This window comes from Ruegeria sp. CDSC021 (assembly GCF_059610845.1).
Genome location: NZ_JBXWOK010000013.1, coordinates 57672 through 113494 on the forward strand (window position 1 = coordinate 57672; position 55823 = coordinate 113494).

The 55823-nt window shown below is 56.0% G+C and carries 56 protein-coding genes, 2 tRNA genes and 1 pseudogene (1 of these 59 only partly in view); 23 read left to right on the plus strand and 36 right to left on the minus strand.

Annotated elements, in window-relative coordinates:
- Both AC2FGB_RS17180 and AC2FGB_RS17185 read right to left on the minus strand, forming a co-directional pair.
- Positions 1-11, minus strand: partial view of a hypothetical protein gene (locus AC2FGB_RS17180; RefSeq protein ID WP_496694461.1) — the beginning only. 760 nt of this gene lie to the left of the window's left edge; the window shows 11 of its 771 coding nt (coding positions 1-11); the start codon lies at positions 9-11; its stop codon lies off the left edge, out of view.
- Between the two features lie 73 nt (positions 12-84).
- Positions 85-600 (minus strand): DUF805 domain-containing protein, encoded by a 516-nt coding sequence (locus AC2FGB_RS17185; protein WP_142638993.1) that lies wholly within the window; start codon positions 598-600, stop codon positions 85-87.
- Positions 601-1169: 569 nt separating this feature from the next.
- On the opposite strand from AC2FGB_RS17185, the gene AC2FGB_RS17190 reads away from it, so the two are divergent.
- The 7 genes from AC2FGB_RS17190 (at position 1170) to AC2FGB_RS17220 (ending at position 6527) form a co-directional block, all read left to right on the plus strand.
- Entirely contained in the window at positions 1170-1469 is a 300-nt protein-coding gene (locus tag AC2FGB_RS17190) for a hypothetical protein (protein WP_496694462.1), read from the plus strand.
- A gap of 363 nt (positions 1470-1832) precedes the next feature.
- Entirely contained in the window at positions 1833-2132 is a 300-nt protein-coding gene (locus AC2FGB_RS17195; protein ID WP_281996017.1) for a hypothetical protein, read from the plus strand.
- Positions 2133-2187: 55 nt separating this feature from the next.
- Positions 2188-2802 (plus strand): hypothetical protein, encoded by a 615-nt coding sequence (locus tag AC2FGB_RS17200; protein ID WP_281996018.1) that lies wholly within the window; start codon positions 2188-2190, stop codon positions 2800-2802.
- Between the two features lie 54 nt (positions 2803-2856).
- Entirely contained in the window at positions 2857-3162 is a 306-nt protein-coding gene (locus AC2FGB_RS17205) for a hypothetical protein (RefSeq protein ID WP_170493936.1), read from the plus strand.
- 42 nt (positions 3163-3204) lie between these two features.
- On the plus strand, positions 3205-3378 hold the full coding sequence (locus tag AC2FGB_RS17210; protein WP_353390953.1) for a hypothetical protein: 174 nt from the start codon (positions 3205-3207) through the stop codon (positions 3376-3378).
- A gap of 784 nt (positions 3379-4162) precedes the next feature.
- On the plus strand, positions 4163-5596 hold the full coding sequence (locus tag AC2FGB_RS17215) for a hypothetical protein (RefSeq protein WP_496694464.1): 1434 nt from the start codon (positions 4163-4165) through the stop codon (positions 5594-5596).
- 61 nt (positions 5597-5657) lie between these two features.
- On the plus strand, positions 5658-6527 hold the full coding sequence (locus AC2FGB_RS17220) for a metallophosphoesterase family protein (RefSeq protein ID WP_185956740.1): 870 nt from the start codon (positions 5658-5660) through the stop codon (positions 6525-6527).
- Here AC2FGB_RS17220 and AC2FGB_RS17225 read toward each other — a convergent pair whose 3' ends face one another.
- The gene (locus AC2FGB_RS17225) at positions 6528-7286 is read right to left on the minus strand and encodes a DUF4956 domain-containing protein (RefSeq protein WP_142639636.1); all 759 of its coding nucleotides are present in this window, start codon (positions 7284-7286) and stop codon (positions 6528-6530) included.
- A 182-nt stretch (positions 7287-7468) separates the two neighbouring features.
- Between AC2FGB_RS17225 and AC2FGB_RS17230 the strand changes: the two genes are divergently transcribed.
- Positions 7469-8401, plus strand: a complete 933-nt coding sequence (locus AC2FGB_RS17230; RefSeq protein ID WP_281996020.1) for an SdiA-regulated domain-containing protein — start codon at positions 7469-7471, stop codon at positions 8399-8401.
- A gap of 219 nt (positions 8402-8620) precedes the next feature.
- Positions 8621-10165 (plus strand): ShlB/FhaC/HecB family hemolysin secretion/activation protein, encoded by a 1545-nt coding sequence (locus tag AC2FGB_RS17235; RefSeq protein ID WP_496694465.1) that lies wholly within the window; start codon positions 8621-8623, stop codon positions 10163-10165.
- Positions 10166-11508: 1343 nt separating this feature from the next.
- Here AC2FGB_RS17235 and AC2FGB_RS17240 read toward each other — a convergent pair.
- Positions 11509-11838, minus strand: coding sequence for a MobA/MobL family protein (locus AC2FGB_RS17240; protein WP_496694489.1), 330 nt, complete (start codon positions 11836-11838; stop codon positions 11509-11511).
- Positions 11839-12311: 473 nt separating this feature from the next.
- On the opposite strand from AC2FGB_RS17240, the gene AC2FGB_RS17245 reads away from it, so the two are divergent.
- Positions 12312-17426 carry a RecQ family ATP-dependent DNA helicase gene (locus AC2FGB_RS17245; protein ID WP_496710143.1) on the plus strand — a complete coding sequence of 1705 codons (5115 nt, stop codon included), beginning with the start codon at positions 12312-12314 and terminating at the stop codon, positions 17424-17426.
- 298 nt (positions 17427-17724) lie between these two features.
- Here the strand turns inward: AC2FGB_RS17245 and AC2FGB_RS17250 are convergent.
- The 6 genes from AC2FGB_RS17250 to AC2FGB_RS17275 form a co-directional block, all read right to left on the minus strand.
- Positions 17725-17799: transfer RNA gene (locus AC2FGB_RS17250), tRNA-Phe, on the minus strand.
- A gap of 79 nt (positions 17800-17878) precedes the next feature.
- Positions 17879-18061, minus strand: a complete 183-nt coding sequence (locus AC2FGB_RS17255) for a DNA gyrase inhibitor YacG (protein WP_496694467.1) — start codon at positions 18059-18061, stop codon at positions 17879-17881.
- The gene (locus tag AC2FGB_RS17260; protein ID WP_496694468.1) at positions 18058-19080 is read right to left on the minus strand and encodes a ribonuclease E/G; all 1023 of its coding nucleotides are present in this window, start codon (positions 19078-19080) and stop codon (positions 18058-18060) included. The genes AC2FGB_RS17255 and AC2FGB_RS17260 overlap by 4 nt, the downstream gene beginning before the upstream one ends.
- Positions 19077-19655, minus strand: a complete 579-nt coding sequence (locus tag AC2FGB_RS17265) for a Maf family protein (protein WP_496694469.1) — start codon at positions 19653-19655, stop codon at positions 19077-19079. Before AC2FGB_RS17265 ends, AC2FGB_RS17260 begins: the two co-directional genes overlap by 4 nt.
- Before the next feature lie 10 nt (positions 19656-19665).
- Positions 19666-19884 carry a translation initiation factor IF-1 gene (gene infA, locus AC2FGB_RS17270; RefSeq protein ID WP_005978431.1) on the minus strand — a complete coding sequence of 73 codons (219 nt, stop codon included), beginning with the start codon at positions 19882-19884 and terminating at the stop codon, positions 19666-19668.
- Between the two features lie 91 nt (positions 19885-19975).
- A complete protein-coding gene (locus tag AC2FGB_RS17275) occupies positions 19976-20851 on the minus strand; it encodes a carbon-nitrogen hydrolase family protein (protein ID WP_142639010.1) in 876 nt (291 codons plus the stop codon).
- 169 nt (positions 20852-21020) lie between these two features.
- On the opposite strand from AC2FGB_RS17275, the gene AC2FGB_RS17280 reads away from it, so the two are divergent.
- Positions 21021-21938, plus strand: a complete 918-nt coding sequence (locus AC2FGB_RS17280; RefSeq protein ID WP_496694470.1) for a hypothetical protein — start codon at positions 21021-21023, stop codon at positions 21936-21938.
- Positions 21939-21988: 50 nt separating this feature from the next.
- On the opposite strand, the gene AC2FGB_RS17285 is transcribed toward AC2FGB_RS17280, so the two are convergent.
- The 10 genes from AC2FGB_RS17285 to AC2FGB_RS17330 all read right to left on the minus strand — a co-directional run bounded on the left by AC2FGB_RS17285 (position 21989) and on the right by AC2FGB_RS17330 (position 28692).
- Positions 21989-22582: a GNAT family N-acetyltransferase gene (locus AC2FGB_RS17285; RefSeq protein WP_281995643.1), complete on the minus strand. Its 594-nt coding sequence runs from the start codon at positions 22580-22582 to the stop codon at positions 21989-21991.
- Entirely contained in the window at positions 22575-22973 is a 399-nt protein-coding gene (locus AC2FGB_RS17290; RefSeq protein ID WP_281995642.1) for a ketosteroid isomerase-related protein, read from the minus strand. Before AC2FGB_RS17290 ends, AC2FGB_RS17285 begins: the two co-directional genes overlap by 8 nt.
- 2 nt (positions 22974-22975) lie before the next feature.
- The gene (locus AC2FGB_RS17295; RefSeq protein ID WP_142639018.1) at positions 22976-23428 is read right to left on the minus strand and encodes an arsenate-mycothiol transferase ArsC; all 453 of its coding nucleotides are present in this window, start codon (positions 23426-23428) and stop codon (positions 22976-22978) included.
- 3 nt (positions 23429-23431) lie between these two features.
- The gene (locus AC2FGB_RS17300) at positions 23432-23911 is read right to left on the minus strand and encodes a UPF0262 family protein (RefSeq protein ID WP_142639020.1); all 480 of its coding nucleotides are present in this window, start codon (positions 23909-23911) and stop codon (positions 23432-23434) included.
- An 86-nt stretch (positions 23912-23997) separates the two neighbouring features.
- A complete protein-coding gene (locus tag AC2FGB_RS17305) occupies positions 23998-24795 on the minus strand; it encodes a hypothetical protein (protein WP_496694471.1) in 798 nt (265 codons plus the stop codon).
- A 120-nt stretch (positions 24796-24915) separates the two neighbouring features.
- Positions 24916-26217: a histidinol dehydrogenase gene (gene hisD / locus AC2FGB_RS17310; protein WP_496694472.1), complete on the minus strand. Its 1302-nt coding sequence runs from the start codon at positions 26215-26217 to the stop codon at positions 24916-24918.
- A gap of 60 nt (positions 26218-26277) precedes the next feature.
- A complete protein-coding gene (locus AC2FGB_RS17315) occupies positions 26278-26799 on the minus strand; it encodes a GNAT family N-acetyltransferase (protein ID WP_496694473.1) in 522 nt (173 codons plus the stop codon).
- Complete coding sequence (locus AC2FGB_RS17320; RefSeq protein WP_496694474.1) at positions 26789-27265, minus strand: DUF2948 family protein; 477 nt, start codon at positions 27263-27265, stop codon at positions 26789-26791. Before AC2FGB_RS17320 ends, AC2FGB_RS17315 begins: the two co-directional genes overlap by 11 nt.
- Positions 27262-28530, minus strand: coding sequence for a UDP-N-acetylglucosamine 1-carboxyvinyltransferase (gene murA / locus AC2FGB_RS17325; protein ID WP_281973612.1), 1269 nt, complete (start codon positions 28528-28530; stop codon positions 27262-27264). Before murA ends, AC2FGB_RS17320 begins: the two co-directional genes overlap by 4 nt.
- A 6-nt stretch (positions 28531-28536) precedes the next feature.
- Positions 28537-28692, minus strand: coding sequence for a hypothetical protein (locus AC2FGB_RS17330; RefSeq protein ID WP_185956727.1), 156 nt, complete (start codon positions 28690-28692; stop codon positions 28537-28539).
- 229 nt (positions 28693-28921) lie between these two features.
- On the opposite strand from AC2FGB_RS17330, the gene AC2FGB_RS17335 reads away from it, so the two are divergent.
- Together AC2FGB_RS17335 and AC2FGB_RS17340 are read left to right on the plus strand one after the other, a co-directional pair.
- Positions 28922-28996 (plus strand) — tRNA-Thr (locus tag AC2FGB_RS17335).
- A 438-nt stretch (positions 28997-29434) separates the two neighbouring features.
- Positions 29435-29869 (plus strand): annotated as a pseudogene (locus AC2FGB_RS17340) (tyrosine-type recombinase/integrase); the annotation flags it as partial.
- A 311-nt stretch (positions 29870-30180) separates the two neighbouring features.
- Here AC2FGB_RS17340 and AC2FGB_RS17345 read toward each other — a convergent pair.
- Positions 30181-32943 carry an autotransporter family protein gene (locus AC2FGB_RS17345; protein ID WP_496694475.1) on the minus strand — a complete coding sequence of 921 codons (2763 nt, stop codon included), beginning with the start codon at positions 32941-32943 and terminating at the stop codon, positions 30181-30183.
- 346 nt (positions 32944-33289) lie between these two features.
- On the opposite strand from AC2FGB_RS17345, the gene AC2FGB_RS17350 reads away from it, so the two are divergent.
- Entirely contained in the window at positions 33290-35386 is a 2097-nt protein-coding gene (locus tag AC2FGB_RS17350; RefSeq protein ID WP_496694476.1) for a tetratricopeptide repeat-containing sulfotransferase family protein, read from the plus strand.
- Positions 35387-36153: 767 nt separating this feature from the next.
- Here the strand turns inward: AC2FGB_RS17350 and AC2FGB_RS17355 are convergent.
- From AC2FGB_RS17355 to AC2FGB_RS17370, 4 genes are all read right to left on the minus strand, one after another.
- Positions 36154-36402 (minus strand): hypothetical protein, encoded by a 249-nt coding sequence (locus AC2FGB_RS17355; RefSeq protein ID WP_496694477.1) that lies wholly within the window; start codon positions 36400-36402, stop codon positions 36154-36156.
- Between the two features lie 9 nt (positions 36403-36411).
- A complete protein-coding gene (locus AC2FGB_RS17360; RefSeq protein WP_496694490.1) occupies positions 36412-36729 on the minus strand; it encodes a uroporphyrinogen-III C-methyltransferase in 318 nt (105 codons plus the stop codon).
- A 53-nt stretch (positions 36730-36782) separates the two neighbouring features.
- Positions 36783-37043, minus strand: coding sequence for a carboxymuconolactone decarboxylase family protein (locus AC2FGB_RS17365; protein ID WP_496690081.1), 261 nt, complete (start codon positions 37041-37043; stop codon positions 36783-36785).
- A gap of 78 nt (positions 37044-37121) precedes the next feature.
- Positions 37122-38039, minus strand: a complete 918-nt coding sequence (locus AC2FGB_RS17370; protein ID WP_496694478.1) for a LysR family transcriptional regulator — start codon at positions 38037-38039, stop codon at positions 37122-37124.
- 131 nt (positions 38040-38170) lie between these two features.
- Between AC2FGB_RS17370 and AC2FGB_RS17375 the strand changes: the two genes are divergently transcribed.
- Together AC2FGB_RS17375 and AC2FGB_RS17380 are read left to right on the plus strand one after the other, a co-directional pair.
- A complete protein-coding gene (locus AC2FGB_RS17375) occupies positions 38171-38395 on the plus strand; it encodes a YjiS-like domain-containing protein (RefSeq protein ID WP_496694479.1) in 225 nt (74 codons plus the stop codon).
- A gap of 452 nt (positions 38396-38847) precedes the next feature.
- Complete coding sequence (locus AC2FGB_RS17380) at positions 38848-39393, plus strand: GNAT family N-acetyltransferase (protein WP_496694481.1); 546 nt, start codon at positions 38848-38850, stop codon at positions 39391-39393.
- A gap of 106 nt (positions 39394-39499) precedes the next feature.
- Here the strand turns inward: AC2FGB_RS17380 and ureG are convergent, their stop codons facing one another.
- The 8 genes from ureG to AC2FGB_RS17420 are packed head-to-tail and all read right to left on the minus strand — an operon-like array spanning position 39500 to position 44549.
- The gene (gene ureG, locus AC2FGB_RS17385) at positions 39500-40111 is read right to left on the minus strand and encodes an urease accessory protein UreG (protein ID WP_271952430.1); all 612 of its coding nucleotides are present in this window, start codon (positions 40109-40111) and stop codon (positions 39500-39502) included.
- Entirely contained in the window at positions 40108-40752 is a 645-nt protein-coding gene (locus AC2FGB_RS17390) for an urease accessory protein UreF (RefSeq protein WP_496694482.1), read from the minus strand. The genes ureG and AC2FGB_RS17390 overlap by 4 nt, the downstream gene beginning before the upstream one ends.
- Positions 40736-41215: an urease accessory protein UreE gene (locus tag AC2FGB_RS17395; protein ID WP_496694483.1), complete on the minus strand. Its 480-nt coding sequence runs from the start codon at positions 41213-41215 to the stop codon at positions 40736-40738. The genes AC2FGB_RS17390 and AC2FGB_RS17395 overlap by 17 nt, the downstream gene beginning before the upstream one ends.
- A 6-nt stretch (positions 41216-41221) precedes the next feature.
- Positions 41222-42934, minus strand: a complete 1713-nt coding sequence (ureC, locus tag AC2FGB_RS17400; RefSeq protein ID WP_496694484.1) for an urease subunit alpha — start codon at positions 42932-42934, stop codon at positions 41222-41224.
- Entirely contained in the window at positions 42934-43239 is a 306-nt protein-coding gene (locus AC2FGB_RS17405) for an urease subunit beta (protein ID WP_496690076.1), read from the minus strand. Before AC2FGB_RS17405 ends, ureC begins: the two co-directional genes overlap by 1 nt.
- On the minus strand, positions 43236-43406 hold the full coding sequence (locus AC2FGB_RS17410; protein WP_271952425.1) for a hypothetical protein: 171 nt from the start codon (positions 43404-43406) through the stop codon (positions 43236-43238). Before AC2FGB_RS17410 ends, AC2FGB_RS17405 begins: the two co-directional genes overlap by 4 nt.
- 9 nt (positions 43407-43415) lie before the next feature.
- Positions 43416-43718, minus strand: a complete 303-nt coding sequence (locus AC2FGB_RS17415; RefSeq protein WP_271952423.1) for an urease subunit gamma — start codon at positions 43716-43718, stop codon at positions 43416-43418.
- A 3-nt stretch (positions 43719-43721) separates the two neighbouring features.
- A complete protein-coding gene (locus AC2FGB_RS17420; protein ID WP_496690075.1) occupies positions 43722-44549 on the minus strand; it encodes an urease accessory protein UreD in 828 nt (275 codons plus the stop codon).
- Positions 44550-44830: 281 nt separating this feature from the next.
- On the opposite strand from AC2FGB_RS17420, the gene AC2FGB_RS17425 reads away from it, so the two are divergent.
- From AC2FGB_RS17425 to urtE, 6 genes are all read left to right on the plus strand, one after another.
- Positions 44831-45208 (plus strand): hypothetical protein, encoded by a 378-nt coding sequence (locus tag AC2FGB_RS17425; RefSeq protein WP_496694485.1) that lies wholly within the window; start codon positions 44831-44833, stop codon positions 45206-45208.
- A 301-nt stretch (positions 45209-45509) separates the two neighbouring features.
- A complete protein-coding gene (gene urtA / locus AC2FGB_RS17430; protein WP_496694486.1) occupies positions 45510-46784 on the plus strand; it encodes an urea ABC transporter substrate-binding protein in 1275 nt (424 codons plus the stop codon).
- Between the two features lie 110 nt (positions 46785-46894).
- Positions 46895-48826 carry an urea ABC transporter permease subunit UrtB gene (gene urtB, locus AC2FGB_RS17435; RefSeq protein ID WP_496694491.1) on the plus strand — a complete coding sequence of 644 codons (1932 nt, stop codon included), beginning with the start codon at positions 46895-46897 and terminating at the stop codon, positions 48824-48826.
- Between the two features lie 2 nt (positions 48827-48828).
- Positions 48829-50088 carry an urea ABC transporter permease subunit UrtC gene (urtC, locus tag AC2FGB_RS17440; RefSeq protein ID WP_496694487.1) on the plus strand — a complete coding sequence of 420 codons (1260 nt, stop codon included), beginning with the start codon at positions 48829-48831 and terminating at the stop codon, positions 50086-50088.
- Entirely contained in the window at positions 50085-50825 is a 741-nt protein-coding gene (gene urtD / locus AC2FGB_RS17445; RefSeq protein ID WP_496690071.1) for an urea ABC transporter ATP-binding protein UrtD, read from the plus strand. Before urtC ends, urtD begins: the two co-directional genes overlap by 4 nt.
- On the plus strand, positions 50815-51522 hold the full coding sequence (gene urtE, locus AC2FGB_RS17450; RefSeq protein WP_142639074.1) for an urea ABC transporter ATP-binding subunit UrtE: 708 nt from the start codon (positions 50815-50817) through the stop codon (positions 51520-51522). The genes urtD and urtE overlap by 11 nt, the downstream gene beginning before the upstream one ends.
- A 116-nt stretch (positions 51523-51638) precedes the next feature.
- On the opposite strand, the gene AC2FGB_RS17455 is transcribed toward urtE, so the two are convergent.
- Both AC2FGB_RS17455 and AC2FGB_RS17460 read right to left on the minus strand, forming a co-directional pair.
- Positions 51639-52211, minus strand: a complete 573-nt coding sequence (locus AC2FGB_RS17455) for a tyrosine-type recombinase/integrase (RefSeq protein WP_496694492.1) — start codon at positions 52209-52211, stop codon at positions 51639-51641.
- 633 nt (positions 52212-52844) lie between these two features.
- Positions 52845-53186 carry an SDR family oxidoreductase gene (locus tag AC2FGB_RS17460; protein WP_185956751.1) on the minus strand — a complete coding sequence of 114 codons (342 nt, stop codon included), beginning with the start codon at positions 53184-53186 and terminating at the stop codon, positions 52845-52847.
- 286 nt (positions 53187-53472) lie between these two features.
- Here AC2FGB_RS17460 and AC2FGB_RS17465 point away from each other — a divergent pair, with 286 nt between their 5' ends.
- Positions 53473-53886, plus strand: coding sequence for a cupin domain-containing protein (locus AC2FGB_RS17465; protein ID WP_496694488.1), 414 nt, complete (start codon positions 53473-53475; stop codon positions 53884-53886).
- 71 nt (positions 53887-53957) lie between these two features.
- Here AC2FGB_RS17465 and AC2FGB_RS17470 read toward each other — a convergent pair whose 3' ends face one another.
- On the minus strand, positions 53958-55646 hold the full coding sequence (locus AC2FGB_RS17470) for an adenylate/guanylate cyclase domain-containing protein (protein WP_496690069.1): 1689 nt from the start codon (positions 55644-55646) through the stop codon (positions 53958-53960).
- Positions 55647-55823 lie beyond the last annotated feature (177 nt).

The window sequence follows — 55823 nt, forward strand, 5'->3', positions numbered from 1 at the left end:
CTGAAACTCATTTTCTCTCTCCATGGTGTTGCGGTTTGCACTTTCATTCAGCAGAGATTCCGACCTGTTGCCCCCACAGCGAGGTCAGGAAGCAGGTGCGCCGTATTCGTTTGCGCCTTCTTGGGAAGGTCGTGTCAGCCACCAGATCATCAGAATGGACAGAACGAATTGCAGAATTGAGACAACGACAATACCGGTCAAGCCTAGGACTGCCGCGGGTCCTCGCAATGCATCGGGGTTTTCGGTCCCTTGCTCCAATACCGAAAAGAACGCCACCCCACCCAGCATAACAAAAAGCGTTGTAATGCTGAGCGCCATCGGCAGCAGCAAGTACCAACCAGGTCGTCCTGTATCATGCAGTCTCCGCCAACCGGCGGCTAGCATTGGTATGAGAACGGCCAGTTGAAAAACAGAGGACAGAACCCGAGATCCTTGGCCTGTTTCGGGGTTTGTCCCGAACAGGATCGAATCCAACCCGGCAAAAACGGCACTTACGAGAACCACAAACAAGAAGAACCACCAGTATTCTGAGCGTATAGCCCGCCCGGAGAACTGGAAGTATTTCGAGAAACACGTTTTAACTGCTTCACCGAATCCCATCTTTCATTCCTTTCTCAGTTTCTGTGCGGTCTCAAAACATTTCGCCGCTCAGGAGAACACACTCTCCCCTCTGGGTACTCCCACTTACCTTTTTGTTTGAAAGCAGAAGCCTATCGTACGAGAGCGTAAAGAGTTTTACGCGCGGAAAAAATGTTGATTTATGAAAAAATATATTCGAACATACGAATTCGACACAACTTTTTTTTACCTCCGTTGTTGTCGCTGTCGCCCGATCTACCGGGCCCTTCCGACTGCTGGAGTGAGTGCCGGCGGTCGGAAGGCACTTCACAATAATCTGGCTTGGGAGAACACGATGCTCAGACTTAACGTACTCGCCCTCTCTCCCAAGTTCGCTCTAGCTTTTACCAGTGACGTCATACGGCCATCACACGTTGTTGGCGGCCTCGGTAGTCAACGTAATGTCGTTCTGCCCCACAAGCCCCCCGCGGCAAGTTTTTGGGAAAGGTAGTCAAAGGATCGAGGTGTGTTCTGTTGGCTGCACAGACGCCAAAGCTTCAAACATGCGCATCCAATTTCACAAATTTCAAAGGAACCAGAGGGAGAAGAAAATGACTAACAAGAAGGTTATGATTGCAGGCGCGACATGTTTCGCACTGCTTGCGGCCTGCGACGATACGAGTACATCCAGTGCGTCCGCCGAACTCACACCCGCTCAGCAGGCGTGTTTGCGAGATGTAGCCAGCACAACGAACAATTCGCAAGTCGTGGTGCTCTCATCCGCGTTTAGCGAGGCGGGGACACAGGTCACTGTAGGCGTTGGCGAGGATCGTGCTCCTTGGAATTGCATTGCTTACAGTGATGGCACGACAGCTGGTATCGAGTTCCTGGGCGACGAAGGCGCATTGTGACCAGTCTGCTGCGTAGCCGAAAACGGCTGCGTAGCACTGGCTTGATTTGCTGAGGCTCGACTTGGTTTGTAGAACCACTATCATTGTATTCGCGATCCTTTACCTGTTGGCGTTGATTGCATTCTTGACGGGCACATTTGGCTGGTTGGGACAGGAAAGAGACCCTTTGTCCGGGGTGTTCCTTCTGCCGTTGGGACTACCTTGGATACTTGTAGCGGACTCGATCTCAGAGTCGGCCAAACCGTGGTTCGCGGCGCTCGCACCGGTGCTCAACCTGTTAGCGCTGGTCTTGATTTGCAGATGGGCACATGGTTTGCGCCGGTAGTGAAAGCCGCGCTTATTCTCACCAAAAGGGAGGAAAACATGGGAAAAGTGATCTTGGGTATTGTGATCGGGCTCGCCCTCGGCGTGGTTGGGGCGATGACCATGGGTGGCGGTGCCGCGATAGGTGTCGGCGTTGCGACTGGCTTGTCCGCCGGTGTCTGCACCACATTGAAAGGAGCACAAGCCGAGAATCTGATCACCGCCGAGCAAGCGGATCAGATCCTCAATCGCGTTAATTCCGAGATGGCGTCACTGCAAGGAATTGAAACGACAGGCGAGATCGTCGGCAGCGCACAGGCATGCGACGAGTTTCTGTCAAAGTTACGAGTAACTAAGTGAGGTTCCGCTTTGTAGGGAACAAAACTCTAAGGATTAGCCAGCAAGGGACCATCTGATGAAATTCGCTGTACTTAAATTCCTCGCACCGATGTTCGCAATCGCAGGCACGGCTTCGTTTGCAATGTCTGAAGCAGACGACGCGTGTATCGACCACTTGCGGCAGGTTGGTGGACCAGACGGTCAATCCGGAACGATTGAAAGCTCAGAGTTCTCAGAGGCGGGTACGCTCGTCATGCTGCGAGACGCAGGTGGAACACTTTGGCGCTGCATCGCGTACAAGGATGGAAACATCGGCGAAATGGCGGTTGTCGAGGCGATGGATGATGGCGGTGGAGCAGTGGCAGGCGCCGCCGGTTCTACCGGTAGCCAACGTGTCAAATTCGATGGTGGTTCCACCGGCGCCGAACTCGTTGGTGAACTCGCGCCCGGAGCGTCACAGCAATATGTTCTCGGTGCCAAAAGCGAACAGTTCCTTTACGTTCGCGTTGCTCCGCGAAATGGCTCCTTGGACTACGTTATTCGCAACCCCGATGGTTCTGAACTGTTGGGATTGATGTCGGCGGACAAGGAGTATCGAGGACAGCTTTGGCAATCTGGTGATCATGTTGTGGAGGTTATCAATCGCAGCAACTCTTCCGTCGACTACAACGTCATTTTCGGAATTGAATAGGTGATCAATCAGAAACCCTGGAACACAAGTCCAAAAAAAGCGAGGGAAAAACAGATGAAAACCAAGGTCCAATTGGTGATCGGCACGGCGTGTATTACTGTGCTTGCAGCATGCGACGACAGTGGCGGATCAGTGGATGCAAGTGCACCAACTGTGGGCAGCTCCAGCGATCTTTCGTCATTTGAAGGGGCAAGAGCGGGCCAAGCTGAAATGGGCATCCAGAGTCTCGGATTTGAACTCATCCGCAGTGAAGGGCTGACCTCGTACTGGTTTAACAAGGATACTGGTGCCTGTGCTCGGATAACGACGTCTGAGGGAAGGTACTCAGATGTGACTATGCTGCCATCAGGTGACTGCTGACACATTTTCATCAATCAAACATCTGCGAAAGGGAGCTTTAGTTTGCATTTCGACCTGGCTCATGCGGCGGTCATCATTGCCGCTCTAGTTGTCACAAACCTGGCATTGAAATCGGCCGGCGTGATAAACGAAGAAAACAAGCACCAATGGAACTGGAAAGTTTTTCTGGCCTACTTCGTTGTCGTCTTTATCATCAATCTGGTGTGGCCGATTTGATGCTTCACGGCGGAAAGATTATCGTCCACTCGATATAGCTGCCAATAATGAACCGCTCCAAAAGGCTACTAAGTGGGAAGAGTTTGAGCATAACAGGCTGAAAAATAGGAAGGAGCTGGCATGCGGTTTTTGATGTCCCTCATATTCATTGGTGTTCTCGCAACCGCTGCCAATTCTGACGTGACCAGTCGAAACGGTGGCCCAAGCGACAGTCAATTGCTTTCAAAGGGTAGCAACGGCGGTGTTGATGGTGTCGCTTTCTTTCGCCCAGTCTTAAGTGGAGTATTGTATCGCTCTGGTTTCAAAGGCGGCGACAAGGAGCGAACGGGCCTAAGTGAAGGTCAACGCGAAACTCTATGTGGTGAAGGGTTCTCAATCGGGTTTTATGCCGACTTTGGCAAAAACACTGAATACGGTCGCACCAGTTGTGGAAACGGATCCTTTGACTATCAAAGCGCCAGATCCTCCCGACCCAGTGCTGTCATGGCGTCCATACACGAGGTGATTGAAAACCCCGGAAAGGGCCCTGTCCTTGTACACTGCATGTGGGGCGTTCATTCCTCGGGTGCATTGTCGGCAATGGCGCTCGTTCAGTTTTGCGGTTGGACGGAAGAAAGGGCCAAGGAATATTGGGATGATGCCCGAAACGGGGCCCCATGTTCAGGCGGGTGCGACCAGTGGATAGACTCAAAATTCTCCAACTTCAGCGTCGACCCCAAGTTGAAAATCTCCACCGAACAACAGGCAGCGATTTGCCCCAAATGATATTGGGAGGACTATCCAAATGAAGTTCAGCCTTCTGGGGTCACTTGCTTTCATTGCACCCACCGCCTTATGGGCGAACGACGATGTTCTAGGTGAAGCCACGACATTTGATAGTCCCAACGGCGTTACTGAACGCTGTATTCGGATCGAAAAAATTCCAATGGGCGAGTATAAGAACAGCGATCTTGAGGAAGAAACAACCTATTGCGAGATCGATTTCTATGCCTCCGAAATTGCTATTTGCCCAAAAACCTGGAGTACCAGCCCAGGAATGGCCGTCTACGATATTTCGGAAGGACCTTACGTGGGGAACCGTTCTGAATTCGAGAGAAACGCTTGCAAGGAGGGGAAGGCGGCAAAAGATCTGGCCAAGGACAGGGTGGCTAAGTTCAAGTCCACCATGAACCAAAAGGGCACCAGTGGAACGTTTTCAACCTCGTCGCTGCTTTACTATCATTTCTCCAGATATTTCGACACGACTGTCAAAGTTCCAGTCGCCGTTTGGCGTAGCATGGACGCCCAGGCGCATTTTTCCGAGGTCGCAGAGCCTGGCCTTGCGATTTCTGGCGGCTCTCATGGCGGGCGCATGAACCATGAAGGCTGGCGGGTCTTCGCAGCTGCGGATGCCGACCCGAACTCATACCAACCGACAGATGATCTGTTCACATCGGATCGAACGCAAATATACGGCGTGCTGCTTGATAGCCCTGGGCATCGATACGGCTCGGAAATCAACGGCACCCGTAAATCTGGTTGGGGGAAAGGTCAGAACCGCGATTTTCAGGAAACGCCCGCTTTCTTAGCTTTGCGGTCTTCAAAACCATTGTCAGAGGCAATCGCAGAGGGCGTCAGAGAAGGTCGAAGAGACCGGATGATCAACAAGGATCTCGGCCCCGATGTCAGCGACCAACAGATGGCATTTTGGATGCAAGAACTTACCGAGATTGTTCTCCTAGATTTCATCTTTAGCCAGCAGGACCGCGTAGGAAACATAGACTTCACACCCTATTGGTATTGGGTCGAAGACGGAGACCTGAAGCATAGGAAGGCCAAGCACCATCAGCCAAACGATGGAGACGTTCCCGCCGACGCATTATTGATCCGTCGCAGCAATCTAAACGACAACGATGCTGGTGGGCGGGTTGAGTATGCCAACTTCGCGAAATCTACTCAAATGCTAGAGAAAATGCGGCATTTCTCTCCAAGCACATACCGACGCTTGGTTGCGCTGAATAGTGAGCTTCAAACTCAAGGCCCGGTTTATAACTGGCTGTCGCAAAGCCTTGGGCTGTCAGACAGTCAGATTGCACAAGTCGTCAAAAATACCGCGCTGGCAACGTCCATCCTCCAGAGCAATTGTTCAAATGGTGAATTGATATTCGATTTGGATCCCGCCGCATTTTTTCTGACAAGCGACGCCGAGCAAGAGGCCTTAGACTGTAGTGACCCGTAACCTTTCTACCCTTTTTGCGGCGTGCATTTGGACAGCTCTGCTAGCCTGCAAGGCCGCGGCATTGGATGTCATCGTCATATCGGATCTGAACGGAAGCTACGGTTCGGTAAAATACGATGCCCGCGTCGACAAGGCGATTGAGCGGATAGTCGAGATTGATCCAGATCTGGTTATTTCGACCGGAGATATGGTTGCGGGACAGCGCATTCCCAACTTGTCCGACAAACAGGTCAGGGAAATGTGGAAAGCGTTTCATGAGGCGGTATCAGATCCTTTAACGGCTGCCGGAATTCCGTTTGCGGTCACGCCGGGAAACCATGACGCCTCCGCTTACCGAGGGTTCGAGCGTGAAAGAAAAATATACGCAGAGGAATGGACGCCGAGAAAGCCAGACGTCGACTTCCTGGTTTCAGATGACTACCCGTTCTTCTACGCATTTGAGATGCAAGGCATTACGTTTGCGTCTCTGGATGCTACGACCCTAGGGCCGCTGTCCGGCGATCAGCAGGACCGACTTGTGGAACTGGGTACAAGTGGAGACCCGATTGTCACTTTCAGTCACCTCCCACTTTGGCCCTTCGCGATCAAGCGTGAACGCGAAATCATCGGTGACCCAACACTTGAAAAAATCTATTTGGAAAGCGGTGTGGTTCTGCATCTGTCAGGCCACCATCATGCCTTCTATCCGGGTTGGAAAGATGGTGTTACTTACGTCTCCCAAGCTTGTTTGGGAGGTGGCCCGCGACGGCTTATCGGATCAAAAGCCAGATCACCTCACAGCTTCACTCATGTTACGTTCCAGCCAAACGGAAAATTTGGGATAGCAGTATATCGAGGACCTGACTTCGAAAGGTCGGTAAATTTCAAGTCGCTTCCGGAAGAGATCAGATCCCCGAATGCAGTGTTGAAACGTTTGGACCTTGTGAAATGACTAGAGGTTGAGTTTCAGCTCAACTTTATCAGGGACCAGATCGTTTATCATCTCTTCTATCCGGGCTTCTGAAAGCCCTCCCGAGGTGATGAAAAGCAATGAGACGCGAGACTTTCCGGGGACGTGGTGTTTTCTGACCAGCTTCCAGCCAGCGTCTGCGGCCATGGCTTCAATGTCCCCGCTGACTTTCAATGAGTGCTCTTCGTTTGAAGCCTTGAGCGAAATTTCCACGCCCTTGTTTCGCCCACCGAGCCAAATGAAACACCAACATACAACCGCCACCAGTGTGGCCATCAAGGGTAAGCCCAGCCCTACCGCCAGCCCAAGCACGGTGACTATAATCATTTCCACCGTGTCGACCGGGTCATCCATATTTGATCGGAACCTTAACAGAGCTCCTATTCCAAAAATCACGAACCCGATCATCGATCCGTGCTGTACGACCAGAAACCCAACCGCCATGCCGACAAGCGCATAAAGGAAGAACAGTCGCGGCATGACGATATCGCTGACACTTCTACGGGCTTTACGTCTCACCGGATGATAGACGATCAAGCCAGCCAGAATGATCGTGACGATCACATCGAGAGTAAAGAAATACAGTTCCTGTTTGCCACGAAACTGCGTCCACTGGCGTTCGATGAGAATTTCCGATTCCGAAGCCCCGGCCAGCATCGTCGCAGGGTCGACTTGTGACACCGCAGCACCTGGCAACAGCAGCATCAACAACACGGTCACAAATGTGAGGGTCGTATTCAACTTGTCTTCCTTCCTGCTCACGCCAAAGGCTTACGCTTCACCAAAGGCACATCGTGCCCTATTCAATTCAATCGCAACAGGCGGGATCAGGTAAAGAGATTACCGTGCATTCTTCGGACATCGCGTCCGGACTGTGATACGAACGCTGATACAAGGATATGGTCCAAGCGCGAGAAAATTGAATGGCAGAAAACAAAGTGTTTCCGTCAAAACCTACAATTTCACGGTGTTTCTGCAAACTTAGACGACTCGCTTTTACGGCCAGCTTGGTTGCGGCAGCCTTCTTGCCTTGGACCGATTTTGCCTACGCCGAAAGTGCTGGTTTGGTTCTGGTCGATAAATTCAAGGTGGCAGACAAATCAGAGGGATTTTCAGAGCCTTCCGGTTTGGCAATGTCTAACACTGAAGGCTTCTTGTGGTCTGTAAGTGATGCCGAACCTAAACTGCACCTACTCGGAGTCGACGGGGTATTAGGAAACTCTTTCAAGTTGCCAGCATTGGCAGGATCAGATTTGGAGGGTGTTGCACCTCGAAAAGATGGGTCTGTTTTGGTGCTTCAAGAAACTGACCGATCAATCCTAGTCGTTCACCCAACTGACCCCATTCAACTGACGACAATACCTCTCGCATCTCTTAAAGGTTACCCGACCGCCGCTGAATTACTCGTCGGCAACCCTTTGAATAAGGGACCCGAAGGTATCGCCGTTGACCCGGAATCCGGGCGGGTCTTCGTTGGCATTGAGGGACAACCAAGGTTGTTAATGGTCGTATCACCAGAGCTAGATGAAATCGTTGAGATGATTCCTTTAGCCCGCGATGCAGGTTTTATCTCCGAGCGTGTAGATAACGATGAACTGGATTTGAGCGGCCTAGCATGGTCCCCGTCTTCACGTTCTCTTTGGATTGTAAGTGACAAAGGCCGTCAAATTTTCGTCTACAATCCAGAGTCCAAGTCCGTAAAATCTATCAGTTTGACGTTCACAGAAGATGCCAAACAAAAGGAAGTTAAACATCCCGAAGGGATCGCTCTCGATGAGACCAAAGGGCTTCTCTATATCCTGACAGACGACGCCAAGAAATCGCGGCTTTATGTTTTTGAGCAACCGGAGTTGTGAGGACTGTCCTACTAGTTCTCTACTCTGCATGGTTGAAAAGCGGGGTTGTGTAAATGAGTGCCGTCTTATGTGCAGCATATTAAGTAAATCTGCGCTCTGTTCGATATGTTTCTAAAAAACATCACCCATCAATATATTCGAATAGCGTCAGGTTCACACATGCGAACCATGTAATAACATTGGGCTTCAACATGCTCAGTCACCTTAAGGTTATCGATAATGCCCGTATCCAATTCGGTTGTAATTGCGATCATTTGCACTTTAGTGGCCTTTGTTGCAGTTCCAAAATACAGCATTGCCCAAACCTGGGACATCGCATCACAGCACTCTGTCAGCGGCGTAACGGTATATGATACGGATGAGCTGTTAACTTTTGCCGGTCAGTTGGCTTTTGATCGGTCAGGGCGCATTACAGCGGTGGATGTCGCATCAACGATCACGCAGATCTACCGAGAAGACGGTTACTTCTTGGCTGAGGCCTGGCCCGGCCCCGATGGGCAGAGCATAATTGTTGATGAAGGGCGCATTCAAACCATCGAAATTGAAGGCGTAGATATTCGTACGTTCCAAACCCTAGAGAAGATTTTTCAGCCCCTCACCACCTCCTATCCCATAACGCTGAAACGATTTGAGCGGGCGGTTATGCTAGCCGAGGACATACCTGACTTGGAGTTGTCGACCGAACTTGATTACCCGGATCAGGCTGGTGCTCGGCTGAGAGTATTGGGAGAGCCTCTGCGCAAACAAGCCGGGAGTGCGACACTCGACAACCCTCCGCGTGAGCTTGGAGAAGCGCTCAGCTTCTATGTCGTGCAAGAGTTTTATTCAACGCTGACCGTCGGGGATTTGCTGCGATTTGAGGGATCAGGCAACTACAATTGGGACAAGGACGATGAGCACTCTTTATGGGGCGCTCTTACCTATCGCACGCCGCTGAACAGCAATGGTCTGTACGGTGAGATCTTCTACGGGAACATAAACGCAAAACGTGACCTCTCAGGGGACTTTGCGAGAACAGATATTGACGGCGAGAACTTCACAGTCGCGATGGGTTACCCCGTGATCCGAGATGTGGCCCGTTATGGATATCTTCTGCTGGACTATCGCCTTTCAAAAGCGGATTCAGTCAGTGGTGGCGTACCACTATCCAGTGACGCGAGTGTCGTTGGCCTTACATATCTTTACGGGCAAAACTATCCAAAGGGACAAGCTCTGGAAGCGGGGCTAACCTTATCTTTTGGTGACAATGACAACGACACGACAGACGCGAATTTTGACGACGGGGACTCTTCGTTCTGGCATCTACGAGGCGGCATCGGATACGAAAGCCCACTAACGGGCTTGTCGCCCAACACAGCTTGGCGCACCGAGATTTGGGGGCAGTACACAACAGACCGGCTGCCCTCTGTCGAAGAGTACTTCCTTGGTGATCGTTATGCTTTGCGCGGATATCGTTTTGACGAAGTGGATGGTGATTCCGGGATTTCCGCGATTTTCGAAGTGTCTCATTCCTACTTCCCCAGTTCCCAGAGCATACATCGCTTAACGCCCTTTGCCTTTTTCGACGTGGGTTACATCTCGAACAATGACCCTGCGAGTTTTGAAGTTGACAATGCTACACTGGCATCGACAGGTCTTGGGTTGGACATTGAGTTTAAGCAAAACCTTTTCCTGTCCGGATATGTCGGTGTCCCTTTGAGAGATGGCCCTTTGACCGACTCAGGCGATCCTGGCGCGTATCTTGCTCTGACAACAAGTTGGTGAGGATGTTATGAAACGGAACCGCATTGTTTTACTTACCGCAGCTTGTTTGGTCGCAGAGCTGGCCGCTACGCAGGTCGTCGCGCAGGGAAATCATTTTGGGTGGTGCCGTGGCGTAGGGAATCCGCACCAGTCGAGCCAAGGATGTGGGCAGGCCGGTGGGCAAGGGGCAGGCAATCAAATTACCGGCCCAACGCAGCCGGTGGCAAATCAGTTGCCGCCTAAAGGAACACAGCAAACGCCCACATCAGTTACTGTTCCAGTCCTTGCGCCGGGCGCGGTCCCGAACGCAATTCCCGGTCAGGTTCCTATTGCGACACCAATAGCGGTTCCAGGTCAGGTTCCCACACCGGTCCTAGCGCCGACCCTAGTTCCGCCTTTGACACCAAACGCGACACCAAGCCGGGTTCCGACAGCTGTTCCAAATCAGGTTCCCTCATTGGCTACCGGTCCTACCGCGGTGCCGCCGCAAGTTCCGACTGCAACTCCCAATCAAGTTCCGATAGCTATCCCTGGCCAGGTTCCGCCTCAAGTTACTGGCCCGACGGCTGTGCCGCCCCTTGTGCCAACAGCGACACCCAACCAAATACCAGTCGCAGTGCCAGGCCGTGTTCCGCAACCCAGCGGCACTACAGCGACGCCACCGCTTGTCCCAACCGCAACCCCCAATCAGGTTCCCACCGCGGTTCCTGGCCAGGTTCCACAGTTGACACCAAAACCTACGGCAACTCACGTGGCCGTCCCAGGACATCCGAAGCCACAAGGCGTCGTGACAATCATGCGCCCAAAGCCGAGGCCGACAACCGGTACTGTTCAGCAACCTGGCACAACACAAGTGACCCACCATTTAACCCACCAAAGTAATTCAAAGAAACACGATCACGTCGCAGCAACTCCTGGACGGCATGACCCGCACGACCTGCCGAGGTTCCGCAGCGCAGCGGCCAAGGAAAACTGGGAATGCGTTGCCAGCGGATTTGGGCAACGTCGGTATGATGCCGGGCGCGGCGTGTTGCTGAACAGCGGGGCACTACGACACCTTGGAAATGTGGATGCGATGGCTCGTGATGTACCAGCACGGCACCCGAAGCATTCCGGATGCATTATCTCGGTCAAACGAAAGCAGCGCTGAAGCTCGCTGGGTAGGTTTTGCTCGGACAATGAGATTAATCGACCAATAGTTCTTCAATTGTCATCTGGTTAACTGGCTTTCGTATTGCCCTTATTCCCTGGCGTTTACGTTGGCTGACGTAGCCCAACAATGCTCCGTACCTATATTTACTTCAAATAGGCCTACAATCTAAAGTGCCGCACTTCCACGAAGAGCCTCCGACCATCTGGGCCGGTCAAATTAGGCAAGCGAAACTTTGAACGGCAACGCCGTATTCATCGCGAAGCCAGAGGCAGAAGCCGCGGACAAGCCGGGCCTGCTCGGGAAGCGGTAGCTCGCGCGGCAGGGATGGGCGCAGTTCGCGGATGACTCTTGCATTCTTTCGGCGTTCCGAACGCTCAGCAGCGTTCCAGAGCTCCTCGGCGTTTCCTGTCCAGTTGATCAATTCATGAGACAGGAGGCCACCCTTTCTGCCCGGCGAAAACCGTCGTCTAACCCGCGCATCCCGGAAGGTGGTGCGCGCGGTGTAGGCGGCGGAGCGACCGTCGGCACGAGAATGCAGGATGTGCGCGCATCGTAGACCGGGCGCCGCACAGAGGTCGGTTTCGGGACCAAAGGCGACTTAGGGGATGAGCGCAGCATTTGTCGTTTGGGCGGGAACCGGGGGTATTCTGCATTCGTAAAAGATCGGCGGGGCGGAGAACAGTCGAACTTTGATCAACAAACCTGTCTGAAACCTGCCAGCACCGGTCTCACATAGAGGTGCCGAGTGATTTTGTCGACCGGCTGTTGGCTCCGGATGGGAAGATCTTCAAATCCGAAGAAAAAGACACTGGCCGCACCTCGCAAACTTGGCATGGCATCGGGACAACATATTTTGTCAAATGGCCGCCGAAGGTTCCGCTCCTTGTGAATAATTATTAGCCTGCGAATATGAAAAACTTAATTTCCCGCGGCATATCGAAGGCCCTTGGCCGTGGCAAACAACAGCCACTTGAAAGCCCCGAGGCTATTCCGCCGGGAAATAAGCATATTCAAATGCCGCGGGAACAAGCCAACGTATTGTCGCGTTGTCTGTCGATTGATCTGGAGGTTGATCCCCAGGAAGCCAAGTTGTTCGCCTTTGCAGCCGTGCCAGACGGTGATGGAGAGGGGATAATTCATCGTAAAGGCGATCCGAAGGCCGCGCTTGAAAAGCTCGACTTGTTTTGCGCCGGTTTCGCACATGTCATTGGACACAATATTCTGCGCCATGACCTGCCGCATCTCATGGCGGTCTCGCCGCGCTTCGCAAAGCTCGCGGACGGACCGATTGACACGCTGTGGCTCAACCCCTTGGCGTTCCCGCGCAATCCCTACCATCATCTGGTCAAGCACTACCGCGATGGGCGGCTTCAAAGTGGTCACGTCAACGATCCCGAGCTCGACGCGCGTCTTGTGTTCGAGGTTCTTCGCAATCAGATCGACGCCTTGGTATCGCTGAACACGTTGTCGCCAGAAACGATGATGGCCTATCACTGGTTGTGCTGCCGAGGTCCCGGTAGCGACGGGTTTGATCGGTTGTTCAGCGACGTGCGCGGGGCGCCTATCCCGACAGAAGCAGAAGCGCACGAGGCCATTCGGAAGTTGCTTAAAGACTTGGCCTGCGGCGCGCAGGTGGACGCCTTGCTCGAGCGGCTCTCGGACACTGGGCTGGGCTGGCCGATGGCATATGCCCTTGCCTGGATTTCGGTCGCTGGTGGGGATTCTGTTATGCCGCCTTGGGTGCGGGCGCAATTCCGTGACGCAGCACGGCTGGTCAAAGACCTGAGAGATACGAATTGTCGTGATCAGCACTGTGCCTATTGCGCAGAGCACAATGATCCCACTCGTGCGCTCGAACGATGGTTCGGTTTTCCAAGTTTCCGCCCGGAACCAATCGACGAGAACGGACGCCCGCTTCAAGAAAAGATTGTGGCGACGGCCATGGAAGGCGACAATTTGTTGGGCATCCTTCCGACGGGCACGGGTAAATCCATCTGTTACCAGATCCCCGCGCTGTCTCGGTTCGACAAGACCGGGGCCTTGACCGTCGTAATATCGCCGCTTGTGGCGCTGATGGCGGACCAAGTTCAGGGCCTGGTTCGGGCCGGAATTTCCTCGGCAGTGACTATTAACGGGCTATTGTCATTGCCCGAGCGTCAGGATGCGCTTGACAAGGTGCGGCTCGGGGATGCTGCGATCCTTTTGATTTCGCCCGAACAACTGCGCAGCACAACAGTTCGGTCCGTTCTGGCACAGCGCGAGATAGGGCTGTGGGTGTTGGACGAGGCGCACTGCGTGTCCAAATGGGGACACGATTTCAGACCCGACTATCGCTACGTTTCGCGGTTTATCAAGGAGAGCTCAGGCGACGAACCGGCTCCGGTGCTTTGCTTGACCGCGACAGCGAAGCCAGACGTCGTGCAAGACATCCGCAATCATTTCAAAGAGCGTTTGGGGTCCGAACTGGTGTTGATCGACGGTGGCGCATCGCGGTCGAACCTGAGCTTCCAGGTGCTGCCAACGCAGCGTGCCACCAAGATGACCGATATCCTCGACACGATCGAAGCCCAGCTTCCGCGCGAGGGCGTGTCAGGGGCCGTCGTCTACTGTGCGACCCGAAACGCAACCGAGCGCGTGGCGGAGTTCTTAAAACAACAAGGCATCGCCGCTGAACGCTATCATGCGGGCCTCAGCGCCGATGACAAACGTGAGATCCAGGAAGATTTCCGCGTTGGCAATCTGCGCGTGATCGCGGCCACCAATGCCTTTGGGATGGGGGTCGACAAGCCGGACATCCGTCTGGTGGTTCACGGGGACGTGCCAGGGTCGCTGGAAAACTACCTGCAAGAGGCGGGTCGCGCCGGGCGAGACCGCGAACCTGCAAACTGCGTCCTGTTGTTCAATACCGAAGACGTTGATCGTCAGTTCAACCTCAGCGCGCGTTCTCGACTCGCGCGGCACGAAATCGGCGCGATCCTGAAGGCGCTTCGGCGCCTTGATGCTCGGACCGGAAAAGGCGGTGAAATAGTCGCTACACCCGGTGAGATCGTTCATGAGGAGAAAGAGCGAGATTTCCAGCGGGACAGCAATACCGACGATACGCGAGTGAAGACGGCCGTCGCCTGGCTGGAAGAAGCACACCTTCTGAACCGCGAAGAAAACCGGGTGCAGGTGTTCCCCGCCTCGCTCCGAGTAAGAAGCATGAAGGAGGTCCGTGAAATCCTTGCATCCGCTGAGATCACCGAGCGGCGGCGCGAGGATCTGGCCGCCATCGTGCAGCATATCATCAACGCGCCGCAGGAAGAGGGCATCACCACGGACGAGCTCTGCGGGGTCAGTGGGCTGACGATGTCGGGCGTTCGCAAAGCTTTGGCGGACCTCGAGGCCTTGGGGATTGCAAAAGATGATACAAACATCACCATCTTCGTGCATGTGCGCGTCGAGAATGCCTCGCCGAAACGATTCCAAGCGGCGTCCCGGTTGGAAGCTGACCTGATTGCGATCCTTAGAGAGCACGCGCCAGACGCGGACATCAATGAGGCTGTGCCCTGCCATCTGGCCTCAGTGGCGCAGGACCTGCGGGAGCGGGGACACGCCTCCGTGCGGCCCGATATTGTCGAGGGTTTGCTCCGTGGGATTGCGCAGGATGGCCGCGACATGGATGGCGGCAGAGGCAATATTGGCCTGCGCAAGGTGTCTAAAGGCAGTGTAATGGTGCGAACGCAAAGATCATGGGGGACAATCGAACAGACCGCTCAGCTTCGCAGGCAGGCCGCAGAGCGATTGGTTTCATTCTTGATCAACAAGGTTCAGGCTGGCCTGCGTGGGAAAGATGTTCCCGTCGAGACCACGCTTGGCGACCTTCTTGCAGCAATCAACAGCGATGCGCTATTGCGGACATCTGTCAATCACCCTGCAAAGCTGATGGACCGGGCGCTTCTGTGGTTGCACGAACAGCAGGTGGTGACTCTGGGCAAGGGTTTGTCCGTGTTCCGCTCGGCCATGACGTTGCACATCAATCAGAAGGGCGGCGCTTTTACCACCCAGCATTTCGCGCCGCTCGAAGACCACTACACTGAACAAACCATCCAGACCCACGTGATGGCGGCATATGCGGGCAAAGGTATCGACGATATCGATCAGGCCCAGCGGCTCGCGCATGACTATTTCGCAATGGATCAGTCCGACTTCATGAAAACTTGGATGCCAGGGAAAATTTCGGAGTTCAGACGGCAGGCAACACCTCAGTCTTACGCCGAGATCGTCGACAATCTGGTGAATTCGACACAAGAGCAGATCGTGCGTGACGACCGCGAACAGACCAATGTCCTTGTCCTCGCGGGGCCGGGGTCGGGCAAGACACGCGTGCTGGTCCATCGCGTCGCTTATCTGGTCCGGATCAAGCGCGAAGATCCAAACGGTATACTGGTGCTCGCCTACAATCGTCACGCGGCCGCCGAGATCCGGGAACGCTTGCGTCTGCTGATTGGCGAAGATGCTCGCTTTGTGACCGTCTTGACCATCCATGCCTTAGCCATGCGGTTGATTGGCGCGAGCTTCGCCGGACGGGAAACGGCCGATGAGCCTGATTTCGAGACGCTTCTGATCGATGCGGCACGTCTTTTGCGTGGCGACGGGCTGGACAAAATCGAGGCCGAAGCCTTACGAGAGACCTTGATCCAAGGGTTCCGATGGATTCTCGTGGACGAATATCAGGACGTTGGGCCCGAGGAATACGCCTTGATCGCAGCGGTGGCCGGTCGCAGTATCGACGACCCCGATCAACGCATCAGCCTGTTCGCGGTCGGCGATGACGACCAGAATATCTATGCGTTTGCCGGCGCATCGGTGCGCCACATCCGGCAATTCGAACAGGATTATTCAGCCAAGCCGGTCTTTCTGACCGACAATTATCGCTCGTCGAAAAACATCATCAGCGCAGCGAATGCCGTGATCGAAGGATCTCGGGAACGTATGAAAACTGGCCATGGGATTACAGTCGACAAATCGAGGCAAAAGGACCCGGCCGGGGGGATCATGGAAAGCCTCGACCCGGTTGCGCAGGGGCGGGTCCAAATCCTTGGCTGCCCGGCCGGAAATGACGCTCAGGCCCTTGCGGCGGTCAACGAGATGATCCGCCTGTCAAAACTGATCCCGGATTGGAGCTGGAAGGGCGCGGCAATCATTTCTCGTGATTGGCGCAAGCTTCTGCCAGTCCGCGATTTTGCCGAGGCGCATGGAATTCCAGTCGAAATGGCGAACGAAAACTTGCCAAGTGTGTGGCGCACCCGTGAGATGCGGAGGTTCATTGGTGGCCTGCGCGAGAGGCACGTTGCCTTGGTCAGCTTGGGCGACCTTACCGAAACTCTGAATGCGATACCCACGAGCCGTTGGACTGACCGGATCGGCGAGGGACTTGGCCAACTTGCGCGTGAAGTTGATGGCAAAGCGCTTCCGAGCCCTGACGTGATCGAATGGTTTGCTGAATGGTCGAAAGACTCATGGGGCGAGCAGCGTGGCCTCAAGTTGTTGACGGCGCATCGCGCGAAAGGCCTCGAATTCGACGATGTCGTGATCCTGGATGGTGGTTGGGAGCGGCCCTCGCGAAACGAAGATCAGGACGCGCCGAGGCGTTTGTTCTATGTCGCCATGACACGTGCGCGGCGCAATTTGATCGTCATGAGTAACGACAATCACGAATACCTTCCCACCGAGTCACCTTCCGTCGTCAAGCGGCACGTGGTGCCCGACTTGGCGACAGTCCCTGGCCCGCGCCGGTTCTTTCAATCGCCAGAAATGAAGATGGTCGACCTGTCATTTGCAGGGCGCCAAGGTGATCGGCACATTGTTCATGACGCGATCGCTGAAGCGCAGGTCGGCGCGCCAATCAAGCTCGCCAGTGTTGGAGATCGCTGGCAGATCGAGGATATTCAAGGGCGGGTCCTCGGGCGGATGGCAAGAGCATTTACGCCCCCGATTGGCACGAAATTTGTCACCGGCGAGATCGCGGCCATCATACACTGGCGTAAGGAAGATGCCGATGAGCGTTTTCATCACCTGATTAAACGCGCCAATTGGGAAGTCGTAGTGCCTGAACTGGTTTTCGAAGAGGCCAAGGGGGCAGTATAAGATCAGAATGGCAAGTGGGGCGGTCAAGCAATCGTTCGCTGCACTTGCCACTAAGGACTGCTCAGGGCCGTTATCACACATTCCAACAAGATGGATTATTGGCAGCTTTGTCCGCATGGCGGGCCAACACTGTTTTCGGACACCCCCAACATTTCCATGTGAAGTACACATCTTGAGCGGAGCAAATTGTGGAGCAAGTTGTGGAGCAAACAGCCCCTTGCCCATTCAATCAAGCAGACGCAGTCTACATTTAAGGCTTATAAAACAGATTGTTAGCTACAATCTGATCCTGGATAAATGGTGCCCGGGGGCGGAATCGAACCACCGACACGAGGATTTTCAATCCACTGCTCTACCCCTGAGCTACCCGGGCACGGATACGGCTTCTGCCGTTGGGTGGAGGCGTTCTATGACTTGCTACTGGCAGTGTCCAGAGGCTTTTTTACATTTTTTCAATGTGGGCGCGTCATCTCAGTTTCAGTTGAAGAAACATCCTGTTCAACGTCTACTTCACGCTGCGAAGGAACCGCGTAAGACCCGTTCAGCCACTTGGCCAAATCAATGTCTGCACAGCGTTTCGAACAAAAAGGACGGAATTGAGACACCGTTGGTTCGTGACAGATCGGACAGCTCATTTCAGCACCTCCGCAAGGGAAATCCGGCCGCGTTTGCGTTGCAACTCATAGTGACCCAACGGGGTCCATCCTGCCAGAATCGTCTCGATCGGATCAGACTTGAATGCAGATCGCAAAGCGGCTTCGAAACCGCGCCGGTCTTTCTTGGGCATTGGAGCGAGGTCGAGCGTGATCTGCCCCCCCAACCCACGGACACGCAACGCACGTGGCAGTGCTTTTGCGCAGGCGAAATTGGCCTTGGTTCCGGCGGCCATCGAGGTGTCTGAACCCGTGTTTACATCTACGGCCACCAGGGCGCGGGTGGGCTGGATATAGATGTGTCCGCCCCCGGCCAATTGTTCTGATATTCCGCCCGCCTGATCCAATGCATCCAGGACACCATGCGCCTCAAAGGCGCCGGGCTCGGTGACGACCTCGGCCGGGTCGGTCCAGTCGCGCCAGGCCAAAACATGCGGCCCATCACCTGCGAGCAGAACCTCAGGCTCGGTACCGGGGTCGTTCATCACAGCATCGGCATGAGCCAGCATGACGCCGATATCTTCAGCAATCTCTTCGGCGTTCTCGCCCTGACAGCAGGACCGCAGGATCAGCCCGTGTTCGCTGCCCGCCATGGCCTCATGTGCGATTTCCAGCAGGCGGTCGCGTTCATCCTCATCCCGGATACTGCGCGAGATATTCAGGCCAGGCGCATCCGGTGTGACAATCGCAAAGCGGCTTTTGAACAGCACGCGATCGGTCACCGGCAGCGCCTTTCCGGGTTCGACAAAACCGGTCACCTGGACCAGCTTAAGCTCACCGGGGGCCAATCCCTTGACCTGTCGCAAAAAGGCCTGGCCGTCCGGCGTGGCAAGGAACATCCCGCCCTGCCCTTTGACCGGGCGATCCGCCCGCGCCCGGTAGATGGTACCGGGTGCCGGGGCTTCGGAAGCAATAAGGAAATCGTCAAGCTTTCCGTCCACCATCAACGCCGCTGCCTCGCGGTTGTTGATGTGGTCTAAAACGATGGTACGCCCCTTCATTGTGCCTCGCGATACAAAGGATAGCCGATGCCCTGCAGCAAAGCGGCAGTCTCGGATAATGGTAGTCCCACAATGCCGGTAAATGAGCCGGAAATCCATGGGATGAACGCCCCTGCAGGCCCCTGGATTGCATATGCACCGGCTTTGCCTTGCCAGTCACCGGTTGCCAGATAGGCATTGATCTCAACATCCGACAGGCGCTTGACCTTGACCTGAGACACCACATCGCGTTGCGATATGCGGTCGCCGCGCCGAACCGCTACCGAGGTAATCACCCGGTGCCGCCGTCCAGACAGAGCGTGCAGAAACTCGGCCGCCTGACCTGCATCTTCAGGCTTTCCCAAGATGCGCCGACCCAGCGCGACCGTGGTGTCCGCACAAAGTGTGACATCATCGCTTTCGGCGGGAACAGCTTGCACCTTGGCGCGTGTGATCCGGTGGCAGTAGGGCACCGGCAGCTCACCTTTCAAAGGCGTTTCGTCAATGTCCGGGGCGCGGATGGCGTCGGGCTGCACACCAAGCTGCGCCAGCAGGTCCAGCCGCCTTGGACTGCCCGATCCGAGAATAAACGCCATGTGTCGGGCGTTACTTAAAGCGATAGTTGATCCGACCTTTGGTCAGATCGTAGGGGGTCATCTCGACTTGAACTTTGTCGCCAGCCAGAACACGGATGCGGTTTTTGCGCATCTTGCCTGCCGTATGTGCGATGATCTCATGGCCGTTTTCCAGCTCGACCCGAAACGTCGCATTAGGCAGGAGTTCCTTCACGACACCGGGAAATTCGAGCGTATCTTCCTTGGCCATGTTGTCTCCATAATTACGTTGCACCCGCAGAATCTACGGGGATGTGCGCCTAAATGAGCCTATTTGGGGCTTATTTCAAGGGCGTATTCACCTAAAGAGAGGATATTGTGACTGTTTCGACTCGACCGCACTGCTCGTCCCAATGGGCGCGGTTCAACACATGGCCATCCCGGCGCACATTGGCGATCGTAGTCAAGTCGACGTCGGCATAGGTCCAGCCAGGTTGGTTCAGCGCACCCTCTGCTAACACTCCGGTCGCGGGAAAACCCTTGTCAGGTGGACCAAAAATACCGCCCGTTCCTGTATTCATATCCACCGCATCGGACCATTCGTTTTTGCCCACGAGAGACGCCATGACCGTAACACATTGGTTTTCCAGCGCACGCGACATAGCCCCGATGCGGACACGCCAGTATCCTGCCAACGCCTCGGTGCATGAGGGAACCAGGATTATATCCGCCTCACTTAGGGCTCTGCCCAGCAGGGGGAATTCACTGTCATAGCAGATCAGGATTCCGATTTTTCCAAGTGGGGTATCAAACAATTTCAGTGGTCCGCCCGGCGCGATATCCCAGTCTTCGCGTTCAAAGCGGGTCATGATCTGTTTGTCCTGATGGTCAAACGTCCCGTTCGGAGCGTAGAGCACAGCCCGGTTTACCGGACGGCCTGACCCGTCAATCACTGGAGCGGATGCGCCCAGGATGTAGGTCTCATGCTCTTGAGCCAAACGCGAATGCAGGGCCTGCACGTCCCCCATCCGATCTGAAACAGCACGGATCGAACGCTCTAGATCACCCGCTACTTCGGCCCCGTCCAAAGTCGACAATTCCATCGCGCCATACTCGGGGAAAACGAGAAGATCTGCCCCCTGCCCTGCGGCATCCGAGACCCAGCGGGCCAGCTTATCTTCATACTGCGCCCAGTTTTCGAGCCAGTCGAGGTTATAGGCGGCGGTGGCAAGTCTCATGGGGCATTCCTTGCAGTCTTAACTCGGCTGAAATCTAAGTGTGCGTTCGTGGACTGTATAGCCCAACCGTGACACATTGAATTTAGGACAGCTAGTTCATTTGTAAGCCCATGGCATACGAACTTCAGCACTGGTAAATGAGAGCAAGAAAATTGAGGATTTTCCAGTGATGAATTTTAGAATCCTTTGCTTGGTTTTAGGAACAACGTGCTTATCTGTGCCCGCGCTTGCGGACTGTTTTGATACGCCAACATGGCACGACGAACCGCTTACTCAGTTGTTTTTGGATGGTTTGGGTGATGGCAAAGAGCAAGACGTTAGACGAGCCAGTTTGACCATGTTGCTTATGTCCAAAGAACCCGCCCGCGAACAGCGGGATGAGTTAAAGTTCTATTTGATGCGGACGGCATTAATGCAATTCGATGGCGACAAAGGGGCGCTCAGGAAGAAACTGCAAGATGGTTCGCTTTATGATGTCATTCAACTGACTGATTTCGCCCGTTCGAACCCGAGGGATAAAAGCAGAATCATCGCCGCTTACTGGCTAAACGGGTGCGTCGAGGAAGCGCTTGAACTACTTACTTCGACGACTAACTCGCTGACAAGCCAATATTATATGCCAATAGCCACCGGAGATACCGAGTTACTTCGCAGCCTTGCACAACGCCTAGAGCCGGGCGGGTACCACCAAAAAAGACTACTTACTTTTGCAAAGCTGCTTGAGAGCCCGGAAACCAAAGAAGAAATACTTCAAGAGTTTTTGGATTATCTGGCGTCGGAAAGAACAGGTGCCGAGTCAGAGGATTCGATTGACAGTACTGGGGTAAAGGTTGCTCTGAACGTAATTCGAGGCCAGCAACCGGACCTGGAGCTGTTACCGACTGAACCTGTCTATGACCCGGTCGAACTAGAGCTCAGCGGTATGCGATTCTCAGCCTTTGTCGCATGGATGGGCGCCGCTGGATTTTGCGAAGCGACTTGGAAAACATCTTTTGTCCTTCTAGGCACGCCAGCCAAAAGCATGCCCTTCAATCGCGAGCTTCTTGAAGCGTCTGTGATCAGGTGCGTAGAAAATCATGATGGATGAGGGCCGGTAGACGTTGATTTCGGCTTTCTCCGCACAGCGGGCAAAACCACCTACAAATCCCTGATCCAGAATTGCAAAGGCTTCAGCGTCTCGCCTTCTTCACCGATATCCCTCCACGAAAACTGCGCAATAGCGCCGGGCAACGGCTCATACTTCCGCGCGCTCCAAAAAGCATCCAGCGGGCGGTAGGTATCAGGCCGCATCGGGTGATCGGTCGTGCGTTGCACACCGCAAAAGGCGCATTTCGTGAAGCCAAAGCTGCGCGCATGGGCTTCGCGCAAGTCAAAGAACCTATGCCCCACGCCCTGCCCGCGATAGTTGGGCAGCAAGACGGATTCCGCGCAGTAGAAGATCTGGGACAAGTCCAGCCCAGAGCCATCGAAGGCCGCCGCGAAATCGGCGGCATGGTCGGCTAGCGGGGCGCCGGTCGATGCGCCGATCAGACGATCCCCGTCAAAGGCACCAACAACGATGGATCTGTCGCTGTCACGGTAGGATTGCAGGTATTTCCGCTCGTATTCCAGATCGCCGCCATAAAGATACGGCCATGCCCGAAACACCTCGATCCGCAAGCGAGCGACGTCATCCAGAGCCGCCTCAAGCGCCGCCCCGGTCAAGGCGCGAACGCCTGTGACCTCAGCCATTCGAGACCTGCTTGGTCCAGTCGGCCAGGTTGTAAAAGGTGGTGACCCGCGTGATCTTGCCATCCTTCAGGTCAAAGAATGACCCGGCTGGTAGGCGGTAGGTCTGCCCGCGTGCTTTGGGCAGGCCTTCATCCGTCTCAAGATAGGTGCCGTTCACGATGAATTCAGCGGCGGCACGGGTACCGCCCTCGGCCGCGAACACAACGATATCGGTGAGGTTCTCGCGATAGCAGCGGTTCATGTGGTCACAAAAAGCTGCGAATTTCTCTTTGCCCACTCGTATCTGCCCTTCGTTCACATGATGGGCCACGTCGTCGGACAAACAGGCCAGCATGCCGGTTACGTCCCCGGCGTTGAAGGCTTCGAAATAGGTTTTGACGGTTTCGTTCATGGTCACTCCGTTGGTTCGCCCCAGCGGTCCTTCAGATGCTGAATGATCTGATCGCGGGTCTGTCGGTAGTGATGTAACTTTTCCTCGCGGCTTTCGCCCAGCCCGGTAGGGTCCATTATTGGCCAATAATCGACATCCAGATGAAAAACCCGCGTCAAATCCAGCGCACGGCGCTGGCTGGCCGGCGACAGCGCTACAATCAGATCGAACGAGCTGAGGTCGTCGCCCCATTCCTGCATTTCATCGAACGACCGGGATCGGTGACGTGAAAGCTCGACGTCGATTTCATGACAGACCGAAATGCAAAAGCCATCGATCTCAAGATCGTTGTGCACCCCGGCGGATTGCACATAGGTGCCGGTGCCATAAAACTTCTTCATGATGCCTTCGGCCATCGGAGATCGGACCGAATTGTGGTCGCAACAGAACAAGATGGACTGCGGCAGAGACGTCACCCGTCACCCCCCGAAATGCAATACGCAGATCAACGTAAACAGGCGGCGGGCTGTGTCTGAATCAACTTCGGCCTTGCCTTCCAGACGTTCCTGCAACACCCGACTGCCTTCATTATGGATACCGCGCCGGGCCATGTCGATGGTTTCGATCTGGCTGGGCGGCAAAGTCTTTACGGCGTCGAAATAGCTTTCACAGATCTGGAAGTAGTCCTTGACCACCTGCCTGAATGGTCCAAGGGACAGATGGAACTCGGCCGCTTTTTCTTCGGCTTCGGTGGCAATGTCGAAGACCAAACGCTTGTCACGGATCGAGAGCTGCACATGATACGGCCCTTCCGGAACCACACGATCATCGCGTTTGGGCAGCGCGAAAGCGTTATCCTCAAGCAGATCATAGATTGCCACCTTGCGCTCCTGCTCGATCTCGGGAGTCGGCGGGGGCAAGTTTCTATCATCCAGTTCGATGTGCGAAATTCGGGTCATGGTCGTTTGGTCCGTTCAGGTCGGGACAGACTTATCCCAATGGAAATAAATGGGCAACGCAGTGACGGGCCGTCCGACGAAAATCGTCAAAGCGGGTGTTCGGACGGATCTATTCCGTGTTTGCGCAACAGCGTATCGACCAGTGAACCAGAGTTGATTTGGCGGCCAAGAAAGATCTTTCGGAACCAGGATCCAAAAAAATGGACGGACATCTGTTGGTCCCACTTCAGAAAATCCAGTTTGGAAAGGTCGGGGTCATTCCAAAGGCCGCGATATCGCAATGGGATAGGATAGAGGACCGACCTGTGCACAGCCATCTCATGCTCTGGTGTGCCATAAAGAAAGTGAAACAGCATGGGCGGACCAAAGCTGAAAATTGGCAGGCTCCAATAGGTCGACCCGTTGAACATTTGGCTGTAGGTTTCCTTATGCTCTTGTGTCCACCATGGCGGCACCAGATCGCTGTCAAAAGCATATTTGCACATGGCTTGCAGCCCCGGACTGTCGCTGGGCAACGCAAGTACACCGTTCATGATCCGTTGTTTCTTGAGGTTCGCATTCGGAAAAAGATACCCGTTCTTTGTCTCGAATGGCCGGACCGCATAAGCATCCGCATCGGCCCAGATATAGTTGGTTTTTTGCATCAACTGCAGACGGAAAAGATCTGCATGAACGGCCACGGATCGGGTTATCGGATCGCGGTAGATCTCGGGAGTATCATAAATTTCGCGGGCATCGCGCGGCTCGATATAATCCGGAATGTCTTCAAGATCGCCATAGTGATAGACGATTGGCTTTTGGTCGACATCGGCGAAGGACTTCAGGCACAGATGTTCCAAAAAGCTAAAGCGCTTACCGATCCAGAGGGTCGCCACACGTTCCAAATCAACCTCCTTTAGATCCGGTCGCACACAAAGAGCGCCGCAATTTGCCCCTTGATTTCAAGCCCTGTCGGGGAAAATCGGATGAGGTAATTGCAGGTGTGACCCTCTGACCATAGGTGATCAACCGTTCAATCGCTTCAACCGTGCCGTCACGGACAGCCCGTGCGCCTCAAGGCTTTCCGACTGCGCAAGTTGCTCTGCCGCTGGCCCGATTGCCTGCAGGGCTTCGGGTGTCATCTGGCTGAGCGTCGTGCGTTTCAGGAAATCCATCACACTCAGACCGGAAGAAAAACGCGCCGACCGAGCAGTGGGTAGGACGTGATTGGGCCCACCAACATAATCTCCGATTGCCTCGGGCGTGTACTGACCAAGAAAGATTGCACCTGCGTGAATTGTCTTTTCGCTCAGAGCGACGGGATCTGCGACGCATAGCTCAAGGTGTTCCGGGGCAATTCGGTTCGACAGAGAGGCTGCCTCATCCAGACTGCCCACAGTGATCACCGCACCAAAATCGCGCCAACTGGCCCCGGCTATGGCCCGGCGTTGCAGGGTTTCAAGACGTTTTTCCACGGCTTGCGCCACGGCCCGTCCAAAATCGGCGCTATCCGTGATCAGAATGGATTGAGCACTTTCGTCATGTTCTGCCTGGCTGAGTAGATCCAGTGCAATCCAGTCGGGGTCGTTGTCTTTGTCAGCAATAACCAGAATCTCGGACGGTCCCGCAATCATGTCTATACCGACCTTACCAAAGACTCTGCGTTTGGCGGCAGCAACAAAAGCGTTTCCGGGGCCTGTGATCTTGTCCACCGCTGCGATGGTATCTGTTCCATAGGCCAGTGCCGCAATCGCCTGCGCCCCGCCGATGCGATAGACCGTAGTCACGCCTGACAGGTGCGCGGCCAAAAGGACCAGAGGGTTCGCCTGACCGTCTGGGGTGGGCACGGCGATGGCCAGACGCTCGACCCCTGCGACATTGGCCGGGATCGCGTTCATCAGAACCGACGACGGATACGAGGCCAGCCCTCCCGGCACATACAGCCCCGCCGCAGACACTGCGGACCAGCGCCAGCCAAGGGTCGCCCCGGCCTCATCCGTCCATTGGTGATCGGCGGGCATCTGTTTCTCGTGATAGGCCCGGATGCGTTCGGCTGCCAGTTCGAGCGCCTGACGATCCGCGTCCGAGACCTGCGCAATGGCGGCGTCGATTTCCTCTGCCGAAAAAGCCAGCGTATCCGGTGTCAGCTCTAACCGGTCGAATTTGGCCGTCAGTTCGATTACCGCCTCATCGCCGCGGGCACGGACATCGTCAATGATCTGCGCTACGATGGCATCAACATCCGGGCTGTCTTCGCGCTTGGCCGACAGCAGGGTTTGAAAAGCGGCTTCAAACTCGGGCGTCTTGGTGTTTAGGAAAACGGGCATGATCTGGCACTCCGTAGCGTTTCACCGGGTCATATCGCCGGGATGGGCTGTCCTCAACCCTCAGTCCACCGGGTGCAGCGATTTGCGCATCTCAAAACAGGATATGCTTTTGCGCGCCGCGCAGCCGCCAGTCGGTTTCCAGCCATGCCGGATATAAAACGCCTGGGCCGTCCGTGTCCCCTCAAGCTGTGCCTCGGTGCAACCGGCAGCGGCCAGTTCCTGTTCCAGCCGGGCCAACAACGCGCTTCCCACCCCAAGACCGGTATGAGCCGGGTCGATATAGAGCAGCGTGATCTCGCCGCCCTCACGCAATCCGCCGACAGCCGCAACCTGACCTGCGCGCTCGGCCAGCCAAATCTGCGCTCCGGCCTTGATCCAACCCCGAATGGTCTCCGGGTCTTTATTGGCGGTCCATTCCGCAACGGCCTGTGGATCATCGCCATGATCCACCCGGCACAGCTGCGTGATCGAACGGATTAGTACGCGGCTTAAATCAAAGACATCAAACACGGTCGCGCGGCGCAACATCAGACCAGCGGGTGGTTCTGAGAAGGCCTGCGCGATACCGCGCTTATTCTGCATGATGCGGTGCTTGCCCCGACGGCGCCTGATACGGGCGGGTCACATCTTTGAGCGTGACGTCTATTGCCTCGACCGACAGGCGGATCGCGCCATCACCGGCCAATGTCAGCAAAATCTGACCCGCGCCGTCTTCGCCGGGTTCAAAATCGACCGAAAGCAAGGACATCACCAAATCCTTCTCGCTACGGTCGATACCCTGGCTGGCCACGGTTAGAACGGAAGCGAACACCAGCACAGACTGCACCCTTTCGAATGGACGGCCCCGGCGCGTGGCCGCATCCTTGTCCTCCCAGCGGAAACGGTTCAGCAACAGGCCAAAGCGGCGCTGCGACGGGTGCCAGGTCATTTCGGATACTGGGAACACCGCATCCTGTGTCAAAGTCGAGATCACCTGAAGGTCATCCCCATCCTCTGCACCCAGATTCAGTGGAGCCTCACGCCCATCTTGGAAACTTGCGTCTGTCATTGGTCTTTGATCCGTTCAATTTTGGCGCCCACGCCTTCCAGCTTGCGCACAACATGCTCATACCCACGATCCAGATGATAGACCCTGCTGACAGTTGTTTCACCTTCAGCAGCCAGCCCCGCCAGTATCAGCGAAACCGAAGCGCGCAGATCTGTCGCCATAACCGGTGCGCCCTTCAGACGTTCGACACCAGTCACGGTTGCCGTGCCACCGTGCACTTCGATATTCGCGCCCATCCGCACCAATTCGGGGGCGTGCATGAAACGGTTCTCGAAAATGCGTTCTTCGAGCACCGAGGTACCTTCGGCCGTGCACATCAGCGCCATCATCTGGGCCTGCAGGTCGGTCGGAAAACCCGGGAACGGCTCGGTCACGACATCCACGGCTTTGACACGCCCGTTCTTGCGGGCGACCAAAAGACCGTTTGCTGTTTCCGAGACATTCACGCCCGCCGCATCCAGTTTCCCGGCAAATGATTCCACCAGAGACATCCGCCCGCCCAACAGTTCGACTTCTCCACCACAAATCGCCGGCGCCAGCATATAGGTGCCCAGCTCGATCCGGTCAGTGACTACTTGATGGGTGGCGCCATGCAACCGGTCTACGCCTTGAATTTCGATGGTCGGCGTGCCTTCACCGGAAATCTGGGCACCCATCTTCCTCAGACACTCGACCAAATCGACGATTTCAGGTTCGCGCGCCGCGTTCTTCAGAACCGTTGTGCCTTTGGCCAGCGTGGCCGCCATGACAATGTTCTCGGTCGCGCCCACGGATGCAAATCGCATCTCATGCACGGCACCTTTCAACCCGCCCACAGCTTTGGCATGCAGATACCCGTCCTTAAGCTCAATCTCAGCGCCCAGCGCCTCGAGCCCTTCGACGTGCAGATCCATCGGACGCGCGCCGATTGCACAGCCTCCGGGCAGCGAGACGACTGCCTGCCCGAACCGCGCCAGCAAAGGACCCAGCACAAGGTTTGACGCGCGCATCTTTCGCACGATGTCATAGTCCGCCGTCTGACTGGTCAGGTCGTGGCTGGACATTGCGATCACCTGACCATCCTGCAATGACGACACCTCGGCCCCCAAGGACTGCAGCAAAGCCGTCATCGTCTTGATGTCGCTCAGCCGAGGCGCATTGGTCAGCGTCAGCGGTTCTTCGCTGAGCAAGGTCGCCGGCATCAGCGTCAGACACGCGTTTTTTGCCCCTGCAATCGGTATCTGACCTTTAAGCGGCCCGTTGCCTGTCACCAGAATCGAATCCATCTGCTCTTATCCCTCGTCTTTGTCGGCTTTGCCGTTCTGGGTTGCCCGCGCCTTAGCCTGCGCCTTACGCCGCGCCATATTCGCCTTGAGCGCCGCTTTCAGTCGCTCTTCGCGCACATCGCCGGATCTGCCGTGTTTTTTAGGTGTATTTTTTTCTGCCATAACCTTTCTCTACAGGAGGCGAAAAAAACCGTCCAGACACCCTTGCGCCGCGTTTCGTTTGAGTCTAATCACCCGCCCACAGCGCTGCTGTAGCTCAGAGGTAGAGCACTCCCTTGGTAATGGGCGGGTCCATTCCAAGTTTGTTTGTTCGAACAATGAGTTAGTGGAGCGTGGTGGAAATTAGTAGGGTATTAGTAGGGCGTTTTTCCCGGTGCCCTGAAGTGGATAGGCTGCTGTAGCTCAGAGGTAGAGCACTCCCTTGGTAAGGGAGAGGTCGAGAGTTCAATTCTCTCCAGCAGCACCATATACCTTAAAAATTTACATGGTTATCAATAGTTTACGTTCTAAGAATTATTTCAGACCACCCCATAGTCCACCTTTTGAAAATACCATTCTCGACTACATTGGTAGCCATCCGAAAATCAGCGCGAGTGCCATCAGAGGCATACGAATTTGGTATTCTCAAAGCCTTGAGACACTTCGACCACTGAATTGACAGACCTTAAAGCGCGCCGCCCAAAACCTGAATCGTGGGGATTCCCAACAAGCTGATTTTGTGATTCACCCTGATTGGGAGGATGGATCATGTCAGCACCTTTGCCGGAAGCCTTTCGGGCGCGGTTTCAGAGATTGATTGAGGAAGGGTTAGGCGGGCCGGCGGCGGCCTAGCGATTGAAGCTTTCGCCAGCCACGGGAGCCCGATGGGCATTTGCGATCCGACAGAAAGGTCGTGCGGAGGCAGCGCCTCGCGGTGACCGATCTGGTTAAAGATGATCGGGTCAGAGAACGGGTTTCGGTTATCCAGAGCAAAACCAAGCGTCCAGTTCAGTTCGAACTGTCGGAAAACACACGAGATGCTGTTTTGGCGTGGGTTCATTCACCCGAAATATTTGCATGCAGGTTCATGTTTCCTAGCCGCTTCCATGATCGACCGCACATATCAACGCGCCAATACGGTCGGCTTGTCCGCGACTGGGTAACAGCGATTGGCTTGGAGCCGAGCGGCTACGGGACCCATTCGCTGCGCCGGACCAAGGCAGCCGAGATTTATCGAAAGACCAGCAACCTCCGCGCCGTGCAGCTTTTGCTCGGACACACGAAAGTCGATAGCACAGTGCGATACCTTGGGGTTGAACTGGAAGATGCGCTGAGTATTGCAGAGCGGATCGACATCTGAACTATGTCGGCGGGCGGCACCTTCCGTTCGCCGATTCAGAACGGACCTATGACCTCCCGGCGACGAAAGAGGAATGAGAGCCCATTTTGACGGATACTGCACATCGAACGAATGACGGCTTACACAAGCTCAAGAAACAGTTGCATAATAGGTTTCAGGCAACCGCAATAATGTTCGGATAATTGTCGACTACTTGAGAAGCTCAAATAGACTTGTGAAAGGGTCAACACTATACACCAAATAGCCCGACATAGTTCAGCTTGGAGCCGATTTCTGCGGCACCGCTCTCGGTGCCGCAGTGCTCTTTAGATCTAGAACGACCAGCGAAGTCCGGCGCGCAGGAATGGCCCCTGAGCGTCGCTGCCGATTTCCTGTTCCGCCGTCAGTTCAAGCCGCATGTCCTGAATGAGATCTTGCTCGTATCCGACCACGACACTGGCGCCGGTAAAGTCGGTTGACGCAAAGGCCAGAGACTCGGTCTGAGAGAAGACGGTTACGTCGCCCTCGGAACTGCCTAGGTCGCGCCGCAACACGCCGCCAAGCTGACCGCTGAGAACACCGCCGTTTTCAAGGTCCTTTGATGCCTCAACCCCCAAACGGGCCTCGACAACTTCGGTGGTGATATCGCCGACGGTGGCATTCGCAGATGACCCCGTCTCGGTATAGCCGTCATCCTTTTGGTTGGTGTAACGGGCGCTGGCAAAACCAAGCAAACCGAAATCGTCACTGACGTCGAATGCACGCTCGACCCCGATGTTCGCGGTCAACAGCCTGCTGTTATAATCGGCCTTGGCGTCAGAGCTGCCCGAGATCGACCGGCTACGATCAGTCGTGAGCCAACCAATGCCGAATCCGGCATCCAGCGTGTAGGCACCAAACTGACGGCCCACTGCGGCATCAAGATAGAAGCCATTCGTGTCAAAATCAGTGGTGCTGTTGTCACCATCCGAAGTGAACACGCCCATGGCAACAGCCAGAGACACTCCGTTGTCCATCTGCCCCGTATACCCGGCGCTTCCGCTGAACATCGTCACGTCCGTGTCATCGTTCGAGCCGCTCTCGAACTCTCGATACTGGGCGTCGATCATTGCGAAGGGCCGGAAACCAGCGAAAGTTGCGCCCTGCGCGACCTGCGGTCCCTGACCATAGCTAAGCGCATTGCCACTGCCGCCAACAATGCTGCCGAAGAAGGCCGCGACATCGCCCGATGGTGCAATGTCATTGCCGTCGACCACAGAATAGATCGGGGCCGCGCCGCCCTTGTCCTGCACGAACCAAGCGGATTGCCCGTCAGACACGGTGGTCTTGAAGGTACCCGTACCCGGCGCGGCATCTTCGAACGCAAACACGCCACTGCCTCCTTTGGCTTCTAGGTTCACGTCATGGTCCTGAACGCGGATCAGACCCTCAACGTCGTCCATTGTATCGACATTCAGCGTCCCCGTGCCGGTTCCAAGGTAGACGGCGTAGACCTCATCATTCCCCGAAACCCTGATGGTCCCGAGATCATGAATCGTTCCGTCGAAATTGTCGAACTGAATACCGGCTGCACGGGTGCCGGAACTGCCGGTCGCGTGCACGGTAATCGGGCCCGTGTTCGAGAACGTTCCCTGCATGTCGCCGGCGTACACGCCGAATGCCTCAGATGCGTTTGGCGGTGGCCCACCATTCTGTTGCGCACCATTGGCGGTGACGGTGATGCTTCCGGTGTTCTTGATGTCACCGGTTACGATTTCATCAACATAAATCCCATAGGCCTCGGCAGAGGTGTCATGCGAAATCGCAGTCGCTGTAATCTCACCCGTGTTTGCCAGAGAGCCGCTTAGGTTATCGGTCAGGTAAATCCCCGAGGCTTCTGCAGAATCTTCGGCAGCTTCTGCGAAAAGCGTCATAGTGCCCGAGTTGCGAATTGTACCGGAAACGTCATCCCCGGCATAAATGCCCGTCACGGTCGCCTCGTCCGCGGTGTTGAGAGACAAAGCCGTGGCAGTAATCGTGCCCGAGTTTACCACGATCCCGTCAACAAGGTCCTCAAGGTAAAGCCCGCCCGCATATGCAACGTCATCGGTATCCGCGCTGGCAAAGGCCTCAATTGTACCGCTGTTATGTACGGACGCGCCGGACAATACGTCATCATCGACGTAAATGCCGAAAGCAGAAGCGTCGGATTCAACACCGATTGCGGTTACCTCGATGGTACCGCTGTTATCGATCTGACCGGACAGGTCACGATCGACCAAAATTCCATAGGCAATCGCCTCATAGGTCGAAGGGGCAGAGGCCAATACTTCCAATGTGCCGGTATTGCGGATCACACCGTGCGCATTGCCATTGACTTCGATCCCATAGGCAGACGCGGTACTGTCACTGGTCGATATGGCAACCGATTTGATTGTTCCCGAGTTCACGATCTGACCGGTTTCTTCCAGGTCACTTTGCACGTAAATGCCCCAGGCATAGGCATAATCATCGGCGAATGATCTGGCGCGGACATCAATCGTGCCGCTGTTTCTGATCACACCCGCGACGTCGCGGTCGACCGCAATACCGTAGATTGATGCGGTGCTTCCGTCGGTGATCAGCCCATCAACCTTGATCGTCCCGGTGTTGACGATCTTACCTGTTTCAGAAACGTCACCGTCAACGTAGATACCCCAGGCCTCGATATCGCCATCCGTGGACAACACGTCGACATCAATCGTTCCGGTGTTTTGGATTACCCCGTCGGCGTCACCGTTCACCAGCAAGCCATAGATATCCTGAGGATCAGACCCGGTGACATCTACAGAAATGGTGCCATTGTTCATCAAAGCACCGGATTGCTGCAAATTTCCGTCCAGCAAAAGTGCCGTCGCAGTATCGGTATCCGTTGCCGTGACCGAAATCGAGCCGTTATTCGTAAATGTGCTCGAATAATCTGTCGTGATCGTCAAAGCTGCAGCGGTGGAAGAAGTTATCTCGATCGCGCCGCTTGCCGTTACTTTGTGATCCGCATCGGTCGAGAAAACCTGAGGTGTCGTCACCACATTCGAGATCGTATCCGCATGTACGTCCCCGGCCATCAGGGCAACCATTGATACTTGCGCCAGCAACGCAGCTGGAGCCGCGCTGACAATTTGGCCTTTCCACTTGAAAATACGCCCCCCACGGAGCTTGGGGGCGTTCGCCCTCGACCCATTATTAGACATTTACTATCCCGTTAGATTATCTTGTTTTTTTCTCGAAACTCGTCGCGTTTTTGCAATCGGCTCCGCTTACGAACCGTTAATAAATCGTTAACATGTATGCAATCTACCAATTTTCCATTGCACAGGATGACCTATTGCTGTTGGAAATTCGTAGGAAAACTGCAACACAATGTGGCGACTTGACGGCGCTTGAGATCAGGCTGTCGTCATGCGCCAGCCCGGAGCTACTTGAATGCCTAAAAACCAGACATTATCCATCGGTGAGGCCTACAACCAAGGAGTTCAGGCCTACGATACAGGGCATTTGAATAAAGCTGTCAATGTTCTGAACAAAGTGCTCAAGGCTGCGCCCGAATACGCGCCAGCGCATCAACTGCTTGGCGTAATTGCATTTCAAACCGGTCAAAGCGGGCCAGCTGAAAATGCTATGCGCGAAGCGATCCGATTACAGCCGGACAATGCTGGGTTCCTGTCGAACTTCACCGAGGTGTTACGCACGAACGGAAAACCTGAAGAAGCGATCAGGGTTGGTAAACGTGCAGTCCAGCTTGCCCCGGGGGTTGCAAATACGCATTCAAACCTTGGGCTTGCCTATTACGATATAGGTGATTTATCCGAAGCCGAGGCATCTCAGAAGAGAGCGCTGGCCCTTAATCCAGATCTGATTGCTGCGCTGAATAATCTTGGATCAATCGCGCGCGACAACGAGGACAGGGAAGGGGCAATCTCGTTCTATCGTAGGGTGCTAGATTTGCGCCCGGACTATCTCGAGAGTGTCAACAATCTCATTTCTGTAATGATAGAAGCTGAGGAGCTAGAAGAAGCCAGAGATTTTGCAGATGACTGTCTTGGCAAGGGGCATATTTCCGCAGAGTTGCACCACAATCGGGGACGGTTACACGTTTTGCAGAGCGAATGGGACGAAGCCGAACGCTGTTTTCGAAATGCGATTTCGCTAGATGAAAAAAAGCCCGAAGCTTATGTCGGGCTTGCGCAGGTCCTGATCGAGAAAAACCTGCATGAACTTGCCCTTGTCGAGGCAGAAAAAGCGCAGCACATAGACCCCGGCCACGCGCCTGCATACCACTATATAGCCGTTTGCAAATCGCACCTTGGCGACCTCGAGGCCGGTTTTGCCAACTACGAGAAGACCCTTGAGCTAAAACCGGATTTCTCGGCCACAATGATCGCATTGGGCCATCTGGAGATGGAGCAGGGCAATTTTGACGCTGCCCGCAGCTGGTTCAACAAGGCCGCAGAAAGGGACAAGGCGCGTTTGAATGCGCAGATCGCGTTGGTTAAGTTGGATAAAGTTACCGAAGACAACCTTGATTTTCAGGGTCTTGTGGCTGCGTTGCCTGAAGCCGACAAGATGCTTCCTGAACAATCGGTATCGTATCACTACGCATTGGGAAAATGTTATGAGGACCTCAAGCGCTACGACAGCGCTTTTGAGCATTTTGCAAAAGGGGCTGCAATAAAGCGCAGCATTATCGATTTTGATGCCGACCAAATCGAGGAAACGGCAGACGACCTGATCACGGCCTTTACACCGGAACTGCTCGAAAAACTTCACCAGAGCTCGGTGGACAGCAGCCAGCCAATTTTTGTTGTTGGCATGCCGCGGTCTGGAACGACGTTGACGGAGTCGATCCTCGCCAGCCATCCAGACGTATTCGGAGCCGGAGAGCTTAACTATTTGCACAAACTTTTCACCGATCAACTGCGCGGTGGAAACAAGAAAACTGGAAGTCTGATTGCGGCTCTCTCGGATCAGGAGCTTTCAAAACGCGCCCAACGATATGTCCAGCGGCTCGATGCGCACGCTCCTGGTAAACCTTATATCGTTGATAAGATGCCTGCGAACTTTCTGATGGTTGGCCTAATTCATGCGATCATGCCCAATGCGCGGATCGTGCATGTCGCGCGCAATCCGCTAGATACGTGTCTGTCCTGCTTCACCCGAGTGTTTCAGCGCAGTCAGCTCCACAGCTACGACCAGATCGAATTGGGTCGATACTTTAATGCCTATGTGCGCGTTATGCAGCATTGGCAGGAAGTTCTCCCCGCCGGCAGCTTTCACACCATTCACTATGAGAGCCTTATCGATGATATCGAGTTCGAAGCGCGACGCTTGATAGCATATTGTGGCCTCGAGTGGGATAATCGTTGTCTCGAGTTTTACAAAGGGGCACGACGTGTCCGCACTGCAAGTGTTCATCAAGTGCGCCAGCCATTATACAGCTCGTCAAAGGAGAAATGGCGAAACTACGAATCTCACTTAGCACCGCTTATCGAGACAATCGGAGAAGCAAAGATTCCGTTTTGATGATCTTTGGATGGATATTGGTTCTAAAAGGTGTCGGATCTACTAAGGCGTACTGTTATTGAGGCAAATTCCTTTGAGCCGCACATGAAATTGAGTGCAAGCAATCGAACTTTGTTCATCCAGCCACAAGCGACGGAGAGCCAGCAAACCTAGCTTCTAACACCAAATTTTTGGCCGCATCTTTTCTCTTGGTTAGAAAAAGCATTCATTCGAGTCAAAATCATCAAGGTCAGCAAAGTCCCGCTCAATGGTTGTCTCTCAAAACTGCGGCGAAGGGACAATTTGGAAATCGCCGATTCTCGCACCATTGAATGGCGGGAAACGGGAACCCCGCTGCGGTGACTCGAAACTTATGCTGCGCTTGCGAATAGATGCTGCGCCAGCGTTCTTCGAAAATCCAAAGTCGGGAATGTCCGCTCGTTTCCTGTTCGCCGAGGGTAATACGAATGGCCGCAATGCTCCTGCAACGGGCGTTCGTATTTCGAGCGGCGAAAGTTCCAGTGAGCCCTGAGCTGCCATCGACTAGGCTATTATTCTTCGCATGTGCAGCGCGTCGCGAACCGCACATTCTGGACGTTCGGTGCCAGGTCACGAATGGTGGGTGAGCGGAAAAGCCGCCTTGTGCACCTGCAGCTATTGCTGGTGCAGCATCGGTTTGCAACTGCGGCACGCTCGCCGCTGCCTTGCAGGCGAAGTCGCCGGACCGGACGTTTCAAGGTCGGCGCTGTTGACGTGTTTGCTCAATCTCAATGCCCAGTGATTTGTGCTTAGGCCGCCGAACCCTCGTTCGGAGCTCTTAGCCTTGAGACAGACTTTGGCATCGCGGCATCTTTGGCAACACCTTGGGGCCAGGTCACCAACAGGATTGCGCAGCCGGAGATGCCGTTGTCCTCGATAACTGGCGCGACAGAAGCCGCAGTTGTCGTCAGGTGTCTCTGGCTTGGCTTGGATACAACAACGCAGATATCGACTGGCGTGTCGCGCGGCAAGCCTTCCGCAATCCATTGCGCGAACATCTGACCGGCCTAGCGCACGGACATGTAAAGTGCGGTTGTCATGCCTGGCCCTGACAATCGCGTGCTGTCTGGGGTCGGATCATCGGCGGCCCCGGTACCGGTCGCCAGAACAAGGGTATTGGCAACGGCCCGTTCGGTCAGGCTGCGCGTCAATCCAGCACCAGCGGCGCAAGCGGCGGTGACACCCGGCACCATTTTGACGGGAATACCAGCGGCCCGCGCCGTTTTGATCTCCTCAGCCGCGCGTCCAAATATTCCCGAGTCCCCGGATTTCAGGCGCACAACCCGGCGTCCTTTTCGCGCTTCGGCCACGACCAGCGCGTTGATGCTATCTTGCGGCTAGGCGTGACCTCGCAGCAAATTTCCTTTCGAAGCTCAAGTCAGTCATTGCGGCCTTCGGCTTCGAACACTTCGGCGATCTCTTTCTGAGTGAGATCCGCCTTGCGTCCTCCGGCAATGTTCACCTTCAACTGCGGCCGCGTTTGACCGCCAAGCGCTGTGAGAGCAGCGACGGTCGCCAAGTATCTGTCACGCAGAGGCAATTCCGGGCGGGCAAATTGCAGGCCGTAGGCAAAACCCACCAAGCCCTCGGCCATATCGGGCAATAGGTGTCCGTATCTTTCGTTCAGAGCATTTTCCATTCCAGGGTTCAGCCGTTCGGAAAGCTCCCGTCCTATGTCGGTTGTGGTTTGAGTCACGCCAAAGGCCTTCTTGATATGTCAGGTTCCGGTATTTGCGATCTGGTCGCGATTTTTATCATGGGCATCGCTGAATTCACGCACCAGGAAGTCAACGAACGCCCGTGTCTTCGGGGCCAGATTGCGCCGATCGGCAAACATCACGACGATGTCCGTGCTGGCCGGGGAATATTCGGGAATGACATGCACCAACTCGCCCGAGAAGAACCGCGGGTTCGCCAGGTAGCAGGGCAATCGGGCGATCCCGATGCCAGCAAGTGCGGCGCGAAAGATCACGTCGGTGCTGTTGCCCTCGAAAGTCCCTTGTGCGTCAAAGCTGTCGTCACCGTCGTGCCACGTATTGCGACTGCTGCTGCCCGCGATACGAAGGCAATCGTGATCGGCCAGATCTGCGAAACACTTCGGCGTTTCTCGGCGCTTCAGATAGGCAGGCGCGGCACAAAGCACCCGGCGGCTTTGCATGATGCGGCGAACAAAGATGTCGGGATCCTTGCGCTGTTCGGCAAAGCAGATGGCAACGTCGAACCCTTCGCTTTGCAGATCGATTTCACGATCCGTCAAATCCAGCGAAATCTGGACGTCTGGGTTTTGCGCCATGAAGTCCGGCAAGGCGGGAATCAGCTGTGACTTTCCAAACGCAACGGTCGAGGCGATTTTCAGCTTGCCGCGCGGTGTGCCATCCATGTTCAGGATAAGCGCCTCGGCCTCTTTGAACTTTTCGGCCATGGCCTTGCATTTCTGATAGAGTTCATGGCCTTCCTCGGTCGGCGACACACCCGTCCGGGTCCGGTTCAGCAAGCGATAATGAACATGATCCTCAAGCAAACCAATCTGCTTGCTGACCGCCGAAGGGGTCTGCCCCATGGATCGCGCGGCGGCCGAGATGCTCCCACGCTCGACCACAGTCGCAAAAATCAACATTTGCGCTGAAATATCCATGTCTCACCACCTGCCTGTTCCATATTGGCACGGGGCCTATGCCAATTTCGGAAATTGTGAGCACCACCAAACACGCCTATCTCTGCAGTGCGGCACAAATACCGCACCGCAGCAATAGACGAGGCGCGAACATGGCAATCACACGCTCAAGCAGTTGGCTGGACGCCGTTCTGGACGTCAGCCGCATAATAATTCATCAAAATTGGGACGGTTTTCGCGACGCGCAGGCCAAACGGAAGATCTATCGCGACACCTACCACGAGCTTTCGATGCTCACCGACCGCGATCTGGCAGATCTGGGAATTCCCCGCAACGGCATCCAAAAACTGGCACTGGAGGCGGCTTATGGCGTTTAGTGTCCACTCAACCGCGACGATCCGACCTGACAAAGCCAACTTGGGCACGTTGTCCAACGCGATTTACAGATTTGCGGCAAGGTCCACAGCAACGGCGAAATCCGTTCTGAAGGCAATACATGCAGCCCGGATGATGTCGGTTTTGGCGAACATGAGCGATCGGCAATTGGCCGCGATCGGCATCACGCGCTCCGAGATTCCGCAGTACGCGGAACGGCTCATGGCGCAGGAAACAGACCGAAAAAGCCAAGACCAATGCGGCGGGCCCCAATCCGAGGATTGCTTGCAAACTTGAACACGAATTGCTGGTCCTCGCTCCTCCCAGAGTAAGCCAGCAAAAGCAGCGGCGACGAAAAATATCAACAGGGACCGCCAATGCTTTTGGGCCAGCACCTTCACCTCCTCCCGAAGGTGCTGGCCCAATCCACGTCTGCAATCGGAGCGACAAGGCGATGGTCCACCTCGGACATCATCAAGACTTTGCCATTCGCCGACTCTATCCAGCCGACCAAAACGAGATCTGCGATCACTTTCGACGGCTCGACGCCGAAGCTCGGCGCGCGCGGTTCTGTGGGACTGTCAGCGACGAGAATCTGACAGATTACGTTCAGAGCATTCCTCATTATGATAGCATTCTCTGTGGCGCGTTTGCAAAAGGGCGTCAGAGGGGCGTCGCCGAACTCCGCGGTGACGACCAGACCGGATCTACAAAGACGGAAGCCGCCTTTTCTGTCGAACCTGATTGGCAAAACATCGGAATTGGTGATGCGCTGTTCGAGCGCATTATCGCAATCGCGCGGAAGTGGGGCATCAGTTCAATTGAATTGATGTGCCTGCGAGAGAACCGCCGCATGAGGCATCTTGCAGCAAAGCACAATGCTCGGCTGTGCATCAATCAGGGCGTTGCTAAAGCCGTTTTGCATCCAAACTGGTCATCGCCCCCCTCCCAAGCCGCAGAAGTCGTTGGTGAAGCCAGGGGATTTCGCTTGTTCATTTGAGTGGGGGGAGAAACAAACGTTCCGAAACGTTGCGTTAGCACATACTCGAATACTCTCAAAGTCCCGCAAAGTGGACCAAGCACCGTTCTTGCCGGTTAGGCTCTCATCAAATGCCCGAAAGAGATCTAAGGTGCGACGCGACCTCGTCCGAACCGTGGCCGGCTTTCAGGCAGGCAAATACCACCGGCAGATCGCCCCGCATTCTCGCGGCGTCTCGGCGCATGACGTCCAAAGATGCCCCCACATGAGGGGCAAGGTCGGTTTTATTGATGACTAGGATGTCTGACCTGGTGATTGCGGGGCCACCCTTGCGTGGGATTTCCTCGCCTGCGGCCACGTCGATCACATAGATTGTCAGGTCCGCCAACTCCGGGCTGAAGGTGGCCGATAGGTTGTCGCCACCGGATTCGATCAGGACGACCTCTACGTCGGGGTGACGCAGCCGCATCTCGGCCACGGCAGCCAGGTTGATCGACGCGTCTTCGCGAATCGCCGTATGAGGACAGCCGCCGGTTTCCACTCCAATCACGCGATCTGATGGCAGGATTTGCATGCGCATCAGAGCTTCGGCGTCTTCTTGTGTGTAGATGTCGTTGGTGATGACGCCGATCGAGTGATCGTCTTTCAAAAGTTCGGCAAGCCTCGCGGTCAGGGTCGTCTTTCCTGCACCGACCGGGCCGCCGATACCGATGCGCAAGGGGCCGTTGAGTTGTGTCATGATTGGAAGAGCCTCGGTTCAAGAGTTTCGTGGGCCATCGCGGAGATGTCCGAGAAAAAGGCGTTGCCAAAAACGTCCGTGGTGTCCGCATTTCTCGTGTCTTCGGCGACCTGAAGGCAAAAGGGCTGCAAGTTCAGGATCACCCGTTGACCGGCCGTCTGCCCGATGGGGCTCAGGCGGATGGCCGAGGAGGTCAGGTTTGCGACAAAGGCCTGCAGATAGAGAGCGGCAGTCGTATCGATATCCAGCTCTGCCAATCTAGCGGCGCGACCGACGGCAACGGGCAACAGCATGTCAGGCAGCGCCAAACCCCAGACAGCATTAACCGTCGCAACAAAGGCAGCGCCCTGCCTTTCAGCTTCGCGCAGACGCTCTTCGGCGATAGCAAAGGAACGTGCTTTCGCTTCCATCTCCAATGGGTCGTCGGCAGCATAAGCCAGCCGCATCCAGATCGCATCAGCGCGGCCTGAGCCATCACTCAGGCAATCTCTCAGCCAGTCTTCCAAACTGGTCGCGTCGGCAATCCAACCCTCGTTGATCGCTGTTTCAAGTCCGTGCGAATAGGCGAAGGCCCCCACTGGAAACGCGGGCGACAGCCATTGGGTCAGCGTCAGTAAGTGCGCATCAATGGGCGTGGGCATGGGCCGAGTGTCCGTGATCATGCGCATGGGTGCGCCCGTGACCATAGGCGCCGCCTTCCGGTGTGAAGGGTTCGGTGACTTGGGTCACTGTGGCACCGAGGTGGCTCAGCATATGAGCGATGACGGGATCATCCTGGATCAAAAGGCGGGTCGCCTCGATCTGACAAGGTGTGTGGCGGTTGCCGATGTGCCAGGCGAGGCGGGGCAGGTCTTGCCCGGAAACGGCCAAGAGGTTTTCGGGTGCCGCCGTCACTTTGACCAGACGTCCATCGCCCAGTTCCAGCACGTCGCCATCGTTCAGGGATACGGTCTGTTCGAAGTCTGCGACAAAGGACCAGCCTTCGGTCGTTGTCAGTTTCTTTCGCCGGAAAAATCGGGCGTCATACGTCAACGCGCAGTCCACCACCGCATTGTCTGATGTGCCAGCGGGATGGAGCGTTTGTGCAATGGGAATATCGGTCATGAGGCCTCAATACAGAAAATACCGCTGCGCCATGGGCAGCTCGGTTGCAGGTTGGCAGGTCAGCAATTCGCCATCAGCCCGCACCTCATAGGTTTCGGGGTGCACCTCGACCTCGGGCATGGCCTCGTTCAGGACAAGATCCGCTTTGCCGATACCGCGCGTGTTCTCCACCGGCAAACTTGTCTTGGCCAATCCAAGCGCATCTCCCAGTCCTTCGGAGTGTGCCGCCTCGGAAACAAAGGTCACGGCATTGGCTTCCAGCGACCGGCCAAAGGCCCCGAACATCGGGCGGGTATAGACCGGCTGCGGTGTCGGGATCGAAGCGTTTGGATCGCCCATCTGCGCACACACAATGCTGCCGCCCATAAGGATCATCTCAGGCTTCACACCGAAAAACGCCGGGTTCCATAGGACCAGATCGGCGCGTTTGCCTTCTTCGATCGAACCGATGTGCTTTGACAGCCCGTGCGCAATGGCCGGGTTGATCGTGTATTTCGCGATATAGCGACGGACGCGGAAATTGTCGTTGTCGCCGACCTCCTCGGCCAAGGCGCCCCGCTGTTTCTTCATCTTGTCAGCGGTTTGCCAGGTGCGAATGATCACTTCGCCCACACGCCCCATGGCCTGGCTGTCTGAAGCGATGATCGAGAACGCCCCCATGTCGTGCAGGATGTCTTCGGCGGCGATCGTCTCGCGCCGGATGCGGCTTTCGGCGAAAGCCACATCCTCTGGGATGGATTTGTCCAGGTGATGGCAGACCATCAGCATGTCCAGGTGTTCGTCCACTGTATTGACCGTAAAAGGTCGGGTCGGGTTGGTCGACGACGGCAGAACATGGGCCTCGCCACAGATCTTGATGATGTCAGGGGCATGGCCGCCCCCAGCGCCTTCTGTGTGGAAGGCGTGGATGGTGCGGCCCCTTATGGCGGCGATGGTGTTTTCGACAAAGCCGGATTCGTTCAGCGTGTCGGTATGGATCATCACCTGAACGTCCATGTCGTCCGCCACAGATAGGCAACAGTCGATAGCGCCGGGCGTCGTGCCCCAATCCTCATGCAGCTTCAACGCGCAGGCACCGCCCTTGACCTGTTCCTCTAAAGCGGCGGGGAGCGACGCATTCCCCTTTCCCGCAAAGGCGAGGTTCATCGGAAACGCATCCGCCGCCTGCAGCATCCGCCCAATGTGCCACGGTCCCGGTGTGCAGGTCGTGGCCAGCGTGCCATGGGCCGGGCCAGTGCCGCCGCCCAGCATTGTGGTTAGACCAGAATACAGAGCATCCTCGATCTGTTGCGGGCAGATGAAATGAATGTGGCTGTCGAACCCACCGGCCGTCAGGATCTTGCCTTCGCCAGCGATGGCTTCAGTGCCAGGGCCGACGATGATGTCGACGCCGGGTTGTGTGTCTGGGTTGCCCGCCTTGCCGATCTTGTGGATCTTGCCGTCTTTCAAACCGACGTCCGCTTTGTAGATGCCGGTTGCGTCCACGATCAGCGCGTTGGTGATGACGGTATCCACCGCACCCTCGGCGCGCGTGGTCTGCGCCTGACCCATCCCGTCGCGGATCACCTTGCCGCCGCCGAATTTGACTTCTTCGCCGTAGGGGCCTGTCAGGTCCTTTTCCACTTCAATGATCAGGTCAGTATCGGCCAGCCGCAGCTTGTCGCCGGTGGTGGGGCCGAACATGGCGGCGTAGTCAGAGCGGGGGATTTGGGTGGGCATCAGAGATCTCCCATCACAAGCTGGTTGAACCCGAAGACACGCCGTGCGCCGCCAATCAGGATCAGTTGCACCTCGCGCCGTTGACCGGGTTCAAACCGCACGGCTGTCCCGGCTGCGATATCCAGACGCATGCCGCGTGCGGCGTCGCGGTCGAAATCGAGCGCCGCGTTGGCCTCGCCGAAATGGTAGTGTGAGCCGACCTGTACCGGTCGGTCGCCCGTATTGGCGACCATTAGCGTGATCGGCTCCGCCCCTGCGTTCAGAGTGACCTCACCCTCCGCCGGAAAGAGTTCGCCGGGGATCATTGGCGTCTCCGAACCCGGACTGCCTTGCGCTTGGCCATGAAGGCCGCCGCGCCAATCAACAGCAATGCGACGGGTACGGCCCAATCTGCTGAATGCCCATGCGGCAGGCTGGCAGGATGGGCCAAGGCGGGGGAAGCCAGAAACAAAGCGGGAATAGCGTAACGCATGAGAGACTCCTATCGGATGGGATTGTGGACGGTGACTAGCTTGGTGCCGTCCGGAAAGGTGGCTTCGACCTGCACTTCGTGGATCATCTCGGGAATGCCGGCCATGCAGTCGTCGCGGGTGATGACCTCGGCGCCTACCTCCATCATGTCGGCGACCGAGCTGCCATCGCGAGCGCCTTCGACGACCGTGTCGGTGATCAGCGCGATGGCCTCGGGGTGGTTCAACTTGACGCCACGGGCAAGGCGCTTGCGGGCCACTTCGGCAGCCATGGCGATCAGCAGTTTGTCTTTTTCGCGGGGGCTGAGTTGCATGGGTCAGAGTCTCCAGGATTTCGGCAGGGTGGTTTCGGTCAGGCGTTCCAGCACCGGCACCAGCCATTGGCGCAACAGATAGGAATCGGCGGCAAGAAGTCGGATGGTCAAAAGATCGGGCGCGACAAGGCTTGCGCCGCCGGTCTTTGGCAAAAGTTGCCGGACAATAGGCAAAAGCGCCTCGGCACGCGGGCCGAAGTAAAGGGCGCTGGCAAGGGCGGTCATGCCGCCTGCGATGGCCGGACGGTCAAGACTGGCGCTGATTGATCCGGTCAGGTTAATGCGGTCCCAATAGATCGGGCGACCATCGTGGCGCAGGGTGATCCGGTCGCGAAAACTGCCCGAGATACGGGTTTCGCCCATGGCGCGGCGACCGAAGACGACGGGTTCGACCAGCACGGCCTCGGCTCCGTCGGTGACGTCGACGTCAAGGCGACGGTTGAGACAACCACCGTCAAACATGATCAACTCTTGCGGCAACCAATGCAGTACCGCGCCCATGGCGACAGACAGGCGCGTGCTGACACACGCAGCGCCAGATGTGCTGCGATAGGCACGTTCTGCGGCTTGGGTTGTCAGGATCAGGTGGCTGTCCGGCCCGGCGCTGGCCGAAGCCTCAAACCGGTCGCCGCCTGTTAATCCGCCCGAAGTGTTCAGCACAATGGCTTCGACGGCATCCTTGCGACGCGGAAAAGCCACCTTGCTAGCGCCCGAGGTTCTGAAGCGGTCTATGCCCGTACGTCCGTCACGGCATTTGGTCGACAAGGTCATGGCACCGATGGATCTCGGGGCGGTGTTCGCCTCTCGTGATGCCAGATGTGGTTGACCCATGCGTTTGTCGCCCCCGGTACTCGACCCGCATGGTTCACCATGCAGATTGGGGGGTGATCCACCGCTGCGCGCCGGGAAAAAGACCAATCCCGGAGTTCTGCCTATTTGCTGTGCGAAAGTGACCCCACTCGCCCAGAAGTTCAGCAATGATGAGATGCCGACACGGAAATGCCTGAATGACGTGTCGAACGGGTGACAGGGACTTCGTCTGTTAAGTGTGCGTTAGCCATAAGGTGGCAGAAAGCTTGATTGCTGACTTTTAGGTCGTTCATGATCGGATCATGAGCAGTTTGAAAACCTTTCTGGTCCTGCTTCTTATCCTACCGAAGCAAAGTCTGGCGGCAGATGATCCCCTGATGTCTTCATTCGCGGCATGTGCAGGACGGTTCTCGGCCGAGTTGGAACATGCCTGGCTTATGAAGGATGACCGCACGGATCAGATCGCGCATCGCCGGGCGCAGTTCATCGACCTTCTGAACGCGACGGTGCCCGACGATCAACGACGTCATGCGCTTCACCTGCGTATCGACGCCAAGATGGCGCATGCGCAATTGCTGACCGCCGCCAGCTTCTCACGCGATGCGGATCGCTCCAAATGGGCGGTGCGGCGTGCCCGGGCCGAGATCGACTATTGCACAGGATTCTTGCTTGAAAGCTGAAACGCCCAAAGATTTGGCGTTTCTTTCGCACAATAAAATGGCGAACCCGCGAAAGTCTGCGCAATTTTTGACGGATTGACGCCAGGGGCCGTTTTTCAACCCCCGCCGATCTCGCAGTCGCAGCAATTTCCATGGAACGACTTCTTCCGGGATCACACAAATCCCGTTGAACGTGCGATGGTGCTGGCCTTGCAATTCCAAAACACCACCGCACTCCGCAATTAGATTGCGTGGGGGGCATATGGGGGATCACACCCTTGAAAGCAACGCCTCCCCGCGCAGTGCCTGAAGGAAAACTGCGATGAAAAAGACACTTCTTAGTTCTGCTGCCGTCCTGGCCGCTTCGATGCTGCCGGCCATGGCGCAAGACTGCCCGATCAAGGTGGGAGTGCTGCACTCCCTGTCCGGAACCATGGCGATTTCAGAAACAACACTAAAAGACACGATGGAAATGCTGATCGAACAGCAAAACGCCAAAGGCGGCGTTCTGGGCTGCGAGTTGGAGGCCGTCGTGGTCGACCCGGCGTCGGACTGGCCGCTCTTTGCCGAAAAAGCGCGCGAGCTGATTTCGGTACACGAGGTTGACGTGATTTTCGGCAACTGGACATCCGTGTCGCGGAAATCGGTTCTACCTGTGATCGAAGAATTGAACGGACTTCTGTTCTATCCGGTTCAATATGAAGGCGAGGAATCCTCAAAAAACGTCTTCTACACCGGTGCCGCCCCCAACCAGCAGGCAATCCCGGCGACGGATTACTTTCTGGAAGAACTTGGCGTTGAGAAATTCGCGCTTCTGGGCACCGACTATGTTTACCCCCGGACGACGAACAACATCCTGGAAAGCTATCTTCAGCAGAAGGGCATCGCCGAGGACGACATCTTCGTCAACTACACGCCCTTTGGTCATTCTGACTGGTCCAAGATCGTCTCGGACGTCGTGGCTCTTGGTGCGGATGGCAAGAAAGTCGGCGTGATTTCAACGATCAACGGCGACGCAAACGTGGGCTTCTACAAGGAACTCGCGGCTGTTGGCATCAGCGCCGACGACATTCCCGTCGTGGCCTTCTCGGTCGGCGAGGAAGAATTGTCGGGTCTCGACACCTCCAACCTTGTTGGTCACCTCGCAGCCTGGAATTACTTCCAGTCAGCAGATACTGATGCCAACGCCGAATGGGTCGAGGCCTGGAAAGCCCGCATGGGCGACGAGCGTGTGACGAATGACCCGATGGAGGCGCATTACATCGGCTTCAACATGTGGGTGAATGCGGCGACCGAAGCAGGCACCACCGATGTCGATGCTGTGCGCACCGCCTTGTACGGGCAGGAATTCCCGAACCTGACTGGTGGCACCGCGGTCATGCTGCCGAACCACCACTTGGCCAAGCCGGTTCTGATCGGTGAGATCACCGAGGATGGTCAGTTCGACATCATCAGCCAGACGGAGGAAGTGCCGGGCGATGCCTGGACGGATTTCCTGCCGGAATCGGCGGTGCTGAAATCCGATTGGGCGGAACTCGATTGCGGGATGTACAACACCGAAACGTCGTCCTGCGTTCAGATCAAGTCGAACTACTAAGCATGGTGGGTTGAAAACCCACCCAACGGGTGCGGCGCATGTCGCCCCCAGAACGCCTTACGGGGGCTGAACTATCCATGTCGCTTATACGTCGGTTCAACATCGGTTTCATGTCGGTGCTTCTGTGCGCTCTTGCCTTGCCACTTTCGGCGCAGAACGCCGAGGCGCCGATCCAGCAACTTTTGCAAGAACATGGCGAAATCATCGCCAAATCCTCGCGCAAGACCATCGGTCCTGCCATCGACGCGCTTGCCGCCAGTGGTCTGGCCGAGGCCCAGGTCGTGCTGGAACGCTGGCAAAACAAAGAGATGTGGCGCGACAAGGACACCGGGCTTTTCGTCTATGGCGAAGCCTCGGGCAAGGAATTGACGGCGTTCGACTTTGCCGATGGCGCGGAACTTGGCACTTTCGTTGCCCGTGACTTCAAACAGTTGAAACCCAACAGCGGCATTCGCGGCATGATCGGCGCGGCCCTGGTGCAATTCCAACTATCAGGGTCCTTTGCCGAAAAGATGCAGGCCCTGAATGCGATCGAGCGTGACTCGGAGGCGTCCCATCTTGTGGCCCTGACCAAAGTTCTGCCCGACGAAACGGACCAGTCTGTGCAAAGTCGCATGGAACGCCTTCAGGGGCTTTTGACAATCCGCTTCGGCGCGACCGACGAGGAGAGGATTGCTGCCATCCAGCAATTTGACGGCGATCTTGGTGTCGATGTCCGGGCCGCATTGAACCCGCTTTTAGCCGTGAAAGTCGAGGCTTCGGCACAAGCACCCGAGGGCGATGACATCGCCCGCATCCTGACCGTCGGCAGCGACGACCTGCCGCGCGAGTCCGCCTATGACCTTCTGGTTGCCGCCGATCTGGCGAAACCCCGGATCAACCGGTACGACAAGCGGAACGCGCTTTTGGCGAACATCTCGGAGGGATCGGTCGCGGGGGTTCAGGTGGCGACGCTGAACAGCGAAGACGCACGCGACCTTGCTTATGAAGCTTTGGCCGAACAGGGCGTGGTAAACCCTGTGGCCACCGAAGCCGAGGTGGATGAAACCCTGGCAGGCTTCACGTTCTACGAACGCTACAGCGGCTCGCCTTCATTGGCCGTTGCCGCGGCGGCGGTGCTGACGGGCATCGAAAACAAGGTGGCATTTAACCAGGCATTTGACCTTGGCCTTGACGCCCTGTCGCTCGCTTCGATCTACTTTCTTGCCGCCATCGGTCTTGCTATCACCTTTGGCGTGATGCGCGTGATCAACATGGCCCATGGCGAGTTCATCATGATGGGCGCCTACACCGGCTACGTCGTCCAGCAGATCATCCCGGATTACACGATTTCCATTATCGTCGCCTTGCCGCTGGCCTTTGCCGTCACCTTCGGCGCAGGGGTCACGATGGAACGGCTAGTGATCCGCCACCTCTACCATCGCCCGCTGGAGACGCTTCTGGCGACTTTCGGGATTTCCATTGCCCTGCAACAGATCGCCAAGAACATCTTCGGCACGCAAGCGCGGCCCCTCACCTCGCCCGGCTGGCTGGACGGATCGCTGGTGTTCAATGACATCGTGTCGATCAGCTATATCCGGATCGCAATTTTCGTTTTGGCGCTTTTGTTCATGGCGCTATTCCTTTTCGTCATGAACCGCACTCGATTGGGGCTGGAAGTGCGGGCGGTGACACAGAACCCCCGCATGGCGGCCTCGATGGGGATCAACCCCGACAGGATCAACATGCTGACCTTCGGCTTCGGCTCGGGTATTGCCGGGATAGCGGGTGTGGCGATTGGGCTTTACGCCAAAGTGACCAGCGAGATGGGCGCGGACTATATCGTGCAAAGCTTCATGACCGTGGTCGTGGGCGGCGTTGGCAACATCTGGGGCACGCTTCTGGGCGCGACCATGGTTGGCTCGCTGCAAAAAGGGATCGAATGGCTGAACCCCTCGAACACACTGGCCGCACAGACCTATATGATCCTCTTCATCATCCTCTTCATCCAATTCCGGCCGCGCGGGATCATCGCGCTTAAAGGCCGGGCGGCGGAGGCATGAGCATGGCGGAACTGACAGCAGGCCCTGTGCGTCGCACACCTTTCGTGGTGCGTTATCCGTCGGTGCTTATCTTTCTGGCCTGTCTGGGGCTGTTCACCCTGGGCGTGACGATCCTGTCCGAAGGGTTCGGTATCGGCGTCATCTCGACCAGTTTCGTCAAGACCCTGGGCAAGACCCTGTGCCTCTGCCTCGTCGCGCTGGCGATGGATCTGGTCTGGGGCTATTGCGGTATCCTGTCCCTTGGGCATATGGCCTTCTTCGGAATGGGCGGTTACGCGATAGGCATGTGGCTGATGTACGAGCGGACGCGTCTGATCGTCGTCGAGAGCCTCGCCGCCGGAGGGCTGCCGCCAACGCCCGAAGAGGTCTCCAGCGGGATCGCTGGCCAGATCTTCGGTGTCGTCGGAGCCTCGGAATTTCCGCCGATCTGGGCCTTTGCCCATTCTCTGCCGCTGCAACTGGCCGCCGTCGTACTGGCGCCGGGGCTTCTGGCGCTGGTCTTTGGCTGGCTGGCCTTCCACAGCCGGGTGACAGGTGTGTACCTTTCGATCCTGACGCAGGCGATGACGCTGGCGCTGTCACTGTACCTGTTCCAAAACGACAGCGGATTGCGCGGCAACAACGGTCTGTCAGGCCTGCAGAACCTGCCGGGGTTGGAGAGCACTAGTCAGGCCATCGTTTCGGTCTGGTTCCTTTGGGCCTCGGCCCTGGCTCTGGGACTTGGATACGTGCTGGCGACTTGGATGGTATCGGGCAAGTTCGGCTCGGTCCTGCGCGGCATTCGGGACGACGAAGCGCGGGTGCGCTTCCTTGGCTATCCAGTCGAGGCGTTCAAGCTGTTTGTCTTCACCGTATCGGCCGTGCTCGCTGGCATTGCAGGCGCAATCTACTACCCACAGGCGGGCATTATCAACCCGGCGGAACTGGCGCCGATTGCCTCGATCTATCTGGCGGTCTGGGTGGCCATCGGCGGGCGTGGGCGATTGTACGGAGCCGTGATCGGCGCGGCTTTCGTCTCGCTCTTGTCGACCTGGTTTACCGGCGGGCAAGCCCCTGACCTGAACATCGCCGGGTATCGCATTCAATGGGTCGATTGGTGGACCGTCCTGTTGGGGCTGTCCTTCGTGGCGGTTACGCTTTTCGCACCGAAAGGCATTGGAGGGCTGTTCGACGCCTTGGCAGCGCGTCGCAACCCCAATCGGCATGGGCGCGACCTGGGGCCGGGCCACGGTTCTTTGAGAGAAAAGGAGGCAGATGCATGAGCGCGCTTCTTGAAGTCTCGGGCGTGTCGGTCAGCTTTGACGGGTTCAAGGCGCTGAACAACCTGTCGTTCAGCATTGACAGGGCCGAATTGCGGGCGGTCATCGGCCCGAACGGCGCGGGCAAGACCACCTTCATGGATGTGGTGACCGGCAAAACCCGGCCTGACGAGGGCCATGTGCTTTGGGGCGAACCGCCCGTGTCCTTGCTGGGCAAATCTGAAAGCAAGATCGCCATGGAAGGGGTCGGGCGCAAGTTCCAGCGACCCACGGTGTTTGAGGATCAGACAGTTCAAGACAACCTGATGATGGCGCTGAAAAAGTCGCGGTCGCCGTTGGCCGTGCTGCTGTTCAAACCCGAAACATCGGACTTTGCCCGGGTCGAAGAACTGGCGGACGTCATTGGGCTGGACGCGGTTCTGTCACGGAAATCTGGCGAGCTGTCCCACGGGCAAAAGCAATGGTTGGAGATCGGGATGCTCTTGGCACAGGAACCGAAGCTGTTGCTGGTGGACGAACCTGCGGCAGGCATGACGACCGCAGAACGTCAGAAGACCACGCAAATTTTGCGGGACGCGGCGAAGACCCGCGCTGTCGTCGTAGTGGAACACGACATGGATTTCGTACGGCGTTTGGATTGCAAAGTGAGCGTGCTGCACGAAGGCTCGGTTCTGGCCGAAGGCTCGATCGATCACGTCACCAAGAACCAGCAAGTCATCGAGGTGTACCTTGGCCGATAGTTTCCTCAGCATCCGCGATCTGACGCTGCACTATGGCGGCAGCCAAATTCTGAACGGCGTGGATTTCGACGCGGCCCAGGGCGAGGTCACCTGCTTGATGGGCACTAATGGCGTAGGCAAGACGTCGCTGTTAAAGGCGCTGGCGGGCACCCATCCCCGGTCGGGGGGCGACTATGATCTGGACGGCCAAAGCATCGGAAAGCTGAAGGCCTTTGACCTTGCGCGGAAGGGCGTTGCCTATGTGCCCCAGGGGCGCGAGATCTTTCCGTTTTTGACGGTGCAGGAAAACCTTGAGACGGGATTTGCCTGCCTGCCAAGTGGCGAACGCAAGGTGAAGGACGAGATTTTTGATCTGTTCCCCATTCTGAAGAAGTTCCTGCAACGGCGGGGCGGTGACCTTTCAGGCGGCCAGCAACAGCAACTGGCGATCGCGCGCGCGCTGGTGTCGAACCCGAAAGTGCTTCTTCTGGATGAACCGACCGAAGGTATCCAGCCGAACGTCATCCAGCAGATCGGCGGCACCATCCGCATTCTGAAGGAGCGCGGGAACATCGCGATCGTCCTAGTCGAACAGTATCTGTCCTTCGCCTATGATCTTGGGGATGCCTTCGTCGTGATGGAGCGCGGTGCCGTCAAACTGAGCGCGCGAAAGCCGGAACTATCACTCGAAAAGCTGACCGCAAGCACGTCTTTGTAGTACGCAATGGCAGGGTGATCTGTATACTATTCTTCCCTTCATAACCGGTTTCGCCGCTTCAAGGCCGTAAGTCTGTTCCAAACCGGCGAACGGCAAGTGCCATTCGCCGACGCGGGTCAGATTTCAATCTGCTCCGCAATAGTGAGAGCATCTTCCAACTCAACGCCAAGGTAACGCACTGTACTGTCAATCTTAGTGTGACCCAGCAAAAGCTGCACTGCGCGGAGATTCCCTGTCTTACGGTAAATCTCCGCTGCTTTGGTTCGGCGGAGTGAATGGGTCCCGTAACCGCTCGGCTCCAATCCAATCGCAGTCACCCAATCTCTGACAAGCCGACCATACTGACGCGTTGAGATATGGGGTCGCTCGTGGAATCGGCTCGGAAACATGAAGCTACAGCCCATCATCTCTGGCGACTTGACCCAAGCATGAACCGTATCCCGTGTGTTTTCCGTCAGTTCGAATTGTACTGGTTTCTTGGTTTTGCTCTGGACCACTGAAACCCGTTCTCGAACACGATCATCTTTGACCAGATCGGTCACGGCAAGCCTAACCAAATCGCATCCACGCAGCTTGCTATCAATGGCGACATTGAACAGCGCAAGATCGCGCAGATTTCCGGCGAGTTCGAGCCGAGCACGGATTGCCCAGACCTGCTTGGGAAGCAAGGGTCGTTTCTGGCCGATGATCCGCCCCTTGTTTCATGCTCTGCGCTTTGGGGTGACTGCGGGAAATTGAACTCTAGGCATAATGTGCCCTCCAATCCGCCCTCCGCATCCAATCATCGGCACCGCGCCAACGAGACAATTGTACAATCGAATCGGATGCCTGCTGTCCGAAGCCCACTCTACTTGAGTTCTCGGAGCGTGCATTGAACTGCTTTGAGGCCGTTGGCGGAAATAGGTTGTGATGCACCCCAAAACGGAACCAAGGAGCGTCAGCCCCGCCGTGCAAGCACCGGTCCGGTGGGTCGACGCTTGCTCGGATTCTCACGGATCACTGCTTCAGTCCACAACCTGTGAATCCGGGCGCACATTCTTGCTAGGCAATATGTGAATGGCCGAATTCAGCGCTGTGCCGTAACACAAGAATTCGTGCGTGCGCGGAGATTTTCGTGTTGCGAGCGTACGCAGCGAAAAAACCCGAGGTACAGGTTGGGCTCTCCTGGCACCTTCGCCGCGAGATCCATGAACGACCGTTTCGCGATGGAGCGCCTTTCGCGGCGCGGCGCACGAACTGGCAAGACGCGGGACAAATCTGCCATTCGGCCTCGCGGTCTGAACGGCAGGTTTTTTCCAAGCAAGTTTGATTAGCTCATAGCGTTATGCATAGTCAGGCGCGTCCAACGTTTCACCGTTCATGTTCCCTTCGACGGCAGCGACGTAGGCCTTTGCAGTGTCTGCCGCCGATAAGCCCGTGCTTGAATCCATGCCCATCATCTCCATCGTTTCCTTGACGAAGACCGGGCTGACGGTGTTCACCCGTAGTTCGCGATCAAGTTCGAGTGCTGCTGCCTTGGCAAAGGATTCCAGCGCCCCATTGGCGATGCTGATCACCACCGAGCCCTGCATCGGTTCTCGTGACAGTATGCCGGCAGTGAGCGTGAACGATCCAGCATCGCTGATATGTCTCTGTCCAACGCGGACAAGGTTGATCTGGCCCATCAGCTTGTGGGGTCGATTCAGGCTGAGTGCAAAATAGGGCGGTAAGGAGATTTCTGAAAAGGTTGGTACGTAGCCGACCCTTCACCGCGCCAAGCCCGAACTGGAAAGACGCGGACTAAGCCGCCACTCGCCGCACCGTCCACTAAGAAGCGCTCCGCGAACTTTGCGGACCCTGGAACAGCCTTTGACACAACAATTTGGAACGCCGCAGTTAACCGCGTGCACACCAGCATTGATTTCGAAAAGGTCCCAATGCCATCATCTTCTAAAAGTAGGAGGGGATTAGATGTGGAAACCAATCATATTTGCTTTTTTGATTGTCTTGACTGGTGCCGCAGCGGCTATGTCGCACGATGTGCGGGATCCAGCGACTTTGCAAAAACCGCTTATTCAGGACTTGCTAACCGAGTCGCTCAAAAGCACTGAGGGCTTGGAGGTTGTCGTGAGCCATGTTGCCCTACCACCAAACCTCACTTTACCAATGCATTGGCATCCCGGTGAAGAATTTGCCTACATTCTGCAGGGCAGCGTCACCCTCATCCTAGACGGCGAAGGCGAACAAGAAACTTTTTCAGGTGACGTAGGCGTCGTTCCGTTGAAGAAAGTGCACACCGCTCGCTCAGGGGACGAAGGGGCAACCATTTTGGTGTTCCGTGTCCATGAGGAGGGCCAGCCAGGCAGAGTTTTGGTCAGCGACTGATTTTCAAGACAAAGGCGAAACATCCTTTACCGAATGCATGGTTGTCGGAACCGGGGGGGTGCCGTTTGCCTTCACACTTGCAACCCTGCTTTTTTCCACCCGCTGCGCCAGCGATCAGCGCAGGTTGGAATAGAGAATAATGGTAAACGTGTTGTCTCGGTTATCGAAGCCGCATTCGGAGCGATTTCGTTCAATTTGACAGCCGCTGTTTTTGCCGCATCTATGTCATCGAGCTCAGCAAGCGAGGCAATCAGCATCAGGTGGCTCATCAGGAAGGTTGCACGCACAGACAAGGCTTCGCGACAGGCCTGCGCGGCTTCCTCATAACGTCCCAAGTGAAACAAGGCGGCACCCTGTCCCATGAAAGCGGCGTGCCGCAATGGATCACCCGGGCTGAGTTCGACAGACCGGACTGCATGTTCCAGCGCCTTGTCAGGGCGATTCAGCAAATAAAGATTTGCAGCGGCGAGCATGTGGACCGTCGCCGCGTTGGGATTTTCCGACAATGCTTCCTTAAAGGCTGTCCGCGCGCGGGACAGGTCTTGTGCCAGCATAGAGATCGAATGTGCGGCATAAGCCTTTGCAATGCCGTCCGCGCGATCGCTCCGCAGCACCTGCTCTGCGGCCGCGACAGCTGACTTGGGTCCCTGATCTACAGGTTCCAAACCTTGCACAAGACGTTGGATATGAAGCCATGCTAGCAAGCCCGCTGCGGAGGCGTATTCCGGATCTCGATCCAAAGCCAGTTTTGTCAGTCGTATTGCCTCTATGTTGTCTTGGTCAGTCAGCAAGTGGAAATGTGATAATGCTCGGAGGTAGAGCTCGTATGCCTGTAAGTCCTTGGTGGGTTTTGCACGCGCACGATTTGTTTCAGCGTGCCGCACCGATGGTTCAATAGCTGTAACTACGTCTTCGGTGACTTGATCTTGAAGATCAAAGATGTCGTCGAGCACACCGTCAAAGCGGTCCGCCCACAAATGGCTCCCATTTTCGGTATCTATGAGCTGTCCCGTGATGCGGACGCGCTGCCCGGAACGCCGAACGGAGCCTTCCAGTACATACCGAACCCCTAAGTCGCGGCCCATGTCGCGGATGTCCGTGCTTTTCCCCTTATAAGCAAAAGAAGAGTTTCGTGCGACGACCATCAACCAACGAAACCGAGATAGCTCAGTTATGATGTCTTCCGTTATGCCATCGGCAAAGAACTCCTGCTCCGGATCACCCGACATATTGTCGAATGGGAGCACTGCGATTCCCGGCCTCACATCCGCTTTGATCGCGAGATTGGCTTTCGTACCCTTTGGCCAACACCAGATTCCAACATGCCGCGTGATGTTTTTCAGTTCGGTTTGCTCTCCGCCGTCGAATAATCCCGCATCGTTACGGTCAAGGCTGTTATGTGACGTATCTGAAAAGAGCACTTGTCCCGGCTTCGCGAGAGCCTCCAGACGCGCCGCAACATTGATGCCGTCGCCGAAAATGTCATCGCCATCGGTTACCACTTCCCCTGTGTGAACCCCGATGCGCAGTTTGATGTGGTCAGGTCTGTGGGCGGACTGAACTGCAATCGCGCAAGCTGCTGCTTCAGATGGTGATTGAAACTCGACGATCCAGCCGTCGCCCATGCTTTTGATCAGTGAACCATTGGTATCTTCCACGATCGGGAGAAACGTGTCCTCGCGGAAGGTCTTTAATGCAGCGACTGTGCCAGTACGGTCCTGATCCATCAGCGCGGAATAGCCCACAATGTCGGCGGCCAATACCGTCGTGAGACGTCTTCCCATTCACCCCTCCTCTTTGCAATGAAGTTAGCTCGGTGGGTTGCTTCTGTCAGCCCATTCGTCAGATTTTGAAAAGCCGTAGGCTCCAGACTCATTGATTTACAGCCAGAATAGGACTGTAGCAGCGAGAGCGATGGCCGAGAGGAATACCTTTGG

Bases quoted from the DNA above. Each gene is read 5' to 3' on its own strand.
- AC2FGB_RS17185 (WP_142638993.1), bottom strand. From the start codon at position 600: ATGGGATTCGGTGAAGCAGTTAAAACGTGTTTCTCGAAATACTTCCAG.
- AC2FGB_RS17190 (WP_496694462.1), top strand. From the start codon at position 1,170: ATGACTAACAAGAAGGTTATGATTGCAGGCGCGACATGTTTCGCACTG.
- AC2FGB_RS17195 (WP_281996017.1), top strand. From the start codon at position 1,833: ATGGGAAAAGTGATCTTGGGTATTGTGATCGGGCTCGCCCTCGGCGTG.
- AC2FGB_RS17200 (WP_281996018.1), top strand. From the start codon at position 2,188: ATGAAATTCGCTGTACTTAAATTCCTCGCACCGATGTTCGCAATCGCA.
- AC2FGB_RS17205 (WP_170493936.1), top strand. From the start codon at position 2,857: ATGAAAACCAAGGTCCAATTGGTGATCGGCACGGCGTGTATTACTGTG.
- AC2FGB_RS17215 (WP_496694464.1), top strand. From the start codon at position 4,163: ATGAAGTTCAGCCTTCTGGGGTCACTTGCTTTCATTGCACCCACCGCC.
- AC2FGB_RS17230 (WP_281996020.1), top strand. From the start codon at position 7,469: ATGGCAGAAAACAAAGTGTTTCCGTCAAAACCTACAATTTCACGGTGT.
- AC2FGB_RS17235 (WP_496694465.1), top strand. From the start codon at position 8,621: ATGCCCGTATCCAATTCGGTTGTAATTGCGATCATTTGCACTTTAGTG.
- AC2FGB_RS17245 (WP_496710143.1), top strand. From the start codon at position 12,312: ATGCCGCGGGAACAAGCCAACGTATTGTCGCGTTGTCTGTCGATTGAT.
- AC2FGB_RS17255 (WP_496694467.1), bottom strand. From the start codon at position 18,061: ATGAGCTGTCCGATCTGTCACGAACCAACGGTGTCTCAATTCCGTCCT.
- AC2FGB_RS17260 (WP_496694468.1), bottom strand. From the start codon at position 19,080: ATGAAGGGGCGTACCATCGTTTTAGACCACATCAACAACCGCGAGGCA.
- AC2FGB_RS17265 (WP_496694469.1), bottom strand. From the start codon at position 19,655: ATGGCGTTTATTCTCGGATCGGGCAGTCCAAGGCGGCTGGACCTGCTG.
- infA (WP_005978431.1), bottom strand. From the start codon at position 19,884: ATGGCCAAGGAAGATACGCTCGAATTTCCCGGTGTCGTGAAGGAACTC.
- AC2FGB_RS17275 (WP_142639010.1), bottom strand. From the start codon at position 20,851: ATGAGACTTGCCACCGCCGCCTATAACCTCGACTGGCTCGAAAACTGG.
- AC2FGB_RS17280 (WP_496694470.1), top strand. From the start codon at position 21,021: ATGAATTTTAGAATCCTTTGCTTGGTTTTAGGAACAACGTGCTTATCT.
- AC2FGB_RS17285 (WP_281995643.1), bottom strand. From the start codon at position 22,582: ATGGCTGAGGTCACAGGCGTTCGCGCCTTGACCGGGGCGGCGCTTGAG.
- AC2FGB_RS17290 (WP_281995642.1), bottom strand. From the start codon at position 22,973: ATGAACGAAACCGTCAAAACCTATTTCGAAGCCTTCAACGCCGGGGAC.
- AC2FGB_RS17300 (WP_142639020.1), bottom strand. From the start codon at position 23,911: ATGACCCGAATTTCGCACATCGAACTGGATGATAGAAACTTGCCCCCG.
- hisD (WP_496694472.1), bottom strand. From the start codon at position 26,217: ATGCCCGTTTTCCTAAACACCAAGACGCCCGAGTTTGAAGCCGCTTTT.
- AC2FGB_RS17315 (WP_496694473.1), bottom strand. From the start codon at position 26,799: ATGCAGAATAAGCGCGGTATCGCGCAGGCCTTCTCAGAACCACCCGCT.
- AC2FGB_RS17320 (WP_496694474.1), bottom strand. From the start codon at position 27,265: ATGACAGACGCAAGTTTCCAAGATGGGCGTGAGGCTCCACTGAATCTG.
- murA (WP_281973612.1), bottom strand. From the start codon at position 28,530: ATGGATTCGATTCTGGTGACAGGCAACGGGCCGCTTAAAGGTCAGATA.
- AC2FGB_RS17330 (WP_185956727.1), bottom strand. From the start codon at position 28,692: ATGGCAGAAAAAAATACACCTAAAAAACACGGCAGATCCGGCGATGTG.
- AC2FGB_RS17345 (WP_496694475.1), bottom strand. From the start codon at position 32,943: ATGGTTGCCCTGATGGCCGGGGACGTACATGCGGATACGATCTCGAAT.
- AC2FGB_RS17350 (WP_496694476.1), top strand. From the start codon at position 33,290: ATGCCTAAAAACCAGACATTATCCATCGGTGAGGCCTACAACCAAGGA.
- AC2FGB_RS17355 (WP_496694477.1), bottom strand. From the start codon at position 36,402: ATGTTCGCGCAATGGATTGCGGAAGGCTTGCCGCGCGACACGCCAGTC.
- AC2FGB_RS17365 (WP_496690081.1), bottom strand. From the start codon at position 37,043: ATGGAAAATGCTCTGAACGAAAGATACGGACACCTATTGCCCGATATG.
- AC2FGB_RS17370 (WP_496694478.1), bottom strand. From the start codon at position 38,039: ATGGATATTTCAGCGCAAATGTTGATTTTTGCGACTGTGGTCGAGCGT.
- AC2FGB_RS17375 (WP_496694479.1), top strand. From the start codon at position 38,171: ATGGCAATCACACGCTCAAGCAGTTGGCTGGACGCCGTTCTGGACGTC.
- AC2FGB_RS17380 (WP_496694481.1), top strand. From the start codon at position 38,848: ATGGTCCACCTCGGACATCATCAAGACTTTGCCATTCGCCGACTCTAT.
- ureG (WP_271952430.1), bottom strand. From the start codon at position 40,111: ATGACACAACTCAACGGCCCCTTGCGCATCGGTATCGGCGGCCCGGTC.
- AC2FGB_RS17390 (WP_496694482.1), bottom strand. From the start codon at position 40,752: ATGCCCACGCCCATTGATGCGCACTTACTGACGCTGACCCAATGGCTG.
- AC2FGB_RS17395 (WP_496694483.1), bottom strand. From the start codon at position 41,215: ATGACCGATATTCCCATTGCACAAACGCTCCATCCCGCTGGCACATCA.
- ureC (WP_496694484.1), bottom strand. From the start codon at position 42,934: ATGCCCACCCAAATCCCCCGCTCTGACTACGCCGCCATGTTCGGCCCC.
- AC2FGB_RS17405 (WP_496690076.1), bottom strand. From the start codon at position 43,239: ATGATCCCCGGCGAACTCTTTCCGGCGGAGGGTGAGGTCACTCTGAAC.
- AC2FGB_RS17410 (WP_271952425.1), bottom strand. From the start codon at position 43,406: ATGCGTTACGCTATTCCCGCTTTGTTTCTGGCTTCCCCCGCCTTGGCC.
- AC2FGB_RS17415 (WP_271952423.1), bottom strand. From the start codon at position 43,718: ATGCAACTCAGCCCCCGCGAAAAAGACAAACTGCTGATCGCCATGGCT.
- AC2FGB_RS17420 (WP_496690075.1), bottom strand. From the start codon at position 44,549: ATGGGTCAACCACATCTGGCATCACGAGAGGCGAACACCGCCCCGAGA.
- AC2FGB_RS17425 (WP_496694485.1), top strand. From the start codon at position 44,831: ATGAGCAGTTTGAAAACCTTTCTGGTCCTGCTTCTTATCCTACCGAAG.
- urtA (WP_496694486.1), top strand. From the start codon at position 45,510: ATGAAAAAGACACTTCTTAGTTCTGCTGCCGTCCTGGCCGCTTCGATG.
- urtB (WP_496694491.1), top strand. From the start codon at position 46,895: ATGTCGGTGCTTCTGTGCGCTCTTGCCTTGCCACTTTCGGCGCAGAAC.
- urtC (WP_496694487.1), top strand. From the start codon at position 48,829: ATGGCGGAACTGACAGCAGGCCCTGTGCGTCGCACACCTTTCGTGGTG.
- urtD (WP_496690071.1), top strand. From the start codon at position 50,085: ATGAGCGCGCTTCTTGAAGTCTCGGGCGTGTCGGTCAGCTTTGACGGG.
- AC2FGB_RS17460 (WP_185956751.1), bottom strand. From the start codon at position 53,186: ATGGGCCAGATCAACCTTGTCCGCGTTGGACAGAGACATATCAGCGAT.
- AC2FGB_RS17465 (WP_496694488.1), top strand. From the start codon at position 53,473: ATGTGGAAACCAATCATATTTGCTTTTTTGATTGTCTTGACTGGTGCC.